Source organism: Bradyrhizobium sp. S3.12.5, from assembly GCF_040548225.1.
Lineage (GTDB): Bacteria > Pseudomonadota > Alphaproteobacteria > Rhizobiales > Xanthobacteraceae > Bradyrhizobium > Bradyrhizobium cytisi.
In genome coordinates, this window is record NZ_JBEPRF010000038.1 from 1 (window position 1) to 54,111 (window position 54,111).

Here is a 54,111-nt window from a genome sequence, read left to right on the forward strand (position 1 = left end):
ACGTCGACCTCACCTTAGTGGAAGCACGGGAGGTCGACGCGCCAGCCGGCAAGACGCCACTTCTGTGGCGCTTGCTCACGACCCATAAAGTCGGCGGCGCCGAGGAAGCCGAAGATATCGTCCGACTATATCGCCTGCGCTGGCGCATCGAACAGACCTTCCGCGCGCTCAAGAGCGACGGGTTAGCCCTGGATGATAGCCAGGTCATTGACGCCGAGCGCATGTTCAATCTCGCGGCTATCGCTTTGGCTGGCGCGATCCGGACGCTCCAGCTTGTCGACGCCAGAGACGGCGGACCTCGTCCAGCGAGCGATGTGATCGATCCATACTTTGCCGTCGCCCTCGATCGCTTGTCCAAAAAGCTCGAAGGCAAGACACTTCGACAAAGGAATCCTCACTCACCGGACTCTCTTGCCTTCGTCTCCTGGATTGCAGCACGTCTGGGAGGTTGGAATTGCTACTACAAACCTCCCGGACCAAAGACCATGCGAGACGGCTGGAACCGTCTCGCTGCTACGCTCGAGGGATATGCTCTTGCTAACCAAGAACAAAATCCGGGAATCCCATAGCCCCGTAAGAACGGGGAGAGGGAGTAGACCACCTCACGTCTCGATATCCAGCGCGCAGTCGAAATTCGGCGCCGAATGCGTCAGCGCGCCAGATGACGCGTAGTCGACGCCGGTCGCCGCGATCGCGGGAATCGAGTCCGGCGTGACGCCGCCGGATGCCTCCAGCTTCAGGCGACCTTCCGTCGTCCGCACCGCCTCGCGCAGCGTCGCAAGATCCATGTTGTCGAGCAGCACGGCGTCGGCAAGGCCGGTGTTGAGCACCTCGCGCAATTGCGCCAGCGTATCGACCTCGATTTCGATCTTGACGAGATGGCCGGCATGCGCGCGGGCGCGCTCCAGCACAGGACGGATGCCGCCGGCGACCGCAATGTGATTGTCCTTGATCAGGATCGCATCGTCGAGCCCGAAGCGGTGGTTGAAGCCGCCGCCGCAGCGCACCGCATACTTCTCCAGTGCCCGCAATCCCGGCGTAGTCTTTCGCGTGCAGCAGATGCGCATTTTGGTACCTTCGGTGCGCGCGACGTAGTCGGCCGTGAGCGTCGCTATGCCCGACAGCCGGCCGACGAAATTTAGCGTGGTCCGCTCTGCGGTAAGAATGGCGCGGGCCGCGCCGGAGATCGTCAGCACCTGCTGGCCGCGGGCGACGCGCGCGGCGTCGCGGACATGCGCGCGCACCTCGAGGTCGGGCGAGAGCTTTTGCAGCGTCGCCAGCGCGAGCGGCAGACCGGCGACGACGCCGGATTGCCGCGCGACGAGGATTGCCTGCGCCTTGGTCGCCTCCGGGATCGTCGCGAGCGAGGTGACGTCGCCGGCGCGGCCAAGGTCCTCGTCGAGCGCGCGATGCACGGCCGCGTCGATGGCGAGCGGAGAGAGAAACGCGTCGGGATAGAGCAGGGAGGTTGGGGCGATCATGACTAACTCCGTCAGGCGATCATGGATTGCGCGATGCGCGGCGTTGAATGCTCGGTGAGGCCGTCCGCGATCTCGCGCACCGCGGTGAGCGTGGTCATCGTTCTCTGGGCCAGCGCGGGCACTTCTGAAGGATGGTCGGAGCGGAAATGCGCGCCGCGGCTCTCGCGACGGCTCCAGGCTGCGGCGGCTACGAGCAGGGCCGCTGTCGCCATGTTGCGGACAGCGATGCTCGTGGCCGTTTGCTCGAGCGCAGCAAAACTGCGCACGGCGTCCGCAAGTCCGTTGCGCTCGCGGATCACACCGACATGCGTGCTCATCGTCGTGCGCAGCTGCTTCACGCGAGCCTCATCCGGCGCACCGCCGCGCGGCGTCACCAGCGCCTCGGGGAGGCTGGCGGGTGAAGGGATTGCGTGGCCGGTGATGTCGTCGGCAATGCGTGCGGCATAGACCACGGCCTCGAGCAACGAATTCGAGGCAAGCCGGTTGGCGCCATGCGCACCGGTGGACGACACCTCGCCGCCGGCCCACAGCCCGTCGATCGAGCTGCGGCCGCGTGCGTCGACTGCAATGCCGCCCATGTGATAGTGCACAGCCGGCGCGATCGGGATGGCTTGCGTCGCCGGATCGATCCCGGCGGCGATGCAGCTCGCATGCACGGTCGGGAATTTGTCGGCGAAGCGCGCGCCCAGTGCTTCTCGCGCATCGAGGAAGGCGCCGCGACCGCCTGCGATCTCGGCGAACACACCGCGGGCCACGATGTCGCGTGGGGCGAGCTCAGCGAGCGGATGGAGTGCCGCCATAAAGCGTTCGCCCTGGCCGTTGATCAGCGTCGCGCCTTCACCGCGCAGCGCCTCGGTCGCAAGCGGCGCGGGATCGCGGCCGATCATGATGGCGGTCGGGTGGAACTGCACGAACTCAGGATCGGCGATGTCAGCGCCGGCGCGCGCGGCAATCGCAAGGCCCGATCCGTGGGCCTCGGCCGGATTGGTGGTGACAGCATAGAGATGGCCGATGCCGCCGGTCGCCAGCACGATCGTGCGCGAGGCGATCATCATGGGCCTCGCTGCGAAATTGCCCGCCTTGCGCAACTGAAGACCGGTGACGGCGCCGTCCTCGGTGAGCAGGGCTTCGGCGACAAAGCCTTCGATCAGGCGGATCGACGGCGTGCGGCGCACGGCCTCGCTCAGCGCCGCGATGATCGCCGCACCGGCCGCGTCGCCGCGGACGTGGACGATTCGCCGCGCCGAATGCGCTGCTTCCCGTCCCACGGCAAGCCGGCCCTCGAGATCGCGATCGAACGGCACGCCATAGGCGAGCAGATCATGAATCCGCGGTGCAGCCTCGCGCGCGATGCCGAGCGCGACCGCCTCATCGACGATGCCGCCGCCGACCGCGATCGTGTCCGCCGCATGCGCTTCGGGGCTGTCGCCTTCCGCCACGGCAGCTGCGATGCCGCCTTGCGCCCATGCGGATGACGCCCCCTGTCCAAGCGGCGCCGCCGAGATCAATGTTACCGGCCGCGGCGCGAGCTTGAGCGCGCAGAACAGGCCGGCGAGACCGCCGCCGACGATGACGACGTCGTCGGTGGAGCGGGTGAGGTTGTGGATATTGTTTGTCATGTCACGCCTTCAATTCTTCAGATTGATCATCCGCTCGACCGACCGCCGGGCGCGTACGGCCAGCGCCGGATCGATCGTGACTTCCTCGCCGAGCGTCAGCAGGCTCTCCAGGATGTTGGACAGCGTGATGCGCTTCATGTGCGGGCAGAGATTGCAGGGGCGCAGCATTTCCACATCGGGCAGCTCGGCGCGGATATTGTCGGCCATCGAGCATTCCGTGATCATCACCAGCCGCTTCGGGCGCCTTGCGCGCACCCAATTGATCATGTGTGCGGTCGAGCCGGTAAAGTCGGCCTCCGCCAGCACGTCCGGCGGGCATTCGGGATGGGCGATGATCTGCACGGACGGATCGGCGTCGCGGAGGGCGCGCAGCTCGTCGCCAGTGAAGCGTTCATGCACTTCACACGCGCCCTTCCAGGCGATGATCTTCACGTCGGTCTTCGAGGCGACATAGGTCGCGAGATAACGGTCGGGCAGGAAGATCACGCTTGGCGCGTTGAGGCTCTCCACCACCTGCACCGCGTTCGACGAGGTGCAGCAGATATCGACCTCGGCCTTCACCTCGGCGGAGGTGTTGACATAGGCGACGACCGGTACCCCGGGAAATCTCTCGCGGAGCAGCCGCACGTCGGCGCCGGTGATGCTGGCGGCGAGCGAGCAGCCGGCGCGAGAGTCCGGGATCAGCACGGTCTTGTCCGGATTGAGCAGCTTTGATGTCTCCGCCATGAAGTGCACGCCGCATTGGACGATGACATCGGCCTTCACCTTGGTGGCCTCGACGGCGAGCTGAAGCGAATCGCCGCCGATGTCGGCGACGCCATGAAAGATCTCCGGCGTCTGGTAGTTGTGGGCGAGGATCACCGCGTTGCGCGCCCGCTTCAGTTCATTGATCGCGTGAATCGTCGGCGCCATCAACGGCCATTCGATCGGTGGGATCACATGCTTGACGCGTTCGTAGATCGGCGCGGTGGCGCGTTCGATCTCGCTCGTCCATTCCAGAGAGGGCCGCGGCAGCGCGGGGCCAGTTCGTGCCGGCGCGAGCCGGGCGGAGATGGCTTGGCCTTGCGGCCGATTGGCGAAATCGTCGGGGCCGTAAATTCCAGTGATCGGCATCGAAGCCTCCCGTGCATGTCAATTATACTCATTAGGAGTATATATAGAGCCTGAGAAATCCGGCCGAGAGGGCCGGTGAGTTTCGCCAAAGTTTACATATACTCAATCTGAGTAGATCTTAGATAGCACGCTCATCTGGGAACCGCTAGGTCTCGCCGCACACATTCTCGTTAAGTCCACTCTCGTTGCGCCCGGCAAGGTCGCGATGAAACGCAATGCTCCCGAACCAGCCCCTCGTGGAACGCAATCATTTTTGGCTTGGGGTTTCCATGCATTTGCATTAAACGCCAGACCTGCGGCTGCCGATTTGCAGATCCGCCAATGGCCGAGGAGGAAGACCATGTCGACACAAGCCCGCGAGCTCGGTTCGACCTCGCGCTCCTCCAACTGGCGTACCCCGGCCGTCATCATCCTGTGCGGCTGTGCGATCGGCATGCTCGGCTTCGGACCGCGCTCGGCGCTGGGCTTCTTCGTGCAGCCGATGAGCCATGAATTCGCCTGGGGCCGCGACGTGTTCGGCCTCGCCATCGCCTTCCAGAATTTGCTGTGGGGATTGGGCCAGCCGCTTGCAGGCGCAATTGGCGATCGCTTCGGCCTGTTCCGGGTGATGTGCGTCGGCGCGCTGCTCTATGCCGGCGGCCTTCTGCTGATGCGCTATTCCTCGACGCCGATGTCGCTCAACATCGGCGCGGGCGTGATGGTCGGCTTCGGTCTCGCCGGCTGCTCGTTCAACCTGGTGCTGTCGGCCTTCACAAAGCTGCTGCCGGCCGAGAAGCGCGGCCTTGCGCTCGGCGCCGGCACTGCGGCGGGCTCGCTCGGTCAGTTCCTGTTCGCGCCCATTGGTGTCGCGTTGATCGACAATTTCGGCTGGCAGCAGGCGCTCACCGTGTTCGGCTTCCTGATGCTGCTGATCATCCCGCTGGCGCTGGCGATCTCGACGCCGCCGGTCGCAGCTACGGCCAATGCGGCGCCTGCGGATGAGCAAACCATTACCAAGGCGCTCGCGGAGGCCTTCGGCCATCGCTCTTACGTGCTGCTGGTGCTCGGCTTCTTCACCTGCGGCTTCCAGCTCGCCTTCATCACCGTGCATCTGCCGGCGTTTCTGGTCGACCGCGGCATCTCGACGCAAACCGGCGGCTGGGTGATCGCTGCGATCGGCCTGTTCAACATCATGGGTTCGTTGAGCGTCGGCTATCTCCAGAATTCGCTGCCGAAGCGCTACATCCTCTCGACGATCTATTTCACCCGTGCGCTCGCGACGCTCGCCTTCATCTCGTTCCCGATCACGCCGTTCTCGGCGATCGCGTTCGGCGCGGTCTCCGGCCTGACCTGGCTGTCGACGGTGCCGCCGACCTCGGCGCTGGTGGCGCTGATGTTCGGCACGCGCTGGCTCGCCACGCTCTACGGCTTTGCCTTCGTCAGCCATCAGGTCGGCGGCTTCCTCGGCGTCTGGCTCGGCGGCATCGTGTTCGAGCGCTTCGGTTCCTACACGCCGATCTGGTGGCTCTCGATCCTGTTCGGCGTGCTCTCGGCGCTGATAAATGTTCCGATCGTGGAGAAGCCGGTTCAGCGGGCGGTTGCGCAGCCTGCCTGATCGGCTAAACATCGCCTGAAACAAGCCAGGGAGTTTTGCTGTGGCCACGTTCAAGGCGATCCGGATCGACAAGGCGGACAAGGGCACCACTGCCGCACTTACCCAGTTCGACGAAGCCGAGCTGATGGACGGTGACGTCACCGTCCGCGTGGAATGGTCGACGCTGAACTACAAGGACGGCCTCGCGCTGACGGGCAAGGCGCCGGTTGTGCGCCGCTTCCCGATGATCGCCGGCATAGACTTTGCCGGCACCGTCGAAGCCTCATCGCACCCGCAATGGAAGGCGGGCGACAAGGTCGTCTGCACCGGCTGGGGCATGGGCGAGACTCATCTCGGCGCCTACGCCGAGAAGGCGCGGGTGAAGGGCGACTGGCTGGTCGCTCTGCCGCAGGGCCTCTCTGCCCGCGACGCCATGGCGATCGGCACCGCAGGCTTCACCGCGATGCTCTCCGTGCTCGCGCTGGAGAAGCACGGCGTCTCGCCCAAGAGCGGTCCGGTGGTGGTCACCGGCGCGGCCGGCGGCGTCGGCTCGGTCGCGACCGCCGTGCTGTCCTGGCTCGGCTACCACGTCATTGCCTCGACCGGCCGCGCCTCGGAGACCGATTACCTGAAGAGCCTCGGCGCCGCCGAGGTGATCGACCGCAATGAATTGTCGGCACCGCCAAAGCCCCTGGCCAAGGAGCGCTGGGCGGGTGGCGTCGATAGCGTCGGTTCGACCACGCTCGCGAATCTTCTGTCGATGACCAAGTACGGCGGCGCCATCGCCGCCTGCGGTCTTGCCGCCGGCATGGACCTGCCGTCTTCTGTCGCACCCTTCATTTTGCGCGGAGTGTGCCTTCTCGGCATCGATTCCGTGATGTGTCCGATCGACCCCCGAAAAGCCGCCTGGCAGCGCCTCGCCTCCGATCTGGATCGGTCAAAACTGTCTGAAATCACAACGGAAATTCCGCTTGCCGAAGTTCCGGAATGGGGCGCGAAGATTCTGGCCGGCCAGGTCCGCGGTCGCATCGTGGTAAAAATTGTCTAACGACGTTCAGACTTTACCAACCAAGCTGCTTCAATGTCGCCATGGTTAGTATGGTAAGCAGCGGGTAAAGAGATAAGGCATCGCCCGCTGCGGGGGTTAGTTCGGAGTTGAGCATGCTTGCGCGTATTGTGTTGGGGGCTGTCACGGCAGTCGTGACGTTTGTGCCGGCCATCGCCTTGGCCGGGAGTATGAATGCAGATGAGGCACGCCGCTTCGTCGCCGGCAAGGTGTTCGCCTTCACCTGTTTCGACGGCACCCGCGGTGCAGGCCGTATCCTCGACGATCTCGGCGCCGCCGGCGCGGTGCAGTTTTCGGGCTCTGGCCCGGTCAAGCATCTCCGCCTGCCCGGCAACACGCTCCAGATCCGCGGCCAGAACGTTTGCGCCTCGATCAAGGGCATTCCGTTCGAGCCTTGCTTCAACCTCGAAAAGACCGACGACCGCAGCTTCCGCGGCTCGGTCTCGGGCATGGGCTTTGCCTATTGCGACTTCCACCACCAGGGCGGCAACCAGATGCTGATGGCGCGCGCCGTCGCGCGGCCGCGCTCGCTGCGTGCACCGGAGCAGACCGGTTCGGTCAACACATCGAGCACCGAGGTCGCTGCGCGCGTCGAGACTCCGCGGGTCGAGAGCAGCCGGATCGAGCCGGTGAAGTCCGAGCCCAAGTCGGATTCGAAGAACGAAGGTCCGCTGGAACTGCGGCGCTCGACCGAGTGACCTCTAGCGCGAAACTGCGAGCGCAATTCACCCGCCTTTGACGAATGCATCGGATACGAAGCCGCCGCGCCGTAGTCATACGGCCCGCGGTTTTTATGCCTTGGTAGCGACTGGCACCCCAGCCTGCGTGACGGCCGGGGCGCGGCCCTAACCAAGGGTTCAAAAAAATGTCGCTGTATTTCTTCCGCATCAGCACCGGACGTTATTCCGGCGCCGCCGATCAGCCGTACGAGTTCGAGGATTCCACCGCCGCCTGGACCGAGATGACCGAGGTCTGTGCCAATCTGCTCGGCAGCATCTCGCGAAATCTGAAGCCGAATGCAAAGTGGAGCATGGAGCTGCTCGACGAGAACAAGGAGCCGGTGTTCCGTATCAGCCTGGTCGGCGAGGCCTTGTGCCGCGCCGACACGCGCGCAAATGCGGGCGGACGTTAACGAACGCGGCCTCTGCGATTCCGCGAAATGGCAATTGCTTGCACGTGAAAGCTGTGCAGATTCGGTAACTTGAGCAGTATTTCCGTACTTCTACCCACGCGGCGAGCGCCCGCGCTTAACGTTAATGAGCAACCTCCCGGTTAGCCTTCCTGGCTGTTTACACGCTTCGCTGCGGCAATGCGCACCCCGGGGATGTTGCAATGATGTTCATTCAGAACCTGCGAATTGGCACCAAGCTCGCCGTCACCTCGGTGCTGACCATCGGCCTTGTGGCGCTGATGATCGTCCTCCAGATGAGCGGAGGTGCCGAGGTCCGGAAGCTCGGCAATGAAGCATCCGGACAGCAGACGATCGCGCAAAATGCCGCCGAGGCGAAGGCCTCGGTGCGCGGGATGCAGATTGGAATTCGCGACATCCTGACGTCGAGCTCGCCGGCCGAGATGCAGAAGGCCGTCACCTATTTCAACGATCGCCAGACGTCCGCCCTCAAATTCGCAGGCGAGATGGCCAAGCTCTCGCGCTCGCCCGAAAATCGCAACCGGATTGATCGCCTGACGATGCTGGTCGGCCGGTTCGGCCAAGGACAGCAGCAGATCGAATCGATCCGCAACCAGCAGCTCGCGATCGACGGGAAGAAGGACGGCGAAGCGGCGGCGCAATTCGCCAAGCTGACCGCCGACGTCGACCGCGTCCGCAGGGAAACGCTGGCGCCGATCAACGAAGAGATCTCCGTGCTGGCCGACCAGATCACCAATTTTGCCAAGCAGAGGGCCACCGAAACTCGCGCGGAAGCAGAAGCGGAAGCCGCGTCCGTCGCGCGGACGTCGTTCATCACGGGCGTGCTGGTCGCGCTGCTCCTGATCGCTGCGTGCATCTTCTCGGTCTTCAGCATCGCGCGTCCCATGCGGGCACTGACGGTTGCGATGGAAAAGCTCGCCGACGGCGACTTCTCTGTCGTGCTGCCGGGACTTGGCCGCAAGGACGAGGTCGGCGAGGTCGCCGGCGCCGTCGAGAAATTCAAGATCGTGTCCGAGCAGAAGGCGCGCGCGGAAGTGGAAGCCAAGATGCGGCAGGATCAGATCGCGACCGAGCAGCGCAAGCTGGAGATGCGCAGGCTCGCTGACAGCTTCGAAGGCGCCGTCGGCGAAATTGTCGGCACTGTATCGTCGGCTTCGACCGAGCTCGAAGCGTCCGCCACGACGCTGACCTCGACCGCGGAGCGCACGCAACAGCTCACCACCGTCGTTGCGGCGGCCTCGGAGGAAGCCTCCACTAATGTGCAGTCGGTCGCGTCGGCGACCGAGGAACTATCGTCCTCGATCACCGAGATCAGCCGTCAGGTGCAGGAATCCGCGCGCGTGGCGAGCGAGGCCGTAGGTCAGGCCCGCAACACGACCGAGCGCGTCGGCGAGTTGTCCAAGGCGGCAGCGCGGATCGGCGACGTGGTCGAGTTGATCAACACGATTGCGGGCCAGACCAATCTCCTGGCGCTCAACGCCACGATCGAGGCGGCGCGCGCCGGTGAAGCCGGACGCGGCTTTGCCGTGGTCGCCTCCGAGGTCAAGGCACTGGCCGAGCAGACGGCGAAAGCGACCGGCGAGATCGGGCAGCAGATCGCCGGCATCCAGGCCGCGACCGAGCAATCGGTTAGTGCCATCAAGGACATCAGCGACACCATCGAAAGACTGTCCGAGATTTCCTCGACCATTGCCGCGGCCGTCGAGGAGCAGGGCGCAGCCACGCAGGAGATTTCCCGCAACGTGGCGCAGGCGGCTCAGGGTACCCAGCAGGTGTCGTCCAATATCACCGAAGTACAGCGTGGGGCGAGCGAGACGGGCTCGGCGTCGTCACAGGTGCTATCGGCTGCGCAGATGCTGTCCGGCGACAGCACCCGTCTCAAGGTCGAGGTCAGCAAGTTCCTGGGCACCGTTCGCGCAGCCTGACGGCGCCATCTCAACAGACTCAAGCTAGCAACCGCCGCGCGCAATTGCGTGGCGTTTGCTCGCGCGCATGTTGCGGCGCTGCGACGAATGAGATGCAGGGTTAACCTTCCGGAAAAGCGACGCAGGCATGATACCCGCAATATTCCGGGCGTTGAGTCGCCCTTCTCTATTACGTCATAGCGCTTTGGAGCACATTCATGAGCGGCCTTTCCATCCGCCTGACCCATAAGGTGATGGCGATCGGACTCTTCGGCCTCGTCGGTCTCGTCGCCTTCGGTGCGATTTATGAAATCGGCAGCCGCTCCCAGGACGCCTCCCGCGAAATTGCCAACCGCGCCCGCGCGATCGCCGACCTCAACAAGCAGCTCTCGATCGAGATGCTGGAGGCTCGCCGCAACGAGAAGAATTTTCAGCAGCGCCGCAACGAGAGCTATGCCAAGTCGCATGCCGAGCTGATCGGCCCGATCAACCGCGATTTCGACGAGGTCGAACGGCTGATGTCGGCAGGCGGTATGGGCGCTCTGTCCGAGAAGACGAAGCAGGCCCAGGAGGGCTTCAAGCGCTACACTGCGGATTTCAACGCGCTGGTCGCTGCCGAAACCAGGCTCGGGTTGAACGAGACGCTCGGCCTGTCCGGTTCGCTACGCGCCGCGGTGCATGACATCGAGGCGAAGCTGAAGGAGATCGACGATCCCAGGACGACGAGCTGGATGCTGATGATGCGCCGGCACGAGAAGGACTTCATGTTGCGGCGCGACCCAAAATACATTGCCGAGGTGAAGAAGGCCGCCGTTGAATTCTCCAAGGCGATCGAGGTCGTCGCAGTCCCGACGACGGTGATGAACGACGTCACGGCCAAGCTCCAGAAATACCTGTCCGAGTTCGCGGCCTGGGCCGAGACCGCGCAGCAGAGTGCGGCCCTGGATGCCAGCATGATGCAGACGTTCCGCGAGCTCGAGCCCGGGATGCGGGAGGTGCGAGCCACGGTCGAGCGCCTCGACAAGCAGGCCGACGTCGCCGAAGCGGCGACCCGCGACGCAGTGCGCATGTGGATGATGATCGCGTTCCTCGTCACCGTTGCGGTGCTGACCGTGGTCGGCTTCCTGCTCGGACGCTCGATCTCGAAGACATTGTCCGGCATGGTCGACGCGATGACGCGGCTTGCGCGCGGCGAACTCTCGGTTGCCGTACCCGGCGTCGGACGCCAGGACGAGATCGGCGAGATGGCCGGTGCGGTCGAGGTGTTCCGAACCAACATGACGGAAGCCGAGCGGCTGCGCGCCGAGCAGGCGGAAGCCGACACGCGACGGCGAGCGCAGCGCAAGGCGGACATGAAGCGGCTCGCCGATGATTTCGAAGGCGCAGTCGGCGAGATCATCGAGACCGTCTCATCGGCGGCAACCGAGCTCGAAGCCTCTTCCAATACGCTGACGCGCGCGGCAGAGCGCTCCAACGGGCTTGCCACCTCGGTAGCATCGGCCTCGGAGGAAGCGTCCGCGAATGTGCAGTCGGTGTCGTCAGCGAGCGAGGAGATGACGTCGTCGATCTCCGAGATCAGCCGTCAGGTGCAGGAATCGGCGCGCGTCGCCGACGTCGCTGTCGAGCAGGCGCAGCGCACCAATGCGCGGGTCGGCGAGTTGACCAAGGCCGCGGGGCGCATTGGTGACGTGGTCGATCTGATCAACACTATTGCCGGCCAGACCAATCTGCTGGCTCTCAACGCCACGATCGAGGCGGCGCGCGCCGGTGAGGCGGGCCGGGGGTTTGCCGTGGTGGCGAGCGAGGTGAAGGCGCTGGCCGAGCAGACCGCGAAAGCAACCGGCGAAATCGGCCAGCACATCGGCGCGATCCAGACCGCGACGGAGGACTCCGTCAGCGCGATCAAGGAGATCGGCGACACCATCGCGCGGATGTCGGAAATCTCCTCGACCATTGCCGCCGCTGTCGAGGAGCAGGGCGCCGCCACGCAGGAGATCTCTCGCAACATCCAGCATGCCGCGCAGGGTACCTCGGACGTATCGGCCAATATCGGCGAAGTCCAGCGCGGCGCGGGCGAGACCGGGGCTGCGTCGGCCCAGGTCCATTCGGCGGCGCAATCGCTGTCGCAGGAGAGCAGCCGGCTGAAGAGCGAGGTCGCGCGCTTCCTGGATTCGGTGCGGGCGGCCTGACGGCGCAGGTCGTCACATCCCAATGCTGTATTGCACCGGTGCGGGGGTGTGGCGTGACGGGGTATCGGTGCGGCCGCAACAAATGATTGCAGTCGGGCTAAGTGTCGGAAATCGGCAAATCAGTGGTTCCCCTAGGTTCTTGTTAACGCCTGTTTGCAACTATGAGCGCAATCCTACCGGATAAGAACCAGCCAGCATCGTTGGAATGACCACCGCCCCGTCCGCCGCGACGGTCGCGGCGCGGGCGACTTGTGCGTTTACGTATCATCGGGATTGTCGTGATGTCGAAGTTGTCGATCGTCTTCAAGCTTCTGACCGTGTTGTCGGTCCTCGTGCTCTCGCTCGCCGGCGTCGGCGTCGTGGCGATCGGCACCATGCAGAACATCAATTCCCACACCGTCGAGATCGCGCAAAGCTGGCTGCCGAGCGTCCGTGCGCTGGGCTCGATCCGCGCTGATGTCAATGAGCTGCGCGTCGCGCTCCGTCTGCACCTGATGCAGGACACCGCCGAGGGCAAGGAAGCGGCCGAAAAGCGCCTCGCCTCGCTGCGCGAACGCATCGAGCAGACCCGCAAGACCTACGAGGCGCTCATCACGACCGCCGAGGAGCGCTCCATCTACGGACAATGGACGACGGCTTGGGGCGAGTATCTGAACGGTGTGCAGGACGTGATGGCGCTATCGCGCAAGAGCCCCGGCAAGTTCCCGGCCGACGCCAACGAGCTGCTGCAGACCAAGGTCGCGAAGATGGCCCAGGCCGCCGATCCGTTGTTGACGAAGGACATCGAGCTCAACAACCGCGGCGCCGAATTGGAGACCAAGCAGGCGGCCGACAGCTACGCCACGATCTTCCGCGTGCTGGTCGGCATCATCATCGCTTCCGTCGCGATCGCGATCGGCGCGGCCTATTATCTCGTCCGCGACGTCTCGTGCGGCATTGCCTCGATCATCAAGCCGATGCAGTCGCTCGGCGAGGGCGACCTCTCGGCCGAGGTGCCGCACCGTGGCGACAAGACCGAGATCGGTTCGATGGCGGATGCGCTCCAGATCTTCAAGGAAGCGCTGATCGCCAAGAGGGCCGCCGACGAGGCGGCCGCGCGCGATGCCGAGGCCAAGATCGAACGCGGCCGCCGCGTCGATGCCATCACCCGCAAGTTCGAGGCCATGATCGGCGAAGTCGTCGGCACCGTCTCTTCGGCCTCGACCGAGCTCGAGGCGTCCGCAACGACGTTGACCAATACCGCGCAGCGCGGTCAGGAGCTCGCGACGGCGGTCGCCGCGGCGTCCGAGGAAGCATCGACCAACGTGCAGTCGGTTGCGTCAGCCTCGGAAGAGCTGTCGTCCTCCGTCACCGAGATCAGCCGTCGCGTACAGGATTCGGCGCGCATGGCCGCGGAAGCGGTCGACCAGGCGGCGCGCACCAATGCGCGCGTCAACGAGCTGTCGCAGGCGGCTTCCCGCATCGGTGACGTCGTCGAGCTCATCAACACCATCGCTGGCCAGACCAATCTGCTGGCGCTGAACGCCACCATCGAAGCGGCGCGCGCAGGCGAAGCCGGCCGCGGCTTCGCCGTCGTCGCCTCCGAGGTCAAGGCGCTGGCGGAGCAGACCGCGAAGGCGACCGGCGAGATCGGGGCGCAGGTCGCAGGCATCCAGGCGGCGACGCAAGAATCGGTCAGCGCGATCCAGGAGATCGGCGGTACCATCGAGCGGCTGTCGGAAGTATCCTCCGCGATCGCCGCCGCGGTCGAGGAGCAGGGCGCGGCCACGCAGGAAATCTCGCGCAACGTGCAGCAGGCCTCGCTCGGCACGCAGGAAGTCTCGATGAACATCACCGACGTGCAGCGCGGCGCGATCGAGACCGGCTCGGCCTCGACGCAGGTGCTGTCGGCGGCGAAATCGCTCGCGACCGACAGTACGCGCCTCAAGGTCGAGGTCGCGCAGTTCCTTGAATCGGTCCGCGCGGCCTGATCCTCAACTGCCTGTTTGTTGAACCGGCGGAGCCTGCCGCCGGAACAGGATGCGCTGGTACAGCCAGCCGATCGCGACCAGCACGATGCCGAGGCACATGAACGACAGCGCGCGGTAGACGCCGGTCAGCGTCGACATGTCGATCACGAAGGCCTTCAGGATCGTCAGCGCGATGACGGCGGCCGACGCCAGCCGCGCCCGCTCGGAGTTCACTGTTAGGCCAATGCCGAGCAGCACGACGCCGAAGGCGAGCCAGCCGATCGAATAGCTGTATTGCTCAGCCCCCGTGGTCTCGCCGCTGGTGAGCAACGGGCCGTGATAGAAGCGGCGGATCTCCAGCGTCAGGTACGACAGCGCAAATACGAGGGCAGCGCCCGCGATGGTGTTCGCATAGACTTTGCCGCGCGCACCGGCGACCGCATAGGCGAGCAGCAGCATCAGCACCGCCGGTAGCGCGTAGCAAAGCAGTAGCAGGTTGAGCACGGCGCCGCCGACATCGATGCGCCACAGCAGCGGGTTCTCTAGGAACAGCAAGCCGAACACGCTGATGAAGCCGGCGATTGCCGTGAGCACGACCGCGCCGACATTGTGCACGATGCTGTGGCTGCGCAGCCGCAATCGCTCCAGCCCGATCGCCATGGCCAATGACACGCAGACCTGGAGGCCTGCTTCGAGCAGTGACGGCGCTGCGATCATGTCGCCGCTGGTTGCGAGATGGCGAACCTCCATGAAGGCGAGCAGCGCGGTGAACAGGATCGCGGCCGCCTCCACCATGCGCAGCGGCGCGTCGTCACCGCGTCGTCGCAGGAACATGCTCGCCGCCCAGAACGAGGCGGCCGGCAGGCCATAGCCCCACAGCAGCCAGTTGAAGATCGGCGTGGTGCCGACGGCATCGCCGACGATGCGGGGGTCGTAAAGGATGCGCGCGGTGACGATGCTGGCGAAGATGGCGGCGAGCCAGCGCAGGAACGGGATCGGTCGCTGCATCGCAATCCAGGCGGTGCCGAGCGACATTAGCGCCAGCGCGATGGTGAGCCAGCCCTTCTCCAGCGCGAAGGTCAGCGCCAGCGCCAGTGCGCCGAGCGTGCCGGTCGCAAACAGTGCAGTGGAGATCGCAACGCCCGGCCGGGTCTCGCGGCGCGTGAGCGTTTCGGTCGCCGCCGCGAAGGCAGCAGCGAGCAGCACCGCGAGGATCGCAAACGGGATCGAGCGGTCGAGATGGGCGATGCGGGCATAGAGCGCGACCAGGATCGCGATCGGCGTGGCGACACCCGCCGCCGACCACACTACGGGAATGATCGCTGAGCTCGAGCGCCCCTGCGCGAAGAAGCCCGCGATGCCGAAGCCGGCGGCGAAGATCGCGGCCATCACGAGGTGCAGCGTCACTGCGCTGTCGGTGGCGGTCGGCGTGATGCCGGGCATGGGGCCGCCCGGCAGCACCAACATGTCGGGATTGGCGCGCACGGCCCATTCGGCGAACACGATGAACACGGTCGCAGCGGCTGCACCCAGCGCGCCGACGGCAGCCTCGGCCCGCCAGGCGACGAACAGCGTCGCCGCAACGAGCAGCGTGAAGGCGATCAGCGCGAGATCGGCATGCGCGCTCGACAGCACGATCAACATCGCGCCGAACAGATAGGCGCCGAGAGCACTCGACGAGACCGGCTCGATCTGCCCGTCCTCGATGGTAGGGCCGAATATGAAGCCGCAGACGACGAGCAGCGCGGCGAGCACGAAGCCGGCGATCACATGGAACGCATGCGGCGCGACCTGCAAATCGCTCGCTTCGAGTCCCGGGAATATCCAGAGCACGGCGAAGACAATGGTGGTGACCGCGAGCCAGCGCCACAGCCTGATACGGGCGAGGCCAAAGCTCGCGGCGGTGACGATAGCCAGATAGATGTAGAGCGCCCAATAGTCCGGCTTGCCGCTGGAGACGAGCACCGGCGTCGCGAAGGCGCCGACCACGCCGAGGCCCGCGAGCGCCGGCCCGTGCAGCAGTGCTGCCGCGAGCGTGCCGAGCGCGACGAGGCCGAGCAGCACGAAGGCCGTGGCGGGCACCAGAAAGTCATAGAGCGCGTAGGCCGCGTATACGGTTGCGAACGCCACCGCGGTTCCGGCCGCGGTGAGGATCGCGGGGATGTTGGCGATCGGCAGCGCCGCGATGGTGAAGATGCTCTCCCTGCGCCGCGTCCATTCGCCGGCGCCCAGCAAAGCGAGTGCGAACAGGCCGCCGAGGAACACACGCACGCCGGGGCCGACCAGGCCAGCCTCGATCGAATAGCGCACCATGAAGAAGCCGCCGAGTGCGAGCGCAAGTCCGCCGATCCACACCACCCAGCGGGTGCCGAGCCGTTCTTCGAAGCCCGGTTCTGCGGCGGGCACGGGAGGCGCGACATTGTCGGTGCTCGCCTCGAGCGGAGGCGGCGAAACTTGTTCGGTGACCGGCGGCGCCAGCTCGGTTTCGGGCGCGAGCGGCGGTGGCTCCGCCGCAATTGTCGCGGGCGCTTCGGGCGCCGGCGTGGGCATCAGCGGTGGCGGCTGCACCTGCCGTTGCGCGTACAGCATTGCCTCGAGCGAGTTCATCCGCCGGCGCAGTTCCGTCGCCTGGCTGGTGGTCTTGATCGCGATCAGGAAGGCGACGATCGCAATGAGAATCGCAAGGTCGTCGAACGGGGCGTCGAACATTAAGGCCTCCAGGCAATCGGCGGGCGGGGGCCGATCGCAAATCTTGGATCTAGCGCCGGGAGCGCACGCGCAAGCCGGGCGCCGGCCGCTCCTGGAGCACGTCGCGGCGGAAGCGATAGAGCGCCGCCGGTCTCCCGCCGGTCTGTGTCGACATCACGCCGGTCGGTTCGACCAGGGCTTCGGTTTCGACCAGACGGCGGAAATTCTGCTTGTGCAGGTGCCGGCCGGAGATCGCCTCCACCGTATACTGCAACTCAGTGAGTGTGAACTCGGCGGGCAAAAGTTCAAATACCACAGGACGATACTTCAACTTCGCGCGCAGCCGCGCGATTCCCGTGGCGAGGATTCTGCGGTGGTCGAACCGCATGGAGGTGCCGAGCGCGGGGAGCGTCCTGCGCGCCAATGCCGCCGGCCGGCCGTCGCGCCGCGCCTCCTCGACCAAGCCTGCCTCGTACAGGAGTTCATAGCGATCGAGCACGCGCTCCTCGTCCCAAGAAGCACCCTCGAGGCCGAAATAGAAGCGTACGCGATCTTTTCGCGGCAGCGCGCGTGTGGTTTCCGGCGTTTCTTCCTCGGCCCATGCGGTCAGCGCCGGGATGATGTCGCGGGCAATGATCGCAGGCGGCGCCTCGCGCCAGTCTTCCCAGGGGAAGAAACGATACCAGGGCTCGAAGCTCGCCGCGTTCGCAGTGCCTTCGGCGGCGCGCGTCAGCGCGAGATAGCCGATCGACACCATATGCGCGCCGGTGTCGCCTGTCTCCGCATGGCGGCCGCGATCGCCAAAGGTGTAGAGCTGCTCGACATAGCCCAGCCGCAAGCCCGCCTGTTCCTCGACCCAGGCGCGCAGGCCGATCTCGAAGGTGCGATGGCTCGGCGCATCGAACGGACCGAACGGCAGTCCGGTCAAGCCGTCGCCGCCGCGCGCGGTCAGCACTAGCGGCTCATGCTCCTCGATCGCGACGATCGCGGCGGTCAGGCCGATCTCGATCGGCGTCAGCAGCTTATCGCTCATTCGGTGACGATCGCTGATGTCATTCGAGCTCGATCACGAAGGGGTGGCCCTCGACCATCATGGCGCCCGGGCCCATCTCGTCGAGCGCGCGCAACATGCGGCCGTTGCGCCCCAGCGCGCGGTCAGCCAGGCTGACGATGCGCCGGTTCGGCGAGGCGATCGGGGAGGCCGCGCGAATTTTCTTGGCGATCTCGATCTCGTCGCGATTCGGATTGAGCGCGCACGCCGTGGCGAACGCGCTTGCGGTGGAGCGGCTGATGCCGGCATAGCAATGCACCACCAGCGGTGCGCTGCGGTCCCAGCCGCGAACGAAATTCAGCACCTGCTCGACATGCGTCTCCGAGGGCGCGACGAAACCGTCCATCTCCTCGGTGATGTCGTCCATCGACACCTTGAGATGGTTGGCAGGGAGCACCGACACCGGCCGCGCCACCTGCTCGACATTCGCCATCACCGTCAGCACATGGCTGGCCCCGGTGCGGCGGACGGTTTCGGGAAGTGCGGCGAGCGAACAGACGTGGATCATGGGGGGACCTTTTTCTTGATTATAGCCGCGACCGTAGAGTGGGCAAAGCCTCACCGTCGTCCCGGACAAACGCAGCGAAGCGGAGTGCAGTCCGGGACCCATAACCACAGGATCGGGTTTTGCGAAGACTCGTGGTTGTCAGTTTCGCACCGCAACTTCTCCCTTGGGTTATGGGTCCCGGCCTTCGCCGGGACGACGACGGAATTAGTAGCGCCATCGACCCATGACAGCACCTACGCAAACACGGCGCCAAACCGCTCCAGAAACTGCTTCTCGGCCCGCGCCGCCGTCCAGGGCGTCAGATAGTCGCGTCGGACGTTGTCGGAGAGGCCCGGATCCCTCCCGAACAGGCGCTTCGCCTCGCTCTCGCTGAAGCCGGCGAGCTCGGTCGCCTCCAGATAGGCCGCGCCGCGATCGGCGGCCTTGATCGCCAGCGTGATCTCGTCCGCGAGAACGGGCGGCAGGCCGAAGCGGATGTGGATGGCGCCGAGCAGGCGCTTCTCCACGGCCTTGTAATGGCCGTCGAGCACCGCCTTGAACGGCGAGATCATGTCGCCGATCACGTACTCGGGCGCGTCGTGCAGCAGCGCGGCGAGGCGCATGCGCTGATCGACGCCCGGCATCTCGTGCCGCAGCACGGTTTCCACCAGCAGCGTGTGCTGCGCCACCGAGAAGATATGTGCGCCAATGGTCTGCCCGTTCCAGCGGGCGACGCGCGCGAGCCCATGCGCGATGTCGCCGATCTCGACATCGAGCGGAGAGGGATCGAGCAGATCGAGCCGCCGGCCCGACAGCATGCGCTGCCAGGCGCGGGAAGCCACGTCGCGTGAAGTCTTCCCGGCCGTCATTTGGCCTTGAGGCGCGGCTTGCGCTGCATCTTGCTGCAGGTCGCGTGGCAGTGGCAGTCGACGAGATGGTCGTTGACCATGCCGGTCGCCTCCATGAAGGCATAGACGATGGTCGGCCCGACGAACTTGAAGCCGCGCGAGGACAACTCCTTGGAGACCTGCACCGACAAAGGTGTCGAGGCCGGCACGCTTGCCGTGGTCTTGAAATTGTTGACCTTGGGCCGGCCGTCCATGAAATTCCACAACAGCTTCGAAAAGCCGGGACCCTTCTCCATGATGTCGAGATAGGATTTTGCGCTGAGGATCGCGCCGTCGATCTTGGCGCGGTTGCGCACGATGCCGACGTCGTTCATCAACGCGTGCACCTTCTTGTCGTTGTAGCGCGCGATCTTCTCCGGCTTGAAATCGTCGAACGCTTTGCGGAAATTGTCGCGCTTGCGCAAAATCGTGATCCAGGAGAGGCCGGCCTGAAAGCCGTCGAGGATCAGCTTTTCATAGAGCGCGCGGTCGTCATACTCGGGCACGCCCCATTCGGTGTCGTGATAGGCGACATAGAGCGGATCTTCGCCGGGCCATGGGCAGCGGGTCTTTCCGTCGGGATGCAGGCGGGGAGCACGGCTCATGCGGTGGGCTGCTTTGCGGGAATGCGGACGACGTCAGGTTCTGCCAGCTTCAACGCGAGACCGCCAGCGGTCAGCGGCTGGCCGGCATCGAGCGCGTCCGCAACGCGGTCGATGCGCACCAGCGCGATGCCCTTGCCTTGCGCCGACGAGCCCATGGTGCCGACGGACTTGTCGCCGGCCATGACACTGACACCAGCCTCGGGCGAGGAGCCTTCGAGCAGTACCTTCACGCTGCGGGTGCGCGCGGTGCCGCGATGCTGCATGCGCGAGACGACCTCCTGGCCGACATAGCAGCCCTTGTCGAAATCGACACCGGCGAGGCGGTCCATATTGGTCTCGTGCGGGAACGCATCGCTGTACATGAAATCGAGCCCGCCGCGCGGCACGCCGAGTGCGATGCGATGCGCCTCGTAGTCGGCGGCATCGACCAGCTCGGCGCCGATCAGGTCGGAGAGTTTTTGCTTGAGATCCTCGGGGATCAGGATGCGAGTGCCGAGATGCTCGTTGCGTGGATCGGCAAAGGAGAGATCCGGCTGAGCCGCTGGCTGGCCGTCCCAGGCCGCGAGCACGCCGAGATCGTCGGAGAGGTTGTCGACCGTCACCTTGGCGCGCAGCTTGTAGAATTTCAGCTTGGTGGCGAGGCCGTCGGCCAGCGGTTTCGGGCAGTCGATCAGGAACCCGCCGCCATGGCCGGCGGGGACTTCCGTGATCAGGAAGTCCACGATGATCTTGCCCTGCGGCGTCAGCAGCGCACCGAATCGCCCCAGGCCCGGCTTGAGCTTGTCGATATCGGTCGTGATGAGGCCGTTGAGGAAGTTGCGCGCATCCTCGCCCGCGATCTTGATCACGCCCCGGTCCGGAAGAAACGCTGATTTCATGCGAAAATCTCTTGCGACATGGTGCTCCGGAACGTAAGCCCGCAAGGCATAAACGACAAGACCTCGAGCCCTGCGCTTGGGGATGAGAGAGGTCTCCAGCCATGACCCAGCGTTTCGATGTGATCCTCAAGGGCGGCACCGTCGTCAACCAGGACGGCGAGGCTGTACGCGATATCGGCATCGCAGGCGGTCGCATCGCCGAGCTTGGCCCGCTGTCGCAAGGCTCCGCCGCCGAGGTGATCGACTGCAAGGGCCTGCACATCCTGCCCGGCGTGATGGACACGCAGGTGCATTTCCGCGAGCCCGGGCTGGAGCAGAAGGAAGACCTCGAGACCGGCTCGCGCAGCGCTGTGATGGGCGGCGTCACCGCCGTGTTCGAGATGCCGAACACCTCGCCGCTTACTGTGACGGAGGCGACTTTCAGCGACAAGGTGAAGCGCGCCCATCACCGCATGCATTGCGATTTCGCCTTCTTCATCGGCGGCACCCGCGAGAACGTGCAGGATCTGCCTGTGCTCGAACGCGCGCCCGGCTGTGCCGGCGTGAAAGTGTTCATCGGCTCCTCGACCGGCGCGCTGCTGGTGGAGGACGACGAGAGCCTGCGCCGCATCTTTCAGGTGATCCGCCGCCGCGCGGCGTTCCATGCCGAGGACGAGTATCGCCTCAACGATCGCAAGGCGCTCCGCATCGAGGGCGATCCGCGTTCGCATCCGGTCTGGCGCGACGAGACCGCGGCGCTGATGGCGACGCAGCGCCTCGTCAAGCTCGCGCACGAGACGGGAAAACGCATCCACGTGCTGCATATCTCCACAAAGGAAGAGATCGAGTACCTGCGTGACCACAAGGATGTCGCGTCCTGCGAGGCGACGCCGCATCATCTCACGCTGGTTGCACCCGAATGCTACGAGCGGCTCGGCACGCTGGCGCAGATGAACCCGCCGGTGCGCGGCGCCGATCACCGCGCCGGCATCTGGCGCGGCATCGAGCAGGGCATCATCGACGTGCTCGGCTCCGACCATGCGCCGCATACGCTGGAGGAGAAGCAGAAGACCTATCCGGCGTCGCCCTCCGGCATGACCGGCGTGCAGACGCTGGTGCCGCTGATGCTCGACCATGTCAACGCCGGCCGGCTGTCGCTCGCAAGGTTCGTCGATCTCACCAGCGCCGGTCCCGCGCGCCTCTACAACATGGCCTGCAAGGGCCGCATCGCCGCCGGTTACGATGCCGACTTCACGATTGTCGATCTAAAGCGCAACGAGACCATCACCAACAAATGGGTGGCATCCAAGGCCGGCTGGACACCCTATGATGGCGTCCGCGTCACGGGTTGGCCCGTCGGCACCTTCATCCGCGGCCGCCGCGTGATGTGGCAGGGCGAGCTGGTGACGGCCTCGCAGGGCGAGCCGGTGCGATTCCTGGAGACGCTGAAGCAGTAGGGGCTTCTCGCTCCGCTGTCATGCCACGGCTTGACCGGGGCATCCAGTACGCCGTGGCGAGAGTTGGCTGATACGACTGCAGCCTCTGGAATACTGGATTGCCCGCTTTCGCGGACAATGACAGTGTGCCTCGAAGCGCAAGCTCAAATTGGGAGAGCACACAATGTCCCAGCCAAACGCCCTCATCACCACCGAGCAGCTCGCCGTCATTCTCAGCGATCCGAACCTCCGCCTCTACGACTGCACGACCTACAACGAACCTGTCCCACCCGGCAGCGACGTGCCGTATCGCGCCGTCGCCGGTGACAAGACGTTCGCGGCCGGCCACATCCCGGGCGCCGATTTCCTCGACCTGCAGGGCGAGTTCTCAGACACCTCCGCGCAACAATTCTTCATGATGCCTGGCGTGGCCCAGCTCGAAGCTGCGTTCGGTCGCCACGGCGCGGATGCAAGCAAGACCATCGTGCTCTACAGCATCGGCACCGTGATGTGGTCGACGCGGTTCTGGTGGATGCTGCGCTCGCTCGGCGTCGACGCACAGGTGCTCGACGGCGGCTTCGACAAATGGAAGCAAGAGGGGCGGCCTGTCGCGACGGGCGCACCGAAGGGCTATCCGGCGACGATCTTCAAGGCCGCGCCGCGCGCCGGATTCTTCGTCGACAGGACGACCGTGAAGGCGCGTATCGGCGATCCCTCGGCCGTCACCGTCAACGCACTCGGGCCGCAGTTTCATAAAGGTCTTGAGCCGAGCCGCTACGGCCGGCCCGGCCGCGTGCCGGGCAGCGTCAACGTGTCGGCTGCAACGCTCGTGAATGCTGACAAGACCCTGACGACGCTCGCCGATGCCGAGGCGAAATTCGCCGCCCAGGGCGTCACGCGCGACAAGAACGTGATCCTGTATTGCGGCGGCGGCATCTCGGCGACGATCGACCTGTTTCTGCTGACGCAGCTCGGCTACGACAAGCTGACGCTCTACGATGCCTCAATGGGCGAGTGGGCAAGGGATGCGGCGCTGCCGATCGAGACGGATTAGGCGACGAATCTTACCCTCCAGGGTGAGAAAATTGGGAACCTTCTCTGCCAGCCTGCATCCAATGTCTGGAACTAACGGAAATGAGCAGGTGACCGCCATGCAACGGACTGCAGCCGGCCTGTCCGCAGGCGCCAGATCATCGGAAGCCGAGCTGATCGACCGCGCGCGGGGCCGTGACGAAGCCGCGCTCCGCGAGATCATGCAGGCCAACAACCGCAGGCTTTACCGGCTCGCGCGCGGCATCCTGCGCAACGACGGCGAAGCCGAGGACGTGGTGCAGGAAACCTATGTCCGCGCCTTCACCCATCTCGACGGCTTCAGGGGCGAGTCCGGACTGTCGACCTGGCTGTCCCGCATCGCCATCAACGAGGCGCTTGGCCGGGCGCGCAGCGCCAGGCCGCACGTCGAGCTCGGTTCGGTGCCCGAAGCCGCGCTCGAGGCGCAGATCATCAAATTTCCCGTTTCTCCCGCAGGCGATCCGGAAAGGACCATGGCCCAACGTGAAATCCAGCGCGTCGTCGAACGCGCCATCGACGAGTTGCCGGACGTCTTCCGCATGGTGTTCGTCGCACGCGTCATGGAGGGCATGAACATCGAGGAGACCGCCGATCTGCTCGGCGTCAAACCCGAGACGGTGAAGACGCGATTGCACCGCGCCCGCACCATGCTGCGCGAAAATGTCGAGAAGGAGATCGGCCCGGTGATGATGGACGCTTTCCCGTTTGCCGGCTGGCGTTGCGAGCGCCTGACCGTGTCGGTGCTGAAGCGCCTCGGGATCGGCGGCTGAATTTTTTCGGGAACGTTTGGGCGAAACTCCCATCCAACTCCTGTGAAGCAATGCCGGAAAATCGTCCGGCACCACAGGAGTGTCAAACCATGTTCGTTCGTTGGAGCGCGGCGATCGCCGCAGCCATTCTGTTGTCCAGCCCCGTGCTGCTGCAAGGTGCGAGCGCTGCCGACAAGCTCACCGATCCGCAGATCGCCCACATCGCCTACACCGCCGGCGTGATCGACATCAACGCTGCCAAGCAGGCGGAGAAAAAAGCCAGGAACAAGGACGTCAAGGCGTTTGCCGAGGACATGCTGCGCGACCACGAGGCGGTCAACAAGCAGGCGCTCGCGCTGGTCAAGAAGCTGAACGTCACGCCGGAGGATAACGACACTAGCAAGGCGCTGTCGAAGCAGGCGAGCGACAAGCTGGCCGAGCTCGACAAGCTCGACGGCGCTGCGTTCGACAAGGCCTATGTCGCGAACGAGGTCGCCTATCACAAGACGGTCAACGGCGCGCTGGAGACCCAGCTCATTCCGTCCGCGAGCAATGCCGAGCTGAAGAGCCTGCTGCAGACCGGCCTGAAGATCTTTCAGGGCCATCAGCAGCATGCCGAGCACGTCGCGACCGAGCTGAAATAGGGAGCTTGCGTTGATGTCGGGACGGCTGTCTTCGATCGCTGTGGCGCTTGTCTTCGCGGCGATGGTCGTTCCGGCGCGCGCCGCGACGATAGAGATCACGATGGAGAATCTCGTGATCTCACCGGCTAAGGTGTCGGCGAAGGTCGGCGACACCATCGCATGGATCAACAAGGACGTCTTCGCCCACACCGCCACCGCGAAAAACGGTGATTTCGACGTCACGCTGCCGCCGGGGAGGTCGGCGACGTCAGTTCTGAAGAAGGCAGGAATCGTCGATTATTACTGCCGCTACCATCCCAACATGAGAGCGACGCTCAAGATCGAGCCGTAAGGGAGGGCGCGCTCGTGTGGCAGGGCGTTGCTGGCGGTCTTTACTGCCTTGCGAGGCAGACCGAAAATTCGCCGTTGCGGATGCGCGCAGGAAAGCCCTCGACGAATTTCGCCACCGCGTCCTCGCCATAGGTGCCGACGAGCTCGGCAAGCGCCGCAAACAGGCTCGCCTGCGCCAGGCAATCGCCGTCGACGCCATCATGGCGCGCTTCGGCCCAGGCCTCGTTGAGATAGCTCAGTGCGGCTTGTTTCTGCTCGTGATCGGGCAGCGGCGCGCGGGCGGGGGCGTAGGAAATCGGCTGGCTCATGAATCTCAATCAGGGCTGGGGCGCGATCCACGGCGATGCGCTGGTGCAAGTGGTGTAGCACGCGCATTAACGACCGCTAGGCCACATCTTTAGGAACGGTTAACGGCTGTGAACAAAGTCGATGACACGGTTCCCGCGAACTCAGTTCGCGTAACGCGCCGTGAGATTCCGCGAGATATTCGAGCCTTCCTCGATATAGCGGCGGATCGCCACCGTCGCCGCCGGCGTGCAGCTCCGGTAGGTCTGCTGAAAGCCGTTATAGCCGCGGTTGAAGCCGGCGATCATGCGGGTGCGGCGCTCGCCGGCGGGCGTTTCGGCATCGATCAGCGCCTGCATCTCGCTGCGCCATTTGTTGCCCTCGTTGGTGCCGCAGATGCCGCGCAGATAGTGCAGGCCACCGAGGATCTCGGCCAGCCGTTGCAAATCGGCGTCGAACGGCGCCGCCACGTCCTGGGCCCGGGCGGGCGCGGAAGCGCAGGCGAGAATCAGGACAAAAATGGCCAGAAATCGCGTCGACATCGGCGGGCTGTATGCCCCCTCAGGGCTGATGACGCAAGGCGGGGCGCTCAGGGACCGATCAGCCGGTGGGCGGACTGGATGATCTCCTCCAGCCCCCCGGTCAGCTTGATGCCGCCAAGGCTCCCCAAAGCGTCCGGGGCAATCCAGCGGTAATCGTCGAGCTCGTCGTTCAGGGCAGGTTCCCTGGCCACCCAGCGGGCGGCAAATGACATGATCAAATAATGGCCGGCACCGGGTGCGGCCGGCAGCACCTCGCGCCAGCCGGCAAGGCTGACGATCTCGATCTCCAGCCCGGTTTCCTCGCCGACCTCGCGGCTCAGCGCCTGGTGCAGCGATTCGCCGAATTCGACCCGGCCGCCAGGCAGCGAATAGAACCCCTTGGCGGGCGAGCGGGCGCGGCGGGTCAGCAGCACCTTGCCGTCGCGGAAGATGGCCGCACTGACCGCGATCTGGGGGTGGGTGGGCTGGGCGACCGAGGCCATTTCTTCAGCTACCTGTCTTCAGCTACCTGTCTTCAGCTACCTGTCTTCAGCTACTTGTCTTCAGGTACTTGTCTTCAGCTACTTGGCTCAATTCGCCATGATGGTGTCGACGTCGGCTTCCGCGCCGCCATTGATGATGCCGCCGCAGGCCGCGATCAGCGGCTTGACCCAGAGGGTGGCCTGCTCGGCGAGCCGGACGCGGATTGTGTCCTTCTCGACCTCGCGCATGGCCGAGCCGACCGCTGATAGAATCGAGGTCATGGTGTCGGTGATGTGGTCGAACTGGGCGCGCACGGATGGCTCGGCCTTCTCATAGGCTTCGATCGCAAGATCCCGCGCCTTGAAGTTCGAGGCGGTGAAATGCTCGGCATAGGACAGCGGCGTCCAGGTCAAAAAATCTTCCGCGCATTCCGGCATGTCCGGGACCATCTCGAGCAGCATCACGGCTTCATTGAAATGGTTGAGATAGTCTGTGGCAAGCCCGGTCCGCGGGTTGATGTTGGCCACGCGCAGCCGGTCGGCCCAGGCCGCGGCTTCGGGGCCCGTCTGTGCGCGCGTCGCGGGTTGGGAGGCCGTTGAGCTCATCCGCCGCAGTGTTAACGTTCGGGGTTAAAAGGACCTGAACGGACCCTATATGGACGCCCCAAGATGTGTGGACGCTTCGTCATAACTTCGGCCCCCGCGGCTTTGCGGCAGCTGTTCGGCTATATCGAGCAGCCGAATTTCCCGCCCCGGTACAATGTCGCGCCGACGCAACCGGTACCGGTCGTCCTGGTCGAGAATGGCGCGCGCCATTTCCGCCTGATGCGCTGGGGTCTGCTGCCGGGCTGGGTCAGGGATCCCAAGGGCTTTACGCTCCTGATTAATGCCCGCTCCGAGACGGCGCTGGAGAAGCCCGCGTTCAAGAGAGCTATACGCCGGCGGCGCGGGCTGATCCCGGCCGACGGCTATTACGAATGGAAGTCCATCGACGGCCGCAAGCAGCCGTTCTTCATCCGTCACGCCGACGGTGCGCCGCTCGGTTTTGCCGCGGTGTTCGAGACCTGGGTCGGGCCGAACGGCGAGGAGCTCGATACGGTGGCGATCGTCACGGCGGCGGCTGGCGAGGATCTGGCCGCGCTGCATGACCGCGTGCCTGTCACCATCAGTCCGCGCGATTTCGAACGCTGGCTCGATTGCAGCAGTGACGAGGTCGATGCGATCCTGCCGCTGATGACGGCCCCGCGCCGCGGCGAATTCGCCTGGCACCCGGTCTCCACCCGCGTCAACCGTGTCGCCAATGACGACGAACAGCTGCTCTTGCCGATCAGCGCGGAAGAGATGGAAGCCGAGGCCGCGAAGCCGAAGAAGATCGCGCGGAAGGTTGCTGCTGCGTCCTCCGACGAGGGGCAGGGGTCGTTGTTTTAGGCGGTCCCCCTCTACACAATCTCCCGCGCCCGTAACGCCGCGATCTCCGCCGCATCGAACCCCAATTCGCCCAGCACCGAATCCGTATCCGCACCCAATTCCGGCGCCATCCGGTCCAGTCTGCCGCCGCCGTGCGCGAGCTTGAAGCCGCTGCCGGCAAAGCGCAGGCGGCCATAGGGCGTGTCGAGCTCCTGGATCGCGCCGCGCGCCTTGATCTGCGGATGGTCGATGACCTCCTCGACCTTCCAGATGCTGGCGCAGGGCGCGCCGGCGTCCTCCAGGATCGTCTCCCATTCGCGCGCAGGCTTTGCGGCAAGCGCCTCCTCGATGATGGCACGCAGCGCGGGCTCGTTCTCGTTGCGCGAAAACCAGTCGGCGAAACGCGGATCGGACAGCGTGTCCTCGCGGCCGAGTGCAGATATGAGCGCGCGGTATTGTTTTTCGTTGTTGACGGCGAGCAGGATGTAACCGTCGCCCGCCTTGAACAGATTGGCGGTGGTCTTGCGGCTCACCGCCTGGTTGCCCGAGAGCTGCTGGCGATGGCCGGCGACCGACCAGTCCGCGATCTGGCCGGAGAGAAACGCCATCGTCGCCTCCAGCATGGAGACGTCGATGAGCTGTCCCTTGCCGGTGCGGTCGCGCTGGTAGAGCGCGCTCGATACGCCAAAGGCGGCCGTTGCGCCCGAGAGAACGTCGCACACCGCAAAGCCGGCGCGAGTCGGCCCTGTTTCCGGATGCCCCGTGATCGCCATGATGCCCGAGAGCGCCTGCATCTTGCCGTCATAGCCGGGCCGCAGGCGATCCGGGCCGGTCTGGCCAAAACCTGACGCCGCGCAATAGATCAGCTTCGGATTGATCGCCGAGAGCGCCTCGTAGCCGATGCCGAGCTTGTCCATCACGCCGGGGCGGAAGTTTTCCATGACGACGTCGACGGTCGCGGCGAGCTTCTTCACGATCGCGACGGCGTCGGGCTTTTGCAGATCCAGCGTCAGGCTGCGCTTGTTGCCGTTGATGGCCTGGAAGGCCGGCGCCAGCCCGCGCCCCGCCCATTCGCGCGCGAGTGGCGTGCGGCGCATGTCCTCCCCCTCGCGCCGCTCGACCTTGATGACGTCGGCGCCCAGTAGCGCGAGCTGGTAGCTCGCATAGGGGCCGGCCAGCACTTGCGTGAAGTCCAGGATCTTCACGCCCTCGAACGGTCGCGTCACGTCTCTCTCCCCTCGTTGTTCTATTTTGTCGGAGGACGTCAGGCGGCGCGATTGCCGCGCGCGATCTCCTTCTGCTTGTCGAACTCGGCGCGGCGGCGTGCCAGCTCTTCGGGGCTCATTTGCGCGACGTTGTTGTAGTCGAGCTTCCAGGAGGCGTCCTCACTCCAGCGCAGCGGCGATTGCATCGTGGTCTGCGGCCCGCTCGCGGTCTCCAGTACTTTCAACGCCAGCTCCAGCGTCTGCGCTTGCGAAGCAATGTCGTGCGGCTTGCCGGCGGAATTGCCGAGCGGGAAGTCCGAGAACAAAAAGCGCGGCACGGCGGCGTGCTCGATGATGTCCTTCGCGCAGCCCATGATCACGGTCGGAATGCCGCCTGCCTCGAGATGCCGCGCCACCAGCGCGGTGGTCTGGTGGCAGACCGGGCAGTTCGGCACCAGCACGGCGGCGTCGACCTTGTCGGCGATGCAGCGCGCCAAAATCTCCGGCGCATCGGTGTCCAGCGTGACGCGATGGCTGCGATTGGTCGGCGCGCCGAAGAAGCGCCGACTCACCTCGCCGATGCGGCCGGCGGCACTGGCCTTCAAAAGCTGCGGCAGCGGAAACCAGGTGCCGTTGTCGGTCGCCGTGGTGTGCTTGCGGTCGTAGCCGATATGCGAGATGCGCAAATCGTGCTGCTTTGAGGTGTCGCCGTCATAGACCTGGTAAAACTTCGCGCTGCCATTATACGCCGCGCCCGGCCCCTGATCGCCTTTGGCCGGATCGTAGGGCGCCGCGGTCGTGATGATGGTGACGCGCGATTGCGCGAGCGGCTTCTTCAGCTTCTGGAACGGCGCCTCGGTATAGTGCGCCCAGCGATACGGCGTGACGTAGCCGATCGCGTTGTAATAGTCGCGCGTCCGCTGCATATATGGAACGGGGGAATCATAGTCGGGCGCAAAGCCGAATTCCTCGTCGCGCGGGGCAGACATGGGCGCGTCTCCTGGTTCTTGTTGAGGCCAGACTAGAGATAGTCCGCGGTTTGCTCAACAGGCGCCACGGCTGTGCAGGCCAGAATTGCCGCCCCGGCAGGGCTACCTGAAAATATGCAGCGCGGCGTATTGCAGCAGCATGATCGCCTTGGCGTCGATGATCCGCCCATTGGCGATCATCGCCAGTGCCTCGTCGATGCCAAGCTCCAGCACCTCGATGTCCTCGCCCTCGTGCTCGAGGCCGCCGCCATCGCTGACGCGCATTTCCGGCTCATATTCGGCGACGAAGAAATGCAGTTTTTCGGTCACCGCGCCGGGGCTCATGAAGGCCTCGAACACCTTGTGGACGTCGTGCAGGCGATAGCCGGTCTCCTCCTCGGCCTCGGCGCGGATGCGCACCTCGGGCAAGGCGTCGTCCAGCACGCCGGCGGCGGCCTCGATCAGGAGATCGTCGTAGCCGCGGATAAACGCCGGCAGGCGGAACTGGCGCACCAGGATCACACTGCGCAGGGCGCGATTGTAGGGCAGCACGGCGGCGGCATTGTCGCGCTCATAGGTTTCCCGGTGCTGCGTCTGCCACTCGCCATCGGCGCGCCGGTAGTCGAACGTGGTGTTCTTCAGGGGCGTCCAGCCGTCCGAGAGCACGCGGACCTCCTTGATGCGGACGCGATCGGAAATGGTCATGCTTCGATCTCAGTTGCTTGCCGTGGTCTCGCGGCCGTCGAGCCATTTCTGGAACATCACCGAGGTCGATTCCTCGAAGCCGAGCGATTGGTAGAACGCGTTGGCCTGCGCATTCTCGCGCCGGACCAGCAGCTGCAGTTTTGCGATGCCGGCTTGCCGCAGCCAGTCTTCGGCGGCTGCCATGATGACGCGGCCATGACCGCGCTTGCGGCCATCGGGGTCGACCGCGACGTAATAGACCCAGCCGCGATGGCCATCATGGCCGACCATGACGGTCGCAACGATCGCGCCGCCATCGCGGCCGATCAGGATCGTCGAGTTGTCGCGCCGCCGCGCCAGCGCGATATCGGCATGCGGGTCGTTCCACGGCCGCGTCAGGCCGCAGCGCTGCCACAGCGCGACCACCGGCTCGACATCGGCATCCTGGATGGCGTCGATCGTAAGGGCGGACACGCTCACAGCACTTTCCCCGGGTTCATGATGCCGTGCGGATCGAGCATCGCCTTGATTGCGCGCATCAGCTCGATCGCGGTCTTGTCCTTCACCTCTGGCAGCTCGTCGCGCTTGAGCACGCCGATGCCGTGCTCGGCCGAGATCGAGCCGCCCATCCGCAGCACGATCTCGAACACAACAGCGTTCATCTCGTGCCAGCACGCCAGGTAGTCCGCGGTGTTGGCGCCGATCGGCTGGCTGACATTGTAGTGCAGATTGCCGTCGCCGAGATGGCCGAACGGCACCGGCCGCGCGCCGGGGATCAGCTTCACCACGGCGGCGTTGGCCTCCTCGATGAAGGCGGGCACGGCGGCGACGGGAACGGAGATGTCGTGCTTGATCGAGCCGCCCTCGGGCTTCTGCGCCGACGACATCTCCTCGCGCAACTTCCAGAAGTTGCTGCGCTGGCTGAGATTGGCCGCGATCACGGCATCGTCGACGATTTCCTCCTCCATGGCGCGGGCGAGGATTGTCTCCAGCGGCGTGCGGGCGTCGTCGCCGGGAGAGGACAATTCCATCAGCACGTACCAGGGATGCTTCTCCGCAAGCGGATCGCGCACGTCGATGCCGTGGCGGACCGAGAAATCCACCGCCATCTCCGAGAGCAGCTCGAAGCTCGTCAAAGCATTGGCGGCCTCGCTCTGCGAGATCGTCAGCAGCTTCAGCGCCGCCGCCGGCGATTTCAGCCCGACATAGGCCGTCTCGACCGCCCGCGGCTTGGGAAACAGTTTTAATGTCGCCGCCGTGATGATGCCGAGCGTGCCTTCCGCGCCGATGAAGAGGTTGTGCAGATTGTAGCCGGTGTTGTCCTTCTTCAGCTTGGACAGCACGTTGAGCACGCGTCCGTCGGCGAGCACCACTTCCAGCCCCAGCGCCATCTCGCGCGCCACGCCATAGGCGAGTGCGGCGGTGCCGCCGGCATTGGTCGACAGATTGCCGCCGATGGTGCAGCTGCCTTCCGCGCCGAGCGACAACGGAAACAGCCGGTCCACATCGGATGCCTTCTGCTGCGCGACCTGCAGCACCACGCCTGCCTCGCAGGTCATGGTGTTGGAGGCGGTGTCGACCTCGCGGATCTTGTCGAGCCGGCGCAGCGACACCACCACCTCGCCGTTGTGCGGCGTCTGCCCGCCGACGAGCCCGGTGTTGCCGCCCTGCGGCACCAGCGCGATTTTATGCTCGGAGGCCAGCTTGCAGATCGCGGACACTTCCGCGGTCGAACCTGGCCGCAGCACCAGCGGCGAACGACCGTGGAACAGGTTACGCTCCTCGGTGACGTAGGCCTCGATGTCGACCGCATTGGTGATCGCGTGGCGCTCGCCGACGATCTTGCGGAATTGTTCGATCAGCTCGGGCGCAAGCGGAGGAGTGGCCGATTTATTGATGTTCATTGTTTCGTCTCTTGCTTCGCTCTTATCTCGCCACGGCAGCCCGGCGCAGCCGGTCGTTGATCGCCTCTCCCAGATCGTCTTCGGGGATCGTCATCACGGCAATCGCCCGCGGCCTCTTCGCATCGAGGGCGCGAAGATAGCCGAACAGATTGGCGGCGGCTTCATCGAGATCGCCGGCGGGCGACAAATTCATGACGGCTGACGCGGCGTCAAGGCCGGGCAGGCGCGCGGGGCCGAATGCCAGCAGCGCTTCACCCGGCGCCACCTCGCGCGCATCGAGCCGCACGGCCGCGCGCGGCGCGTAATGCGAGGCCATCATGCCCGGCGCCAGCGGCTGGCTGTCGTCGCTCCCGGCCTCCACCGGCGGCCGCACCAGGGCTGCGCCCAGGACGGCCTCGATCCGTTCGCGCGACAGCCCGCCCGGCCGCAGCAGCAGCGGCGCCTCGAAGCAGCCGACAATGGTCGATTCCACGCCCACCGCAACCGGTCCGCCGTCCACGATCAGGTCGATCCGCCCCGCAAGGTCACTCTCGACATGGGCGGCCAGCGTCGGGGAGACATGGCCGGAGATATTTGCCGACGGCGCCACCACGGCCCCGCCAAAGGCGCGTAAAATGGCTTCGGCCACCGGGTGGGCGGGAATGCGGATCGCGACGGTGTCGAGGCCCGCAGTGGCTAGATCGGCGACCGGACAACCATCCGTCTTCGGCACCACCAGCGTCAGCGGCCCCGGCCAGAACGCCTCGGCGAGCTTCAGGGCGCGCGCATCGAACCTCCCGATGCGCCGTGCAGCCGCGAGGTCCGCGACGTGGGCGATCAGCGGATTGAAGGCCGGCCGCCCCTTGGCGGCGTAGAGATGGGCGATCGCGGTCGCGTTCGCCGCGTCCGCGCCGAGCCCGTAGACCGTCTCGGTCGGAAACGCGACCAGTCCGCCGGCGGCCAAGGTCCGGGCGGCGGCTTCCGCGCCGGCCTGGCCGGCTGGTAAAATCGACGTTTCAAGACGCATTTTCACAGGGACAAAATTCCTCAGCTCGGCCGCTTGCGGTGCGTCAAACCCGACGCTATAAGCCGCCTTCTTGTCGGAGTGTGGCTCAGCCCGGTAGAGCACTGCGTTCGGGACGCAGGGGTCGCAGGTTCGAATCCTGCCACTCCGACCATTCTTCCAAAAATCGACGTTTTCCAGAGGCTTGGCGGACCGGCCGCCAGCGCCTCGGGAGCGTCTTTTTGCAACGATTTTCGAGGCGGGTCCACGGCCGATTTGGCCCTTGCAGGGGCGCTCGAGCGCGCGGCATGGCTTGAAAACGAGCTTTGCCTGAAGATCACCCTCACGTAGTCCGATTTCGGCAGGATTCCGCCGCACAGCGCGCGAACCAATCCGCTTCAGGACATTCGCTGCGCTCTACCAGGTGTTCATCCAAAGCAAACGGCGCGGCCAAGATAGCCGCGCCGCGTAACGTTGCGGTATCAGGCATCAGTACTCGTAGGGAGCGTAAGCCGGTGCGCCCCAGCCGGGCTCATCATATCCGTAACCGGGCCCCCGATAGCCGTAGGTGTTGGTCTGATGCCAGCCGCCGACGCGACGGCATTGGCCGACGCCAGCCATCAACTGGCCGCCGTTCATGGCCGGGCCGGCGGCGCCGACAGCGTCTCCGCTCGGCGGAGTGCACCAGCCCGGACCGCGTCCCGCGGCGAGGCTGGGGCTTGCGGTCGCGAGCGGCAAAACGGTGGCCACCAGTGCGGCCGCACTCAGAAGTTTCATACGTGTCATGGTTGTCTCCATGTCTCGGTTGGATAGGCATCAATCCCTGCTGCCTCCAGGCGTTCCCAGCGGAGCGGTCGCGATTTCGCGAGCAACAATGGTTTCGTCGGGTTTCGCGGAACGCCGTGATCCCTTGACGCGAGCGCGTGCCGCAAATGACGTCCGGCCAGTGTGGGTGCGCGACGAGTCCTGGAGACCTGTCGTTCGCCATCGGCGTCATGTCCCATTCCGAGGCAAGGTCGGCGATCTCGCGCGGCCAAATGCGCGCCGTCGCGGACGCGGAAGATTGTGGCCTCCGATCGCTCCAGTGGCGCGAGCGCCAAAGCCTTGCAGCCTCACCGGCTCCTCGGGGGCGGACATCATGTGAACTCTCCTTCACAACGCGAAGTGGTACGCGATGGTGAAGGCCATCGTCGCGCACAGGACCAGCGTGGAAACCGCGCCGGCCACACCGCGCGCAAGATGGGCTCGTGTCAGATGCCTGGTCATGATTTTGCTCCATGCTCTTCATGGAAATGGCGGGGGCTGCGCCTTGGTTCCTTGATCCATGGCGACGGGCGCGCGGCCGATCACGGATCCGTCGCGCCGACCGGGGTCTTACTTCCGCAGCAATTCCCGCAAGGCCGCCGTCGCCTCGGCGCAGCGGATGTCGTCGATCTCCCGCGACAGGCTGAGTGCGCTCGATCTCAGCTCTTCGACCTTCCAGCTCTCGGGATGCTGGCTTTCAAGCTGATTCAGGCGCTTGTTCAAATCGTCCAATCTGGACTGAAGCTGCCCGATGCTGGCGGCTCCATTCACGTTCCAAACGCGTTGTGCTCGCATCGTCGTTCCCCTGACTTGTCTCACGGCGTTGTGAGCAGGGTTCGTGGCCGCAATGGGCGTTCATTTTGTCCAGTCTTAGATTGCCGGGAACCGTTGCAGATTGGCAACGAAAGTTCCTGGAATGCTTGGATGGCCGCCGCACTTTCCGTTGTCGTTCCGGGACCTCACATTGCCCGGCGGGCAAAACACCGCAAAACCTGTCAACCTGCTTCCGGAAAGATATTCCGCTTTACCGAAATTCGGAATTGCGGCATACATCGAAACAGCCCGGCCCACGAAGAGGGGCGGTTCGCGAGTCGTTCGAAGCGCGGGCCGGGTTGCGGTGGACGCGGCAGCGTCGTGTACGAGAGGTCAAGGGCAGGGCGGATTGCTCTCCGTGAACCCGAGGCTTCGTGCGGACGAGCGGCGCTGTGTGCGTACGGCAAAACCGTGTGGTCCTGGCCGTCGTTGCTACGGTCAAGCTTTGGCGGATGCGGCATTGGCGTCAACCGGCGCGGTGTCGGCGACTTTCGCGAGGCGAGGGAGGCCAGAAGGAATTCGGCTCCCGGGAGAGCACGGCATAAGCCGTCAACCCACTGCGCAGGGAAGGCCGTGTGTTCGGCTTCACCTGTATGCCGCTGTGCAATTTCCTATTGCGCTACATGCGCACAGCGGACCGTGGGTGCGAGGTCAGCACCCGGCCTTCCCTGCGCCCTCTTTCATGAGGGTGTAACGGAGAGAGCATAGCTCGGGCGGAATATGCCGCGAGGATGCGAGCGTGTGTCTGCGATTGAGATGCGAGTTGGAAACCGCGATGCCGCACCTTGCTCCGTCATTGCGAGCGCAGCGAAGCAATCCAGACTGTCACTGCGGAAAGACCCTGGATTGCTTCGCTGCGCTCGCAATGACGAATGGAGAGAGCGGCGAGCTCAAATCTCTCACCGTCTCCTGAGGTGGACGGCAGAAACAGCGCGTGACCCTACACTTCCCGTCGGCTCAAGAACGCCAGCCGCTCGAACAGATGCACGTCCTGCTCGTTCTTCAGCAGCGCGCCGTGGAGCGGCGGAATCAATTTGCGCGGGTCGCGCTCGCGCAGTTGCTCGACGCTCATGTCCTCGTTGAGCAGCAGCTTGAGCCAGTCGAGCAGCTCCGACGTCGACGGCTTCTTCTTCAGGCCGGGCACCTCGCGGACCTCGAAGAAGATGCGCAGTGCTTCCTCGACCAGGCGCTTCTTGATGCCGGGGAAGTGGACGTCGACGATGCGGCCCATCGTGTCGGCGTCGGGGAACTTGATGTAGTGGAAGAAGCAGCGGCGCAGGAAGGCGTCCGGCAGCTCCTTCTCGTTGTTGGAGGTGATCATCATGATCGGGCGCTGCTTCGCCTTGATCGTCTCGCCGGTCTCGTAGACATGGAATTCCATGCGGTCGAGCTCGAGCAGCAGGTCGTTGGGAAATTCGATGTCGGCCTTGTCGATCTCGTCGATCAGCAGCACCGGGCGCTGCTCCGCCGCGAAGGCGTCCCACAGCTTGCCGCGCCTGATGTAGTTCTTGATGTCCGAAACACGCGCGTCGCCGAGCTGGCTGTCGCGCAGGCGCGACACCGCGTCGTATTCGTAGAGACCCTGCTGCGCCTTGGTGGTGGACTTGATGTGCCACGTCAGAAGCGGCGCGTTCAGCGCCTTCGCCACTTCCTCGGCCAGCACCGTCTTGCCGGTGCCGGGCTCGCCCTTGATGAGCAGCGGGCGCTCCAGCACGATCGAGGCATTGACGGCGACCTTGAGATCATCGGTCGCAACATAGTCCTTGGTGCCGGTAAATTTCATCGCGCGTCCTTGTTGGTCGTCGGCCCCGGCATTGCCGTGGTCCAACAAAAGGAACGGCCGCTCGTGGCGGCCGTTCCTGGTTCGGTCAGGCTTTCAGACCCGTTTTATCAGCGAAAGGATGACGAGCACAATCACCGCACCGACCGTGGCGTCAATGATGGCGCCCAGCGTGCCGGTCGCCAGCGCGATGCCGAGCTGCGGCAGCACCCAGCCCGCCACCAGCGCGCCGATGATGCCGACGACGATGTTGCCGATCAGCCCAAATCCCGCTCCGTGGACAATCTTGCCGGCAAGCCAGCCGGCGATCGCGCCAATGATGAGCGCTGCGAGAATACCCATTGCAAACGTCCCCAAAACAACCCTGAGAGGCGGTCAATTCTAGAGCAAAAAGCCCACCGGTCCAGCGTGCAGCGCCGGTCTCCGCCCCTTGACGTCGGCCACCCGACGGGCAATCTGTCACCCATGTTCCTGCAATTCTTTACGTCTCTGCGCGATGCGCAGGTCCCCGTGACGCTGCGCGAATACCTCACGTTGATGGAGGCGCTCGACGCTGATCTGTCGGACTATTCGGTCGAGAATTTCTATTATCTGTCGCGCACCTCACTGGTGAAGGACGAGCGCAACCTCGACAAGTTCGACCGCGTCTTCGGCACGGTGTTCAAGGGGCTGGAAAGCCTGCTCGACGCCATGGAGAAAGCTGAGATCCCCGAGGAGTGGCTGAAGAAGCTCGCCGAGAAATACCTCAGCGAGGACGAGAAGAAGCAGATCGAGGCCATGGGCTGGGACAAGCTCATGGAGACCTTGAAGAAGCGGCTCGAGGAGCAGAAGGGCCGGCACCAGGGCGGCTCGAAATGGATCGGCACCGCCGGCACTTCGCCGTTCGGCGCGCATGGTTACAATCCCGAAGGCGTTCGTATCGGCCAGGAGAAGAACCGCAACAACCGTGCCGTGAAGGTGTGGGACAAGCGCGAGTTCAAAGACCTCGACGGTAATGTCGAGCTCGGCATTCGCAACATCAAGGTGGCGCTGCGCCGCCTGCGCAAGTTCGCGCGCACCGGTGCGCCGGATGAGCTCGATCTCGACACCACCATCCGCGAGACCGCCAATCACGGCTATCTCGACGTCCACATGCGCCCTGAAAGGCGCAATGCGGTGAAGCTGCTGGTGTTCTTCGACATCGGCGGCTCCATGGATTCGCATATCGAGCAGGTCGAGGAGCTGTTCTCGGCGGCGAAGAGCGAGTTCAAGCACATGGAGTATTTCTACTTCCACAACTGCCTCTATGAAGGCGTGTGGAAGCAGAACAAGCGCCGCTTCACCGATCGCACGCCGACCTGGGATGTGCTGCATAAATATCCACACGACTACAAGGTCGTGTTCGTCGGCGACGCCTCGATGTCGCCTTACGAGATCATGGTGCCCGGTGGCTCGGTCGAGCACGTCAACGAGGAGCCCGGCTCGGTCTGGCTCGATCGCATCATCCGTACCTATCCGCATTCGGTGTGGCTCAACCCGGTTGCGCAGAAGCACTGGGACTATTCGGAATCGACCACCATCATCAAACGCATCTTCGCCAACCGCATGTTCCCGATCACGATCGAGGGACTTGAGGGAGCGATGAAGGAATTGACGCACTAGCTGCACGCGCGGCCGACAGGAGGGAGAGCTACATGCCCCAAAACATCACCCGCGGCATCCAGGCGCTGATCGACGAGGCCAATAGTGAGATCGAGACGCTCACCGCCAGGGACGCCATCGAGATCTCCAAGAACGGCGACGTCGTCATTGTCGACATCCGCGACCCCCGCGAGATCGAGCGCGACGGCCGTATCCCCGGCGCGTTCTCCTGTACGCGCGGCATGCTCGAATTCTGGATCGATCCGCAGAGCCCGTATGCGAAGCCGATCTTCCAGGAAGACAAGAAGTTCGTGTTCCACTGCGCCGGCGGCCTGCGCTCCGCGCTCGCGGCCAAGACCGCAAAGGACATGGGCCTCAAGCCCGTCGCCCACATCGCCGGCGGCTACGCGGCCTGGCGCGATGCCGGCGGCCCGACGGAGCAGTGGGAGCCGAAGAAGAAGGGGTGAGGAAAACACCTCCCTCACCACACACTCCGTCATGCCCGGGCTTGACCCGGGCATCCACGTCTTTGCTGCGACGAAGAACGTGGATGGCCGGGACAAGCCCGGCCATGACGACTGGAACAACTGCCGGAGCATGCAATGACCACCGACCCCCTCGTCTCCACCGAATGGCTCGCCGCCCACATCAACGATGCCAACGTCAAAGTGCTCGACGCCAGCTTCAAGCTGCCGGGCGTGCTGCCGCTGCCGAAGGATGACTATCTCGCCGCGCATCTGCCGGGCGCGGTGTTCTTCGACGTCGATGCGGTGTCTGACCATTCCAACCCGCTGCCGCACATGTATCCGAGCGCCGGGCAGTTCGGCCACGATGTCGGGAATCTCGGCATCTCCAATGCCGATACCGTCGTGCTCTACGATGCCGGCGGCTGGGTCGCTGCGCCGCGCGCGTGGTGGATGTTTTTGGCGTTCGGCCACAGCAATGTGCGCATCCTCAATGGCGGCCTGAAGAAGTGGCGCGCCGAGGGGCGTCCGGTCGAGAGCGGCGAGGTGAAGCCGAAGCCTGCAAGCTTCAAGGCGAGCTACGATCCGAAGCGCGTGCGCAGCATGCAGCAGCTGATCGCCAATGTCGAAAGCCGCGCCGAGCAGGTGATCGACGCCCGCGCCGCCGATCGCTTCGAAGGCCGCGCGCCCGAGCCGCGCGCGGGCATCCGCTCCGGTCACATCCCCGGTGCGCGCAACGTGCCTTACAATCAGCTGTTCGATGCCGCGACCGGCACGATGAAGCCGCTCGAGGAGCTTCGCGCCGCCTTCACCGGCGCCGGTGTCAAGCTCGATGCGCCGATCGTGACGAGCTGCGGCTCCGGCGTGTCGGCCGGCGTGCTGACGCTCGCGCTCTATCGCCTCGGGATGACCGACACCGCACTCTATGACGGCTCGTGGTCGGAATGGGGCCAGGAGAAAGGCCCGCCGATCGCGACAGGGCCGGCCTAAGGTCAGCGCGTGCGCGTGGCGGTCGTGGCGAGCGTCTGCTGCTGCTGCTGTTGGCCGAACGGATCGAGTGATCGTTGTAACTGCTGAGGCGGCGGACGCCGTACGATGCGGTGACGCTTCTTCGGCTTGTGCGCGCGCGGCTTGCTCGCTTGCGTCGCGCTGCCGGCTTTGGACTTCGTCGGCGCGAGGTCGTTCAGCGCAGCCACCCTGGCTGCTGCAATGTCGCTCACGCGCGATGCCAGCGCCGGTGTCGCGGTTCGCGGCACGTCGGTGGCGCTCATCGCCGGGGCCGGCGTCGTGGTGGTGATGGAAGCACTCGTGTCGGCCAGGGTGTGTGTGTCGGCGGGCGCAGGAGCCGCAGCCTGGGTCTCGGCTTGCTCAGGGGCTGGGACCTCGGTGACGGGCGCAGCCGGCTCTGCGGGCGACGCGACGGCGATCTGAGGCTCAGGCTGAGGCTCAGGCTGGACCTTGGCCTCGAGCGTCACTGCGGCCATCTGCTCGGGCCCGGTCTCGACCGCGGGCAGACCGATGCTCGGGACCTGGTCCTGCATTGCGGGCGCCGCCTCGTTGGCATCAGGTGCGACCGGCTCCACGCGGAGCGCCGCGAGCACCGGCAGGGCCGGCTCGGAGGCTTGCGCGAACACCTGCTCCTGCGGGCCGCTCCGCCAGGACGGGTTGCTGACATACTGCTCGTGGCTCGCCCGCAGCAGTGAGGCGGCTCCCAGGCCGAACACCAGGATGGAGGCAGACAGCAGGATCGCGGCAAGCAGGAAGCGAAAGCCGGGAAGCATTGACGGGTTACGAATTCCGCCCCGGCGGCTGGCCAGGGCCCACGAGCCATCTGAACGCGGTGACGATACTGATTGCCGCGTTCGCCACGCTGGATCCGAGCTCAAATCGGTGGCGAATCAGGCTGATTCGACCATATCGCAACGTCTCCGCGCCGTTCCGTAAAAATCGGGCTGATAACTCCGGCAATCTACGGCGCGATGCGATTTCCATCCCCGTGATGCAACGGAGCAACTGTGTGCGATTGCATCACAAATCGCTAAATCAGGCACAAATCAGCCTGCCATGTCTTGAATGTGCCGCTATCTTCGGTCATGTGGCCGTTAACGGCTCGGTCGGGGCCCGGGGGCTATACAAGAGCGATGATGATCAAACATTTTCTGACGATATGCGCTGCCGCAACAGTCGCTGCGGCGGGAACCTCGCTCGCACAGGCCCAGAGCTATCCGGTTCAGCAGGCGCCGAGCTACGGCGCTCCGGCCGAATATCGGCCCGGCGACCGCACCCCGAATTTCGACGCGCTGGAGGATGACGACGACGCGATGCCGCAGGCCTCGCTGCCGCCGCCGGGTCCGGCTGACGATCCGCGCTACGGCCGCCCGGCCGGCGCTCCCCCGGTCTATTCGGCTGCCCCGCCGCAGGGTCCGGTGATGTCGCCCGATGATCCGCGTTACGGCCGTCCGGCTGGCGCTCCGCCCGTCTATTCCGCCGCGCCGCCGCAGGGCCCGGTGATGTCACCCGATGATCCCCGCTACGGCCGCCCTGCCGGCCCGCCCGCGGTAATCTATGCCGACCGTCCGGGTCAGGCGCCCGCCAGTGATGGCATGCGTCCGCCGGAAGCCGTTGGTGGCCCGGCCGCGACCGGAGCGGTGTCGCCGCAGCCCGGTGCCGGTGGCCGGCCGATGTCGGTGGCGTCACTGCCGCCCGAGGAGCAGCCTGACGCAGCACCGGCGCAGCTGGCGGCGAACCTGCGCCGCCAGGAAGTCGCGTTCCAGACCAAGGAGCCGGCTGGCACCATCGTGGTCGATACTCCGAACACCTACCTCTATTACGTCCTCGGCAATGGCCGTGCGATCCGCTACGGCGTCCGCGTCGGCCGCGACGGCTTCACCTGGACCGGCGTGCAGAAGATCACCCGCAAGGCCGAGTGGCCGGATTGGCATCCGCCGGTGGAAATGATCGAGCGCCAGCCCTATCTGCCGCGCTTCATGGCCGGCGGCGAAGGCAATCCGCTCGGTGCCCGCGCCATGTATCTTGGCTCGACCGTCTATCGCATCCACGGCACCAACCAGCCTTCGACGATCGGCAAGTTCGTCTCCTCCGGCTGTATCGGCATGCTGAATGAGGACGTCTCGGATCTGTTCGACCGCGCCAAGGTCGGGACCCGCGTGGTGGTGATGCAGGGTAGTCCGCCGCCGGGCACCGCGACTGCGTCGGCCGCGCCTGCGCCCGGTCCCGCTCCGATGGCCGCCCAGGCAGGTCCGGTCCCCGGCACGCAGCCGACGGTGGTGCCGCCGCTGCCCGCACCGGTCACCGTGCGCTAAGCGCTACGCGACAATTGAGATCGAGAAGGGCATGCCATCGGCACGCCCTTCGTCGTTCGAGATCTGCGTCGCTTCAGGCGAGCTTGCGCGGCAGCTCATTACCCTCAGTGAAGGCGTCGATCGCCTCGACCATCTGGCCGTAATGGATACGCAGGCCGTCCTCGGTCGCGTAGCCGAGATGCGGCGTCAGCACGAGATTGTCGAGCTTGCGGAAGGGATGGTCGACCGGCAGCGGCTCGACCGAGAACACGTCGATGCCGGCGCCCGCGATCTTCCGTTGCTGCAAGGCTTCGAGCAGCGCCTGCTCGTCCACGATCGGCCCGCGCGCAGTGTTGACGAGGAAGGCGGTCGGCTTCATCCGCGCGAGGTCCGCGCGGCTGACGAGGCCGCGTGAGCGGTCGCTCAGCACCACATGGATGGTGACGATATCGGCCTTGGCGAACAGCTCCTCCTTGGTGGCGTAGCCGACGCCGACCGCCGCGCACTTCTCCGGCGTGAGGTTGGGGCTCCAGGCGATCACGTTCATGCCGAATGTCTTGGCGATGCCGGCCATCTTGGTGCCGAGCTTGCCGAGGCCGACGATGCCGAGCGTGAGGCCCTCGATCTCGACGCCGGCAAAAGTCTGCCAGGGCTCGCCCGCATGCATGCGCGCATTCTCGCGGCCGATGCCGCGGGTCAGCTCCAGGATCAGGCCCATGGTGAGCGGCGCGGTCGGATCGCGGGAATATTGCGTGCCGCCGATGACGACGCCGCGCGCCTTCGCGGCCTCGATGTCGATCGCGGCATTGCGCATTCCGGAGGTAAGCAGCAGCTTCAGCCTCGGCAACTTGTCGAACAGGCTCCTAGGGAACGCGGTGCGCTCACGCATCGCGCATACGATCTCGAAATCGGCCAGCGCGCTGGCTGCGGCCTGCTCCGAGGCAAAGGGATGGCCGAACACGGTGACATCGACTCGGTCGGATAGTTTCGCCCAGTCGGCGACGTCGAGGGCGAGGTTGAAATAGTCGTCGAGAATTGCACAGCGCAGCCGCGTCATCAGCGTTCATCCATGGCGAGAGGTGGCGGCGTCAGTCGGAGGGGCGCCACCGTCGGAACCGGGCCATGGTTGCGCGCAATCATGCTTGCGTGCAAGCAGTCTGGGTCTTCAAAAATCCGGAGGCAAAATCCGAGAGAGAGCGGCGGCTCAGACCTTGCGGGGCTTCAGCCGGATCGGCGCATCCATGCCGTGCTTGGCGCGCCAGGCAGGGCCGGGGCCGCGCATGTAGTGCAGTTCGGGCCTGTAGGGGTTGAAGGCCGTGGCGAAGAAGCGCTTCCAGAAGCCCTTGATCTCCGAGACGAGCGCAGAGGTGCGGCCGGCTTGTGCCGGAACAGGAAGGGAATGGGTCTCGATCAGAGCCATGATGGGCCTCGCTGTGCTCCCCGTTCATTCTGAGCGGGTGGCGCTGTTGCCGCGCGAAACCGAGCTTTGGCCTGCTTTATTAAAAAATGGTTTCAATTGTCCGGATCGGGATCCGGATGGTGTCTGCCCAGTATTCATCCGTGGTGAACGGAGGGAAAACATTGCCCTTTGGGGGCGGGATCGTTACATCGGCAGCAAGCAAATATCCTCAAATTGAAGGTTTCACGGGACCGATGGCGCGCCAATTTGTCTACTTCATGGACGGCCTGACCAAGAGCTACCCGACCCGCAAGGTGCTCGACAATATCCGCCTGAGCTTTTACCCGGATGCCAAGATCGGCGTTCTCGGCGTCAACGGCTCCGGTAAGTCGACCCTACTCAAGATCATGGCGGGCCTGGACAAGGAGTACACCGGCGAGGCCTGGGTCGCCGAGGGCGCGCGCGTCGGCTATCTCGAGCAGGAGCCGCACCTCGATCCGACGCTGTCCGTGCGCGAGAACGTCATGCTGGGCGTCGCCAAGCAGAAGGCCATCCTCGATCGCTACAATGAGCTGGCGATGAATTATTCCGAGGAGACCGCCGACGAGATGACCAAGCTGCAGGACGAGATCGAGGCCCAGGGCCTCTGGGATCTCGACAGCAAGGTCGACCAGGCCATGGACGCGCTGCGCTGCCCGCCCGACGATGCCGACGTCACGAAACTCTCCGGCGGTGAGCGCCGCCGCGTCGCGCTGTGCAAGCTATTGCTCGACCAGCCGGAGCTGCTGCTGCTGGACGAACCGACCAACCATCTCGACGCCGAGTCGGTGTCGTGGCTCGAAGGCCATCTGCGCAGCTATCCCGGCGCGATCCTGATCGTCACCCACGATCGCTATTTCCTCGACAACGTCACGAGCTGGATCCTCGAGCTCGATCGCGGCAAGGGCATTCCCTACGAGGGCAACTATTCGTCCTGGCTGGTGCAGAAGCAGAAGCGGCTCGAGCAGGAAGGCCGCGAGGACGCCGCGCACCAGAAGACGATTGCACGCGAGCAGGAATGGGTGGCCTCTTCGCCGAAGGCACGTCAGGCCAAGTCGAAGGCGCGCTACCAGCGCTATGAGGATCTGCTCAAGCAGGCGAGCGAGAAGCAGACCCAGACCGCGCAGATCATCATTCCCGTGGCCGAGCGGCTCGGCGCCAATGTCGTGGATTTCGAGGCCCTCAGCAAAGGCTATGGCGATCGCCTGCTGATCGACGATCTCACCTTCAAGCTGCCGCCCGGCGGCATCGTCGGCGTGATCGGGGCGAACGGCGCCGGCAAGACCACGTTGTTCAAGATGATCACCGAGCAGGAGCAGCCGGACAAGGGCACCATCACGGTCGGGGAGACCGTGCATCTCGGTTATGTCGACCAGTCGCGCGACGCGCTCGACGGCAGCAAGAACGTGTGGGAGGAGATCTCCGGCGGCAACGAGCTGATCCTGCTCGGCAAGAAGGAAGTCAACTCGCGCGGCTATTGCTCCTCGTTCAACTTCAAGGGCGCCGACCAGCAGAAGAAGGTCGGTGCGCTCTCCGGTGGTGAGCGCAACCGCGTCCATCTCGCCAAGATGCTGAAGTCCGGCGCCAACGTGCTGCTGCTCGACGAACCGACCAACGACCTCGACGTCGACACGCTGCGCGCGCTCGAAGAGGCGCTGGAGGATTTCGCCGGCTGCGCCGTCATCATCAGCCATGATCGCTGGTTCCTCGACCGCATCGCCACCCACATCCTGTCCTTCGAAGGCGACAGCCACGTCGAGTGGTTCGAAGGCAACTTCCAGGATTACGAAAAGGACAAGATGCGCCGGCTCGGCCAGGACAGCGTCATTCCGCACCGCGTGAAGTACAAGAAGCTGACGCGGTGACTGCGTGATGATGCGGCGGGCGCTCATCGCTGCGGTGATCGTGATCACCTGTGGCTGGTCGTCCGCCCAGGCCGCCGATGCAGCCTTCACGCAATTCATCGCCTCGCTCTGGCCGGAAGCGCAAGAGGCCGGCGTCTCGCGCGCGACGTTCGATCAACAGACGCGCGGGCTCGAGCCGGATTACAAGCTGCCTGATCTGATCCTGCCCGGGCGGCCCGCGACCGGCGCGCCATCGCAGGCCGAGTTCGTGCAGGTGCCGGCGGACTATGTCAGGGAAGGCTCGATTGCGAATCTCGCGGGCGAGGGGCAGCGGTTGCTGCAGAAATACAATGCCGCGCTGACGAAGATCGAGAAAAATTCCGGCGTGCCGGCCACCGTCATGCTCGCGATCTGGGGCCGCGAGACCGACTACGGCCGCTACACGCTGCCCTACGATCTCGTTCGCGTGCTGGCGACGCAGGCCTATGTCGGCCGGCGCAAGGACACCTATCGCAACGAGTTCATCCTCTCGCTGAAGATCCTCGGCGAGGGCGTGGTGACGCGCAAGGACATGCGCTCGTCCTGGGCCGGCGCCACCGGGCTCACGCAGTTCCTGCCGTCCGAATATTACAAGCACGGCGTCGATTTCGACGGCGACGGCCGCATCGACATCTGGCACTCGGTGCCGGATGCGCTGGCCTCGGCCGCGCAGCAGCTCGTCAACAAGGGCTGGCAGGGCGGTGTGCGCTGGGCCTATGAGGTGAAGGCGCCGGCGAAGGTCGACTGCACCACGGGCGTGCCCGAGGTGACGAAGCCGATCGGCCAATGGCTGCGTGAAGGCTTTGCGCCGGTGCGCGGCGAGCGGCTCAGCGCGGCCGAGCAGGCGCAGCCGGCATCACTGCTCCAGCCGGAGGGCATCTATGGTCCGGCGTTCCTGACCACGAAGAACTACTTCGTCATCAAGGAATACAATTTCTCCGATCTCTATGTGCTGTTCGTCGGTCATCTCAGCGACCGCATGACGAGCCCGCTCCCGTTCGCGACGCCGTGGTCCGCGTCGAAGCAATTGCGCACCAGGGACGTCGAGACGATGCAGCGCGGGCTGACGCGCGCCGGGCTCTATAGGGACAAGATCGACGGCAAGGCCGGCATGCAGACGCGCGCAGCTCTCGGCGCCTATCAGAAGTCGGCCGGGCTCAAGGTCGATTGCTGGCCGAGCGAAGAGGTGCTGCGTTCGATCCAGGCGGCGCGCTAACAAAGCCGCCAAAAAAGAAAAAGCCCGGCCGATGGTCGCGGCCGGGCTTCGATCGCGGCGCTCATGAGCGCCTTGCGATCAGATCAGTAGCAGACGCGAACCGGACGAACGGTCCAGCCATAGCCGTCCCAATAGCGCTGGCGCTGCCAGTAGCAGGGCGGGGGCGGCGGGCCGGGCTCGGCCACGTACACCGGTCCGCCGTAAGCGGGACGGCTCGACGCGATGGCGCCGCCGATGATCGCGCCGCCGAGCAGGCCGGCCGCGATGCCGACACCGACGCCGTCATGGGCCTGCGCGGACGGCGTGGCAGTCACCAGCGAACCGGCGACCGTCGCAACCGTGAGGGCGGCAACAATAGTCTTCTTCATGCTCTTGGCTCTCCTGGGAGATGGACGCACCTCGTTAGGAGCGTCCGGGTTTGAAAGGTTCACGCACACGCTGATGGAATTGGCCTTGCAGCTAGGAAGCGCGCAAATGGTCAATCCACGGTAAACGCACACAGAGCTGTGACGAGAAAAAGCGGTCTTTTTCGGGCCCGGAGATGAACGGCGCATCCGTAGTGAACCGGCTCAACCCGGCCGACTGAATCGAACCGGCGCTAACGCGCCTCAGCCACAGACTCGGACGCGACGGATGCGCCAGGCGTAGCCGTCCCAGAAGCGCTGCTTCTGCCAGACACAGCCATCGCCGTAATAGTCGTCGGCGACGTAGCCGGGACCCGGCGCGTAATAGCGGGGCGGATAGTAGCCGGGGCCGTAGCCCGGACCATACGCGTAGCCGGGACCTGGTCCGTAATAATACGGAGAGGCTAGCGCGCCACCGACGATGGCGCCGCCGATGATCCCGGCAGCGACGCCGGCAGCGACACCACGCTGTGCATGGGCCGGCATACCTGCAGCCAAAACCAAGGTGGCGGCGGCAGCGACCGCCATAAGCGACTTCTTCATTTGGGCGACCTTTCACAGCGAATGCGGAACTCTTGCGGCCAAAGTTCCATACTTCGTTTGAACGATCAATGAACGGCGCATCGGCCGGGTGCGACCAATTGGTAGAAATGGCCGATTTCATGCCTGGGAGGCGAACATGAACATCCTGACCAATGCCCTGATCGCCGTCGCGGCCGTCGGCGTGGTCGGCTATGCCCTGATGAGCCATTTACAGAGCCGCGCCCCACGCCCGCGCGCCCGGGCAGGCGGCGACGGCGGAAGCGATACTTATTCGGATACCACGAATGAGGGCGTCTCGCTCGGAAGCTGGTTCTCCAGCGACAGTTCCGGAAGCTCAACCGACAGCGGAGGCTGCTCCACGAGCGATAGCGGCGGGGGTGGAGATTGCGGAGGCGGGAGCGATGGTGGGGGAGGCGGGAGCAGCGATTAGGCCCGATCAGACATCATCTTGATCCAGCGCAACTCTCTATTTAGAGCCGTTCTAGGCCTGTTTCCGGGCCAGTTTGGAATAGCTTGAAATACCGGTTTTTCCTTTTGCATCCGGACGGCTCCTTAAATATCGATGATGGCGCATCACCGAAGGGCCTACCGCTTCCATGATCGTTTGTTCCTGTAACGTGCTGAGCGATGACGACATCCGCGCCGCCGTCGCCGAGTCCGACGATGCCGTGCGTCATGCCAAGCAGATCTATGGATGCCTCGGCTGCAGCGCCGAATGCGGCCGCTGCGCCCGCACCATCAAGACCATTATCGACGAAGCGCTCGGCCCCTGTGCCAAGTCGTGCTGCTCCGGCTGTCCGCACAGCCACACCGTGGCCGCCAATGACGAGGCGGCCCAGCCTGCCCAGTTCGCCCTCGCGGCCTGCTGAAAACTTCCGCAAATTTGGCTGAGCTTTCCCCGGCCGCGTCTCCGTAGCCGGTTGCCCTCGCTCGTAAACTCATTTAGAAGCGTTCTAAACTCGGTTTAGGGCCGATTTGGACTGCAAGAGCTGGAGTGAACCATGCAGGGCGACGCAAAAGTTATCGACTATCTCAACAAGGCGCTGCGTCACGAACTGACTGCGATCAACCAGTACTGGCTGCACTACCGCTTTCTCGACAATTGGGGTCTCCGCGACATGGCCAAGGTCTGGCGCAAGGAGTCCATCGAGGAGATGGAGCACGCCGACAAGCTCACTGAGCGGATTTTGTTCTTCGACGGCTTCCCGAACATGCAGGTGCTCGATCCCCTGCGCATCGGTCAGAACGTCAAGGAGATCATCGAGTGCGATCTCGCCGCCGAGATGAGCGCGCGGGCGCTCTACCAGGAGGCGGCGACCTACTGCCACAGCGTCAAGGACTACGTCACGCGCGACCTGTTCGAGAAGCTGATGAGCGACGAGGAGCATCACATCGACTTCCTCGAAACCCAGCTCGATCTGATCGGCCGCATCGGCCTCGAGCTCTACACCCAGAAGCACGTCGGCGGGCTCGAGGGCGAGGGACACTAAGCTCCGGCGGCAGCCGCGCACTCCAGCGTCGTCCCGGCGAAGGCCGCGACGACGCTGTGATCTAGAGCTGCGTCTTGTAGCGCTCTTCCACGATCTCCTGGCTCTCCGGCTCGCCGAGGCTGGTCTGGTCGTGGATGACCTGGCTGATGCTCGGCATCACCGAGCGCTGCACCTTCTCCGGCGCCCAGAGCTTTGAGCGCATCAGCGCCTTGCCGCAGTGGAAATAAACTTCGTTGACAGCAACGCTCAGCACCACGCGCGGCGGCTTGCCGAACTCGACCATCGAAGCGAGCAAATCCGGGTCGGCCGACAGCGCGCCGCGCCCGCCGACGCGCAGCGTCTCGTCGATGCCCGGCACAAAGAACAGCAGATGCACGAAGCCCGAGCCCTCGACGACGTTGCGGAAACTGTCGATGCGGTTGTTGCCGGCACGGTCGGGCATCAGTAGTTGATTGGGGCCGGCGACGTGGACGAAGCCGATGCTGCCGCCGCGCGGCGAGGCGTCGACGCTGCCGTCGGTGCCTGATGTCGCGAGCACGCAGAACGGCGACATCTCGATGAACTTCTTCGCATGCACGTCGATCGCGGGACGCGCCTTTGCGATCACGCGCGGGGTCGGCTTCGCATAGATGGTGGCGAGGTCTTCGGCGCAAAGGTCGGTCAACGGCATGCCTCCAGATCGGTTCGGCGTCAAACTACCTGATCGGGCCATGTCCGCCAACGATATCTATCTTAAGACGTTACACCGCGTCGGCGGGCACGAAGCAACTGATGATGATGGCGCCGCGGTGGTGGACGTACCACACCACGGCCTGGCCGACCGGATTGCCGCGATCGCGGATGATGGCGCGCTCGGGCACCTCCATCCATTGTCCCTCGATCGGCACCCAATACGTGCCTTTGCGCACGTCGTAGTCGGTGCGATGGCCATCGGAGATGTCGCAGCAAGGTACGCCGTTCGGCGCGATTACACTCTTGAACCAGGCGCGGATGTCGGGCGAAACGTTGTCGTACTGGCCGTTGTCGAACGCGAACGCGGCGCTCGTCATCGCGGCGAGCCAAACGCACAGCGCAAGCCTGTGCATGCGATCCTCCTCATCGCGTGTCGATTCGTATCGTTGACGCGATTAAGCCCGAGCCGTTGGCTCATTGCATGCTCAAATAATATGCGGCGCCGAGGCGCCGCATATGATGCGTTGCGATATCGGGGCAGCTCTGGCGATGCCTACATCGTGCGCTGCGGCGCGGTTTGCAGCAGTTGCCGAACCTGCTCGCTGTAGAATTTTGCGTTGCCGGTGGTGCCGTGGCCGCGCGTCTCGGTGGTTGCGGGGATGAGATACAGCTTGCCGTTCTTGACCCGCTTCATCGCAGCGTCCGTCACGCCGGTCTCCGGCGGGTTGCGCTCGTCGTCGGCGGAATTGACCAGCAACAGCGAGGCCTCGATTCCCTCCAGCTTTTCGGCGGCATTGTAGTCGTGCGAGGACTCCCACTGGTAGACGAAGTCGTTGGCATCCGCCGTGATCGGCGTCGCTTGCCGTTCGTCGACGATCTTGTCCGCCTTCGCCGCGGTCGGCGCCTGTTGCTGATAGGCGAGTGTGCCGCCGATGCTGGCGATGCCGTAGGCCGTGATGGCGTACTTCATCATGCGCGGCTGGCTGGCGTAATTGCCACCATTGTAATCGGGATCGTTGCGGATGGTGTCGAGCATGATCCGCCGCATCATCCAGTTGCGCGACGCCATTTCGCTCGGCTGCGAGGCCATCGGCACCAGCGCGTCCATGTCCTTGGGATATGCCTCGCCCCACAGCCAGGTCTGCATTCCGCCCATGGAATTGCCGATCACGAGCCGCAGATGCTTGACGCCGAGGCCTTCGGTTACGAGGCGATGCTGCGCCTCGACCATGTCGTCGTAATTGTATTTCGGGAAGCTCGTCTTCATGCCGTCGGACGGCTTTGACGATTTGCCGTGGCCGATCGCGTCGGGAATGATGATGTAATATTTGGACGCATCGAGCGGCTGTCCGGCGCCGAACATCTCGCCGGCGAAGGCGGGTGTCAGCATGCTCGCGCCCGAGCCGCCGGTGCCGTGCAGCACCAGCACCGGTTGTCCGGTCGGTTCACCGACAGTGGTGTAATGCAGCTTCAGCTCCGGCATGACTTCGCCGGTGTGGAACTTGAAATCCCTGGCGACCCAATCGCCTTGTTTCGGCGCCGGATAGTCGGCGGCGAATACCGATGTCGAGATGGATAGCACAACGGCCGACAGCGCCGCGCAAGAAACTTTCATGTTTGTCTCCCAAATGTGCGGCTCATGGCTCGTGGCCGCGTTGCGCGCGATCTTATCAGCAGGCCGCCTGGGATCGAGAGCGGACCGCTGCTCACCCCCTGAAAAACATTTCCTCGATGTTGCGGCGCGCAAGTGGAATATTCGGACCCCTGTGACATGCGGCTGCATGCGATGTAGAATTTCGGCTTCTCCATCCGTCCTTGGATCAAATCGGGCTTCTACGGGAGAGACTGCATGTGCCGCAACATCAAGACGCTGTTCAATTTCGAGCCGCCCGCGACGGAGGACGAGATCCACGCCAGCGCGCTCCAGTTTGTGCGAAAGCTCTCCGGCTTCAACAGGCCCTCGCAGGCCAATGAGGCGGCATTCGACCGCGCGGTCGCCGAGGTCTCGGAGGCTGCGCGAAAACTGCTGACGTCGCTGCACACCCATGCACCGACGCGCGACCGCGAGGTCGAGGCGGAGAAAGCGAAGGAACGTTCGCGGCTGCGCTTCGGTTAGCGGTTCCGCCAGGCACGACCGTGATCTGGCTCACGGAAGCGATGCCCATCACGCGCGATGGTGTTCGCCGGGGTTTTGACAACCCGGAGCACGATCATGAGCCGCCGCCTTCTTCCACTGAAAGCAGGTGCCATCGTTTTCACGCTGTTGTGGACCGCGTGGATGATGTGGTGGAGCGGCTCGTTCTCGAGCGCGAATGTGGTGATCCTGGCCGTTTGCGGCGCAGCGGTGGGTTATCTCTGGTACCGCGCCATGCGCTGGCAATTCGAGCGCATGGGCATGCTGCCGCGGCGTGAGGATCAGGCGAAGTAGGCGCCTGCTGGTCCTAGTGGCCGTGCTTCTTCTTTTTCTTCTTTTTCTTGTGCGCGTCGCCTTCGGCATCGTCGCTCTCGGCGTCGTCGTCAGAGGACGCATCTTCAGCCTCGTGCACGGCGGCCTCTAACGCGGCGCGCTCCGCGGCCTCCTGCTCGCGCTGGCGGCGACGCTCGTCCCAGGCGTCGAACAGCTGCTCGAGCCACGGCAGCACCTGCTCGATCGACGGCAATTGGCCGGGCGGACCGGCTTCGCCGCGCGGGCCTTGAGGGCCGGCGGGGCCTTGCGGACCCACGGCGCCCTGCGGTCCGGCTGTGCCACGCGCACCGGCTTCGCCCGGCTTGCCCGGCAGACCGGCCTTGCCCTGCGCTCCGGCCTTTCCGGCCGGTCCCGGCTTGCCCTGCGGTCCCGGCTTGCCGCGTGCGCCGTCGGGGCCCCGCTTGCCCGGATGACCCTGCGGCCCCGGCCGTCCCGGCTCGCCCTGCCGTCCGCGCGGACCCTGAGATCCCTGCCGTCGCTGATCGTCTGCCACGCCGCTGCTCCTTCTGCGCACGCAAGCTACTTAGCGGCGTTTGACGACAGCAGCAATTCCGCCCGCGCATGATGCCGGGCTTGATTAACATCAATCGGCCCGACGGGGCACGGCCCTACGCGTCAATCGTGATACGCCGGCACCTCGATGCCGGAAGCCGCGTACAGCCTGATCTTATTGCGCAGCGTGCGCACCGACAGGCCGAGCACGCGCGAGGCGCGCGTGCGGTTGCCGTCGCAGCGCGCGAGCGTCTGAAGCACGAGCTCACGCTCGACCTCGCCGACGGTCGCGCCGATCAAAAGTGGAACGATCTCGTTGGGTGCAAGGAATTGCGCGCCTTGCTCGGGCGCCGCGACGTGAACAGTGGTCATCAACATACTCCCCGATCAACGCCCGCTTCCATCGTTGGAAGCGGATCGAGAACAACGACCCCCAAGCCGTAGATCTACGGTGGCCGGGTTTGGTTAATGAAAGGTTAATCGCGCGCCATCGCACGAATTGACCTTGGGAATGCCGCCGCGCCGCCGCGATTGGCACGAGATGCATAGCGATGCGGACCGATCTCGCCTCTCACACTGTGCGATATCCGCCGTCCACCATCACGATTGTTCCCGTGACGTAGGACGACAGGTCCGAGGCGAGGAAGATCGCGGGGCCGACGATGTCCTCGGGCTTGCCGGCGCGCGCGAGCGGAGTGTGATCGACGAAGGCCTGCACCAGCGCGGGATTGGTGGCGCGCACATTGGCGTTGAGGTTGGTCTCGATGAAGCCCGGCCCGATCGCGTTGACGCGCACGCCTTCCTTGCCGAGCTCGACCGCGAGCGCCTTGGTGAAGCCGAGCACGCCATGCTTCGAGGTCGTGTACGCCGCCGAGCTTGGCGTGCGCAGATGCACGAAAGACTGGATCGAGCCGATATTGACAATGCGGCCCTTGCTCGCGCGCAACGGCGCGAGAAAGGCCTGCGTCGTATTGAAGACGCCGTTGAGGTTGAGCGAGATGATGTCGTTCCAGTCCTTCGCCACCGTTTCCGTCTCGGCCGTGAAGGGGTTGCGGCGGGTGATGCCGGCATTGTTGACGAGGATCGAGACCTGCCCGACCCTGTCGGCGACGGTCTTTGCCAGCGCAAAGCAATCGTCGCGCCTGGTGACGTCGAGCGCAAAGCTCTCGGCCTTGCCGCCGGCCTTGCGGATCTCTTGGGCCGCCTCCGCGACCGTTTCGGCATTGACGTCGAGCAGCACGACCTGCGCACCCTCGCGCGCATAGCCGGCGGCGATCGCCCGGCCGATGCCGGAACCCGCGCCCGTGACGACAGCGATGTGGTTTGCAAGCAATGCCATGACATTTTCCTCCCGGATTCGTTTCTAAGTTTCATGAAAGGCTAACTCGAAATTAAGGGGTCGGAAACGGCCGCCTTGGCATACTGATTCCCATTGC

Annotated in this window: 60 protein-coding genes and 1 tRNA gene; 27 read left to right on the forward strand and 34 right to left on the reverse strand. The window is 64.8% G+C overall.

The genetic code is table 11. The annotated features are described in order from the left end of the window. On the forward strand, positions 1-569 hold a 569-nt coding region (locus ABIC09_RS35505; RefSeq protein ID WP_354112160.1), incomplete at its 5' end, for a transposase. 33 nt (positions 570-602) lie between these two features. Here the strand turns inward: ABIC09_RS35505 and nadC are convergent. Genes nadC through nadA form a run of 3 tightly spaced genes read right to left on the reverse strand, consistent with a single transcriptional unit; the run spans position 603 to position 4,213 of the window. After that, entirely contained in the window at positions 603-1,481 is an 879-nt protein-coding gene (gene nadC, locus ABIC09_RS35510; protein ID WP_354112161.1) for a carboxylating nicotinate-nucleotide diphosphorylase, read from the reverse strand. An 11-nt stretch (positions 1,482-1,492) separates the two neighbouring features. Next, positions 1,493-3,100 carry an L-aspartate oxidase gene (locus tag ABIC09_RS35515; RefSeq protein WP_354112162.1) on the reverse strand — a complete coding sequence of 536 codons (1,608 nt, stop codon included), beginning with the start codon at positions 3,098-3,100 and terminating at the stop codon, positions 1,493-1,495. A 9-nt stretch (positions 3,101-3,109) separates the two neighbouring features. Continuing rightward, complete coding sequence (nadA, locus tag ABIC09_RS35520; RefSeq protein WP_354112163.1) at positions 3,110-4,213, reverse strand: quinolinate synthase NadA; 1,104 nt, start codon at positions 4,211-4,213, stop codon at positions 3,110-3,112. Positions 4,214-4,553: 340 nt separating this feature from the next. Here nadA and ABIC09_RS35525 point away from each other — a divergent pair, with 340 nt between their 5' ends. The 7 genes from ABIC09_RS35525 to ABIC09_RS35555 all read left to right on the forward strand — a co-directional run bounded on the left by ABIC09_RS35525 (position 4,554) and on the right by ABIC09_RS35555 (position 14,065). Then, on the forward strand, positions 4,554-5,807 hold the full coding sequence (locus ABIC09_RS35525; protein WP_354112164.1) for an MFS transporter: 1,254 nt from the start codon (positions 4,554-4,556) through the stop codon (positions 5,805-5,807). Positions 5,808-5,847: 40 nt separating this feature from the next. Further along, positions 5,848-6,834 (forward strand): acrylyl-CoA reductase (NADPH), encoded by a 987-nt coding sequence (acuI, locus tag ABIC09_RS35530; protein WP_354112165.1) that lies wholly within the window; start codon positions 5,848-5,850, stop codon positions 6,832-6,834. Positions 6,835-6,947: 113 nt separating this feature from the next. Then, a complete protein-coding gene (locus ABIC09_RS35535) occupies positions 6,948-7,550 on the forward strand; it encodes a hypothetical protein (protein ID WP_354112166.1) in 603 nt (200 codons plus the stop codon). 167 nt (positions 7,551-7,717) lie between these two features. After that, entirely contained in the window at positions 7,718-7,984 is a 267-nt protein-coding gene (locus ABIC09_RS35540; RefSeq protein WP_148750006.1) for a DUF6894 family protein, read from the forward strand. 200 nt (positions 7,985-8,184) lie between these two features. After that, entirely contained in the window at positions 8,185-9,927 is a 1,743-nt protein-coding gene (locus tag ABIC09_RS35545) for a methyl-accepting chemotaxis protein (RefSeq protein ID WP_148750005.1), read from the forward strand. Between the two features lie 197 nt (positions 9,928-10,124). Then, positions 10,125-12,095, forward strand: coding sequence for a methyl-accepting chemotaxis protein (locus tag ABIC09_RS35550; RefSeq protein WP_354112167.1), 1,971 nt, complete (start codon positions 10,125-10,127; stop codon positions 12,093-12,095). Between the two features lie 281 nt (positions 12,096-12,376). Next, positions 12,377-14,065: a methyl-accepting chemotaxis protein gene (locus tag ABIC09_RS35555; RefSeq protein WP_354112168.1), complete on the forward strand. Its 1,689-nt coding sequence runs from the start codon at positions 12,377-12,379 to the stop codon at positions 14,063-14,065. Positions 14,066-14,068: 3 nt separating this feature from the next. On the opposite strand, the gene ABIC09_RS35560 is transcribed toward ABIC09_RS35555, so the two are convergent. From ABIC09_RS35560 to ygfZ, 6 genes are all read right to left on the reverse strand, one after another. After that, positions 14,069-16,753, reverse strand: a complete 2,685-nt coding sequence (locus ABIC09_RS35560) for a DUF2339 domain-containing protein (RefSeq protein ID WP_354112169.1) — start codon at positions 16,751-16,753, stop codon at positions 14,069-14,071. A gap of 49 nt (positions 16,754-16,802) precedes the next feature. Then, on the reverse strand, positions 16,803-17,765 hold the full coding sequence (locus ABIC09_RS35565; RefSeq protein WP_354112170.1) for an NUDIX hydrolase: 963 nt from the start codon (positions 17,763-17,765) through the stop codon (positions 16,803-16,805). Positions 17,766-17,784: 19 nt separating this feature from the next. Next, positions 17,785-18,291, reverse strand: a complete 507-nt coding sequence (locus tag ABIC09_RS35570; RefSeq protein WP_148750000.1) for a tyrosine phosphatase family protein — start codon at positions 18,289-18,291, stop codon at positions 17,785-17,787. A 233-nt stretch (positions 18,292-18,524) separates the two neighbouring features. Continuing rightward, positions 18,525-19,139, reverse strand: coding sequence for a YfbR-like 5'-deoxynucleotidase (locus ABIC09_RS35575; RefSeq protein ID WP_354083538.1), 615 nt, complete (start codon positions 19,137-19,139; stop codon positions 18,525-18,527). Further along, complete coding sequence (locus tag ABIC09_RS35580) at positions 19,136-19,762, reverse strand: DNA-3-methyladenine glycosylase I (RefSeq protein ID WP_354112171.1); 627 nt, start codon at positions 19,760-19,762, stop codon at positions 19,136-19,138. Before ABIC09_RS35580 ends, ABIC09_RS35575 begins: the two co-directional genes overlap by 4 nt. After that, the gene (ygfZ, locus tag ABIC09_RS35585) at positions 19,759-20,640 is read right to left on the reverse strand and encodes a CAF17-like 4Fe-4S cluster assembly/insertion protein YgfZ (protein ID WP_354112172.1); all 882 of its coding nucleotides are present in this window, start codon (positions 20,638-20,640) and stop codon (positions 19,759-19,761) included. The genes ABIC09_RS35580 and ygfZ overlap by 4 nt, the downstream gene beginning before the upstream one ends. A gap of 101 nt (positions 20,641-20,741) precedes the next feature. Between ygfZ and ABIC09_RS35590 the strand changes: the two genes are divergently transcribed. The 5 genes from ABIC09_RS35590 (at position 20,742) to ABIC09_RS35610 (ending at position 24,850) form a co-directional block, all read left to right on the forward strand. Then, a complete protein-coding gene (locus ABIC09_RS35590) occupies positions 20,742-22,076 on the forward strand; it encodes a dihydroorotase (protein ID WP_354112173.1) in 1,335 nt (444 codons plus the stop codon). Positions 22,077-22,239: 163 nt separating this feature from the next. After that, positions 22,240-23,109 carry a sulfurtransferase gene (locus ABIC09_RS35595; RefSeq protein WP_354112174.1) on the forward strand — a complete coding sequence of 290 codons (870 nt, stop codon included), beginning with the start codon at positions 22,240-22,242 and terminating at the stop codon, positions 23,107-23,109. Positions 23,110-23,206: 97 nt separating this feature from the next. Then, the gene (locus tag ABIC09_RS35600) at positions 23,207-23,896 is read left to right on the forward strand and encodes an RNA polymerase sigma factor (RefSeq protein ID WP_354112175.1); all 690 of its coding nucleotides are present in this window, start codon (positions 23,207-23,209) and stop codon (positions 23,894-23,896) included. 89 nt (positions 23,897-23,985) lie between these two features. Further along, positions 23,986-24,519: a DUF4142 domain-containing protein gene (locus ABIC09_RS35605; protein ID WP_354112176.1), complete on the forward strand. Its 534-nt coding sequence runs from the start codon at positions 23,986-23,988 to the stop codon at positions 24,517-24,519. A 13-nt stretch (positions 24,520-24,532) separates the two neighbouring features. Next, the gene (locus ABIC09_RS35610) at positions 24,533-24,850 is read left to right on the forward strand and encodes a cupredoxin domain-containing protein (RefSeq protein ID WP_354112177.1); all 318 of its coding nucleotides are present in this window, start codon (positions 24,533-24,535) and stop codon (positions 24,848-24,850) included. A 40-nt stretch (positions 24,851-24,890) separates the two neighbouring features. Here the strand turns inward: ABIC09_RS35610 and ABIC09_RS35615 are convergent, their stop codons facing one another. The 4 genes from ABIC09_RS35615 to ABIC09_RS35630 all read right to left on the reverse strand — a co-directional run bounded on the left by ABIC09_RS35615 (position 24,891) and on the right by ABIC09_RS35630 (position 26,743). After that, positions 24,891-25,157, reverse strand: coding sequence for a hypothetical protein (locus ABIC09_RS35615; protein WP_092227477.1), 267 nt, complete (start codon positions 25,155-25,157; stop codon positions 24,891-24,893). A 141-nt stretch (positions 25,158-25,298) separates the two neighbouring features. Beyond that, on the reverse strand, positions 25,299-25,676 hold the full coding sequence (locus ABIC09_RS35620) for a TIGR02301 family protein (RefSeq protein WP_148752141.1): 378 nt from the start codon (positions 25,674-25,676) through the stop codon (positions 25,299-25,301). Positions 25,677-25,723: 47 nt separating this feature from the next. After that, positions 25,724-26,158, reverse strand: coding sequence for an NUDIX hydrolase (locus ABIC09_RS35625; RefSeq protein WP_148752142.1), 435 nt, complete (start codon positions 26,156-26,158; stop codon positions 25,724-25,726). An 87-nt stretch (positions 26,159-26,245) separates the two neighbouring features. After that, on the reverse strand, positions 26,246-26,743 hold the full coding sequence (locus ABIC09_RS35630) for a hypothetical protein (protein ID WP_148752144.1): 498 nt from the start codon (positions 26,741-26,743) through the stop codon (positions 26,246-26,248). 63 nt (positions 26,744-26,806) lie between these two features. Between ABIC09_RS35630 and ABIC09_RS35635 the strand changes: the two genes are divergently transcribed. Continuing rightward, positions 26,807-27,565, forward strand: coding sequence for an SOS response-associated peptidase (locus ABIC09_RS35635; protein WP_354112178.1), 759 nt, complete (start codon positions 26,807-26,809; stop codon positions 27,563-27,565). Positions 27,566-27,576: 11 nt separating this feature from the next. Here ABIC09_RS35635 and ABIC09_RS35640 read toward each other — a convergent pair whose 3' ends face one another. The 6 genes from ABIC09_RS35640 to ABIC09_RS35665 all read right to left on the reverse strand — a co-directional run bounded on the left by ABIC09_RS35640 (position 27,577) and on the right by ABIC09_RS35665 (position 33,311). Beyond that, a complete protein-coding gene (locus ABIC09_RS35640; RefSeq protein WP_354112179.1) occupies positions 27,577-28,770 on the reverse strand; it encodes a CaiB/BaiF CoA transferase family protein in 1,194 nt (397 codons plus the stop codon). A 38-nt stretch (positions 28,771-28,808) separates the two neighbouring features. Then, positions 28,809-29,738 (reverse strand): glycine/sarcosine/betaine reductase selenoprotein B family protein, encoded by a 930-nt coding sequence (locus tag ABIC09_RS35645; protein WP_354112180.1) that lies wholly within the window; start codon positions 29,736-29,738, stop codon positions 28,809-28,811. Positions 29,739-29,840: 102 nt separating this feature from the next. Further along, on the reverse strand, positions 29,841-30,422 hold the full coding sequence (locus ABIC09_RS35650) for an NUDIX hydrolase (protein ID WP_354112181.1): 582 nt from the start codon (positions 30,420-30,422) through the stop codon (positions 29,841-29,843). A 9-nt stretch (positions 30,423-30,431) separates the two neighbouring features. Then, on the reverse strand, positions 30,432-30,875 hold the full coding sequence (locus ABIC09_RS35655; protein ID WP_354112196.1) for a GNAT family acetyltransferase: 444 nt from the start codon (positions 30,873-30,875) through the stop codon (positions 30,432-30,434). A gap of 2 nt (positions 30,876-30,877) precedes the next feature. Then, positions 30,878-32,305, reverse strand: a complete 1,428-nt coding sequence (locus ABIC09_RS35660) for an FAD-binding oxidoreductase (RefSeq protein ID WP_354112182.1) — start codon at positions 32,303-32,305, stop codon at positions 30,878-30,880. 22 nt (positions 32,306-32,327) lie between these two features. After that, positions 32,328-33,311, reverse strand: a complete 984-nt coding sequence (locus ABIC09_RS35665; protein WP_354033808.1) for an L-threonylcarbamoyladenylate synthase — start codon at positions 33,309-33,311, stop codon at positions 32,328-32,330. Between the two features lie 74 nt (positions 33,312-33,385). Between ABIC09_RS35665 and ABIC09_RS35670 the strand changes: the two genes are divergently transcribed. Continuing rightward, positions 33,386-33,462: transfer RNA gene (locus tag ABIC09_RS35670), tRNA-Pro, on the forward strand. Positions 33,463-33,776: 314 nt separating this feature from the next. Here ABIC09_RS35670 and ABIC09_RS35675 read toward each other — a convergent pair. From ABIC09_RS35675 to ABIC09_RS35690, 4 genes are all read right to left on the reverse strand, one after another. Then, positions 33,777-34,073, reverse strand: coding sequence for a hypothetical protein (locus tag ABIC09_RS35675; protein WP_354083526.1), 297 nt, complete (start codon positions 34,071-34,073; stop codon positions 33,777-33,779). 588 nt (positions 34,074-34,661) lie between these two features. Then, a complete protein-coding gene (locus tag ABIC09_RS35680) occupies positions 34,662-34,814 on the reverse strand; it encodes a hypothetical protein (RefSeq protein ID WP_246229774.1) in 153 nt (50 codons plus the stop codon). Positions 34,815-35,844: 1,030 nt separating this feature from the next. After that, on the reverse strand, positions 35,845-36,687 hold the full coding sequence (locus ABIC09_RS35685) for an AAA family ATPase (protein ID WP_354112183.1): 843 nt from the start codon (positions 36,685-36,687) through the stop codon (positions 35,845-35,847). Between the two features lie 93 nt (positions 36,688-36,780). Continuing rightward, positions 36,781-37,026 (reverse strand): GlsB/YeaQ/YmgE family stress response membrane protein, encoded by a 246-nt coding sequence (locus ABIC09_RS35690; protein ID WP_148750602.1) that lies wholly within the window; start codon positions 37,024-37,026, stop codon positions 36,781-36,783. 123 nt (positions 37,027-37,149) lie between these two features. On the opposite strand from ABIC09_RS35690, the gene ABIC09_RS35695 reads away from it, so the two are divergent. The 3 genes from ABIC09_RS35695 to sseA all read left to right on the forward strand — a co-directional run bounded on the left by ABIC09_RS35695 (position 37,150) and on the right by sseA (position 39,758). After that, positions 37,150-38,325 carry a vWA domain-containing protein gene (locus tag ABIC09_RS35695; RefSeq protein WP_354037295.1) on the forward strand — a complete coding sequence of 392 codons (1,176 nt, stop codon included), beginning with the start codon at positions 37,150-37,152 and terminating at the stop codon, positions 38,323-38,325. A 32-nt stretch (positions 38,326-38,357) separates the two neighbouring features. After that, positions 38,358-38,771 carry a rhodanese-like domain-containing protein gene (locus ABIC09_RS35700; protein ID WP_148750600.1) on the forward strand — a complete coding sequence of 138 codons (414 nt, stop codon included), beginning with the start codon at positions 38,358-38,360 and terminating at the stop codon, positions 38,769-38,771. A gap of 135 nt (positions 38,772-38,906) precedes the next feature. Next, positions 38,907-39,758 carry a 3-mercaptopyruvate sulfurtransferase gene (sseA, locus tag ABIC09_RS35705; protein WP_354112184.1) on the forward strand — a complete coding sequence of 284 codons (852 nt, stop codon included), beginning with the start codon at positions 38,907-38,909 and terminating at the stop codon, positions 39,756-39,758. Between the two features lie 2 nt (positions 39,759-39,760). Here sseA and ABIC09_RS35710 read toward each other — a convergent pair whose 3' ends face one another. Continuing rightward, positions 39,761-40,549 carry a hypothetical protein gene (locus tag ABIC09_RS35710; RefSeq protein WP_354112185.1) on the reverse strand — a complete coding sequence of 263 codons (789 nt, stop codon included), beginning with the start codon at positions 40,547-40,549 and terminating at the stop codon, positions 39,761-39,763. A gap of 363 nt (positions 40,550-40,912) precedes the next feature. On the opposite strand from ABIC09_RS35710, the gene ABIC09_RS35715 reads away from it, so the two are divergent. Further along, on the forward strand, positions 40,913-42,091 hold the full coding sequence (locus tag ABIC09_RS35715) for a L,D-transpeptidase (protein ID WP_354112186.1): 1,179 nt from the start codon (positions 40,913-40,915) through the stop codon (positions 42,089-42,091). A gap of 73 nt (positions 42,092-42,164) precedes the next feature. Here the strand turns inward: ABIC09_RS35715 and ABIC09_RS35720 are convergent, their stop codons facing one another. Together ABIC09_RS35720 and ABIC09_RS35725 are read right to left on the reverse strand one after the other, a co-directional pair. After that, positions 42,165-43,127, reverse strand: a complete 963-nt coding sequence (locus ABIC09_RS35720) for a D-2-hydroxyacid dehydrogenase family protein (protein WP_354112187.1) — start codon at positions 43,125-43,127, stop codon at positions 42,165-42,167. A 147-nt stretch (positions 43,128-43,274) separates the two neighbouring features. Beyond that, positions 43,275-43,490 (reverse strand): hypothetical protein, encoded by a 216-nt coding sequence (locus tag ABIC09_RS35725; protein WP_148750594.1) that lies wholly within the window; start codon positions 43,488-43,490, stop codon positions 43,275-43,277. On the opposite strand from ABIC09_RS35725, the gene ABIC09_RS35730 reads away from it, so the two are divergent. The 3 genes from ABIC09_RS35730 to ABIC09_RS35740 are packed head-to-tail and all read left to right on the forward strand — an operon-like array spanning position 43,489 to position 46,607. Beyond that, positions 43,489-43,707 (forward strand): hypothetical protein, encoded by a 219-nt coding sequence (locus ABIC09_RS35730; protein ID WP_354112188.1) that lies wholly within the window; start codon positions 43,489-43,491, stop codon positions 43,705-43,707. The genes ABIC09_RS35725 and ABIC09_RS35730 overlap by 2 nt on opposite strands. Positions 43,708-43,723: 16 nt before the next feature. Further along, positions 43,724-45,373 (forward strand): energy-dependent translational throttle protein EttA, encoded by a 1,650-nt coding sequence (gene ettA / locus ABIC09_RS35735; protein WP_354112189.1) that lies wholly within the window; start codon positions 43,724-43,726, stop codon positions 45,371-45,373. Between the two features lie 7 nt (positions 45,374-45,380). Beyond that, positions 45,381-46,607, forward strand: a complete 1,227-nt coding sequence (locus ABIC09_RS35740; RefSeq protein ID WP_354037303.1) for a lytic murein transglycosylase — start codon at positions 45,381-45,383, stop codon at positions 46,605-46,607. Positions 46,608-46,690: 83 nt separating this feature from the next. Here the strand turns inward: ABIC09_RS35740 and ABIC09_RS35745 are convergent, their stop codons facing one another. Both ABIC09_RS35745 and ABIC09_RS35750 read right to left on the reverse strand, forming a co-directional pair. After that, complete coding sequence (locus ABIC09_RS35745) at positions 46,691-46,975, reverse strand: hypothetical protein (protein WP_148750590.1); 285 nt, start codon at positions 46,973-46,975, stop codon at positions 46,691-46,693. A 240-nt stretch (positions 46,976-47,215) separates the two neighbouring features. Then, positions 47,216-47,554, reverse strand: a complete 339-nt coding sequence (locus tag ABIC09_RS35750; RefSeq protein ID WP_354037304.1) for a hypothetical protein — start codon at positions 47,552-47,554, stop codon at positions 47,216-47,218. Between the two features lie 136 nt (positions 47,555-47,690). On the opposite strand from ABIC09_RS35750, the gene ABIC09_RS35755 reads away from it, so the two are divergent. From ABIC09_RS35755 to bfr, 3 genes are all read left to right on the forward strand, one after another. Beyond that, a complete protein-coding gene (locus ABIC09_RS35755; protein ID WP_148750588.1) occupies positions 47,691-47,984 on the forward strand; it encodes a hypothetical protein in 294 nt (97 codons plus the stop codon). 166 nt (positions 47,985-48,150) lie between these two features. After that, positions 48,151-48,423 (forward strand): (2Fe-2S)-binding protein, encoded by a 273-nt coding sequence (locus ABIC09_RS35760; protein ID WP_148750587.1) that lies wholly within the window; start codon positions 48,151-48,153, stop codon positions 48,421-48,423. A 132-nt stretch (positions 48,424-48,555) separates the two neighbouring features. Then, on the forward strand, positions 48,556-49,044 hold the full coding sequence (gene bfr / locus ABIC09_RS35765; protein WP_148750586.1) for a bacterioferritin: 489 nt from the start codon (positions 48,556-48,558) through the stop codon (positions 49,042-49,044). 61 nt (positions 49,045-49,105) lie between these two features. On the opposite strand, the gene ABIC09_RS35770 is transcribed toward bfr, so the two are convergent. The 3 genes from ABIC09_RS35770 to ABIC09_RS35780 all read right to left on the reverse strand — a co-directional run bounded on the left by ABIC09_RS35770 (position 49,106) and on the right by ABIC09_RS35780 (position 51,331). Next, positions 49,106-49,708 (reverse strand): MSMEG_1061 family FMN-dependent PPOX-type flavoprotein, encoded by a 603-nt coding sequence (locus ABIC09_RS35770; protein ID WP_354112190.1) that lies wholly within the window; start codon positions 49,706-49,708, stop codon positions 49,106-49,108. A 76-nt stretch (positions 49,709-49,784) separates the two neighbouring features. After that, positions 49,785-50,129 carry a hypothetical protein gene (locus ABIC09_RS35775; RefSeq protein ID WP_354112191.1) on the reverse strand — a complete coding sequence of 115 codons (345 nt, stop codon included), beginning with the start codon at positions 50,127-50,129 and terminating at the stop codon, positions 49,785-49,787. 140 nt (positions 50,130-50,269) lie between these two features. Beyond that, the gene (locus tag ABIC09_RS35780) at positions 50,270-51,331 is read right to left on the reverse strand and encodes an alpha/beta fold hydrolase (protein ID WP_354112192.1); all 1,062 of its coding nucleotides are present in this window, start codon (positions 51,329-51,331) and stop codon (positions 50,270-50,272) included. A 234-nt stretch (positions 51,332-51,565) separates the two neighbouring features. Between ABIC09_RS35780 and ABIC09_RS35785 the strand changes: the two genes are divergently transcribed. After that, the gene (locus tag ABIC09_RS35785; protein ID WP_354112193.1) at positions 51,566-51,832 is read left to right on the forward strand and encodes a DUF2277 domain-containing protein; all 267 of its coding nucleotides are present in this window, start codon (positions 51,566-51,568) and stop codon (positions 51,830-51,832) included. A gap of 96 nt (positions 51,833-51,928) precedes the next feature. Further along, positions 51,929-52,144 (forward strand): hypothetical protein, encoded by a 216-nt coding sequence (locus ABIC09_RS35790; RefSeq protein ID WP_354083516.1) that lies wholly within the window; start codon positions 51,929-51,931, stop codon positions 52,142-52,144. Positions 52,145-52,157: 13 nt separating this feature from the next. On the opposite strand, the gene ABIC09_RS35795 is transcribed toward ABIC09_RS35790, so the two are convergent. The 3 genes from ABIC09_RS35795 to ABIC09_RS35805 form a co-directional block, all read right to left on the reverse strand. Beyond that, on the reverse strand, positions 52,158-52,676 hold the full coding sequence (locus tag ABIC09_RS35795) for a collagen-like domain-containing protein (protein ID WP_148750580.1): 519 nt from the start codon (positions 52,674-52,676) through the stop codon (positions 52,158-52,160). Positions 52,677-52,798: 122 nt separating this feature from the next. Beyond that, positions 52,799-53,047 (reverse strand): helix-turn-helix domain-containing protein, encoded by a 249-nt coding sequence (locus tag ABIC09_RS35800; RefSeq protein ID WP_148750579.1) that lies wholly within the window; start codon positions 53,045-53,047, stop codon positions 52,799-52,801. 199 nt (positions 53,048-53,246) lie between these two features. Then, positions 53,247-54,014: an SDR family NAD(P)-dependent oxidoreductase gene (locus ABIC09_RS35805; RefSeq protein ID WP_354037309.1), complete on the reverse strand. Its 768-nt coding sequence runs from the start codon at positions 54,012-54,014 to the stop codon at positions 53,247-53,249. Positions 54,015-54,111 lie beyond the last annotated feature (97 nt).

Coding starts and splice junctions, on each gene's coding strand:
- nadC (WP_354112161.1), bottom strand. CDS start 1,481: ATGATCGCCCCAACCTCCCTGCTCTATCCCGACGCGTTTCTCTCTCCG.
- ABIC09_RS35515 (WP_354112162.1), bottom strand. CDS start 3,100: ATGACAAACAATATCCACAACCTCACCCGCTCCACCGACGACGTCGTC.
- nadA (WP_354112163.1), bottom strand. CDS start 4,213: ATGCCGATCACTGGAATTTACGGCCCCGACGATTTCGCCAATCGGCCG.
- ABIC09_RS35525 (WP_354112164.1), top strand. CDS start 4,554: ATGTCGACACAAGCCCGCGAGCTCGGTTCGACCTCGCGCTCCTCCAAC.
- ABIC09_RS35535 (WP_354112166.1), top strand. CDS start 6,948: ATGCTTGCGCGTATTGTGTTGGGGGCTGTCACGGCAGTCGTGACGTTT.
- ABIC09_RS35540 (WP_148750006.1), top strand. CDS start 7,718: ATGTCGCTGTATTTCTTCCGCATCAGCACCGGACGTTATTCCGGCGCC.
- ABIC09_RS35545 (WP_148750005.1), top strand. CDS start 8,185: ATGATGTTCATTCAGAACCTGCGAATTGGCACCAAGCTCGCCGTCACC.
- ABIC09_RS35550 (WP_354112167.1), top strand. CDS start 10,125: ATGAGCGGCCTTTCCATCCGCCTGACCCATAAGGTGATGGCGATCGGA.
- ABIC09_RS35555 (WP_354112168.1), top strand. CDS start 12,377: ATGTCGAAGTTGTCGATCGTCTTCAAGCTTCTGACCGTGTTGTCGGTC.
- ABIC09_RS35560 (WP_354112169.1), bottom strand. CDS start 16,753: ATGTTCGACGCCCCGTTCGACGACCTTGCGATTCTCATTGCGATCGTC.
- ABIC09_RS35565 (WP_354112170.1), bottom strand. CDS start 17,765: ATGAGCGATAAGCTGCTGACGCCGATCGAGATCGGCCTGACCGCCGCG.
- ABIC09_RS35570 (WP_148750000.1), bottom strand. CDS start 18,291: ATGATCCACGTCTGTTCGCTCGCCGCACTTCCCGAAACCGTCCGCCGC.
- ABIC09_RS35575 (WP_354083538.1), bottom strand. CDS start 19,139: ATGACGGCCGGGAAGACTTCACGCGACGTGGCTTCCCGCGCCTGGCAG.
- ABIC09_RS35580 (WP_354112171.1), bottom strand. CDS start 19,762: ATGAGCCGTGCTCCCCGCCTGCATCCCGACGGAAAGACCCGCTGCCCA.
- ygfZ (WP_354112172.1), bottom strand. CDS start 20,640: ATGAAATCAGCGTTTCTTCCGGACCGGGGCGTGATCAAGATCGCGGGC.
- ABIC09_RS35590 (WP_354112173.1), top strand. CDS start 20,742: ATGACCCAGCGTTTCGATGTGATCCTCAAGGGCGGCACCGTCGTCAAC.
- ABIC09_RS35595 (WP_354112174.1), top strand. CDS start 22,240: ATGTCCCAGCCAAACGCCCTCATCACCACCGAGCAGCTCGCCGTCATT.
- ABIC09_RS35600 (WP_354112175.1), top strand. CDS start 23,207: ATGCAACGGACTGCAGCCGGCCTGTCCGCAGGCGCCAGATCATCGGAA.
- ABIC09_RS35605 (WP_354112176.1), top strand. CDS start 23,986: ATGTTCGTTCGTTGGAGCGCGGCGATCGCCGCAGCCATTCTGTTGTCC.
- ABIC09_RS35610 (WP_354112177.1), top strand. CDS start 24,533: ATGTCGGGACGGCTGTCTTCGATCGCTGTGGCGCTTGTCTTCGCGGCG.
- ABIC09_RS35615 (WP_092227477.1), bottom strand. CDS start 25,157: ATGAGCCAGCCGATTTCCTACGCCCCCGCCCGCGCGCCGCTGCCCGAT.
- ABIC09_RS35620 (WP_148752141.1), bottom strand. CDS start 25,676: ATGTCGACGCGATTTCTGGCCATTTTTGTCCTGATTCTCGCCTGCGCT.
- ABIC09_RS35625 (WP_148752142.1), bottom strand. CDS start 26,158: ATGGCCTCGGTCGCCCAGCCCACCCACCCCCAGATCGCGGTCAGTGCG.
- ABIC09_RS35630 (WP_148752144.1), bottom strand. CDS start 26,743: ATGAGCTCAACGGCCTCCCAACCCGCGACGCGCGCACAGACGGGCCCC.
- ABIC09_RS35635 (WP_354112178.1), top strand. CDS start 26,807: ATGTGTGGACGCTTCGTCATAACTTCGGCCCCCGCGGCTTTGCGGCAG.
- ABIC09_RS35645 (WP_354112180.1), bottom strand. CDS start 29,738: ATGTCTGCCCCGCGCGACGAGGAATTCGGCTTTGCGCCCGACTATGAT.
- ABIC09_RS35650 (WP_354112181.1), bottom strand. CDS start 30,422: ATGACCATTTCCGATCGCGTCCGCATCAAGGAGGTCCGCGTGCTCTCG.
- ABIC09_RS35660 (WP_354112182.1), bottom strand. CDS start 32,305: ATGAACATCAATAAATCGGCCACTCCTCCGCTTGCGCCCGAGCTGATC.
- ABIC09_RS35665 (WP_354033808.1), bottom strand. CDS start 33,311: ATGCGTCTTGAAACGTCGATTTTACCAGCCGGCCAGGCCGGCGCGGAA.
- ABIC09_RS35675 (WP_354083526.1), bottom strand. CDS start 34,073: ATGACACGTATGAAACTTCTGAGTGCGGCCGCACTGGTGGCCACCGTT.
- ABIC09_RS35685 (WP_354112183.1), bottom strand. CDS start 36,687: ATGAAATTTACCGGCACCAAGGACTATGTTGCGACCGATGATCTCAAG.
- ABIC09_RS35690 (WP_148750602.1), bottom strand. CDS start 37,026: ATGGGTATTCTCGCAGCGCTCATCATTGGCGCGATCGCCGGCTGGCTT.
- ABIC09_RS35695 (WP_354037295.1), top strand. CDS start 37,150: ATGTTCCTGCAATTCTTTACGTCTCTGCGCGATGCGCAGGTCCCCGTG.
- ABIC09_RS35700 (WP_148750600.1), top strand. CDS start 38,358: ATGCCCCAAAACATCACCCGCGGCATCCAGGCGCTGATCGACGAGGCC.
- sseA (WP_354112184.1), top strand. CDS start 38,907: ATGACCACCGACCCCCTCGTCTCCACCGAATGGCTCGCCGCCCACATC.
- ABIC09_RS35710 (WP_354112185.1), bottom strand. CDS start 40,549: ATGCTTCCCGGCTTTCGCTTCCTGCTTGCCGCGATCCTGCTGTCTGCC.
- ABIC09_RS35715 (WP_354112186.1), top strand. CDS start 40,913: ATGATCAAACATTTTCTGACGATATGCGCTGCCGCAACAGTCGCTGCG.
- ABIC09_RS35720 (WP_354112187.1), bottom strand. CDS start 43,127: ATGACGCGGCTGCGCTGTGCAATTCTCGACGACTATTTCAACCTCGCC.
- ABIC09_RS35730 (WP_354112188.1), top strand. CDS start 43,489: ATGATGGGCCTCGCTGTGCTCCCCGTTCATTCTGAGCGGGTGGCGCTG.
- ABIC09_RS35725 (WP_148750594.1), bottom strand. CDS start 43,490: ATGGCTCTGATCGAGACCCATTCCCTTCCTGTTCCGGCACAAGCCGGC.
- ettA (WP_354112189.1), top strand. CDS start 43,724: ATGGCGCGCCAATTTGTCTACTTCATGGACGGCCTGACCAAGAGCTAC.
- ABIC09_RS35740 (WP_354037303.1), top strand. CDS start 45,381: ATGATGCGGCGGGCGCTCATCGCTGCGGTGATCGTGATCACCTGTGGC.
- ABIC09_RS35745 (WP_148750590.1), bottom strand. CDS start 46,975: ATGAAGAAGACTATTGTTGCCGCCCTCACGGTTGCGACGGTCGCCGGT.
- ABIC09_RS35750 (WP_354037304.1), bottom strand. CDS start 47,554: ATGAAGAAGTCGCTTATGGCGGTCGCTGCCGCCGCCACCTTGGTTTTG.
- ABIC09_RS35755 (WP_148750588.1), top strand. CDS start 47,691: ATGAACATCCTGACCAATGCCCTGATCGCCGTCGCGGCCGTCGGCGTG.
- ABIC09_RS35760 (WP_148750587.1), top strand. CDS start 48,151: ATGATCGTTTGTTCCTGTAACGTGCTGAGCGATGACGACATCCGCGCC.
- bfr (WP_148750586.1), top strand. CDS start 48,556: ATGCAGGGCGACGCAAAAGTTATCGACTATCTCAACAAGGCGCTGCGT.
- ABIC09_RS35775 (WP_354112191.1), bottom strand. CDS start 50,129: ATGCACAGGCTTGCGCTGTGCGTTTGGCTCGCCGCGATGACGAGCGCC.
- ABIC09_RS35780 (WP_354112192.1), bottom strand. CDS start 51,331: ATGAAAGTTTCTTGCGCGGCGCTGTCGGCCGTTGTGCTATCCATCTCG.
- ABIC09_RS35785 (WP_354112193.1), top strand. CDS start 51,566: ATGTGCCGCAACATCAAGACGCTGTTCAATTTCGAGCCGCCCGCGACG.
- ABIC09_RS35790 (WP_354083516.1), top strand. CDS start 51,929: ATGAGCCGCCGCCTTCTTCCACTGAAAGCAGGTGCCATCGTTTTCACG.
- ABIC09_RS35800 (WP_148750579.1), bottom strand. CDS start 53,047: ATGACCACTGTTCACGTCGCGGCGCCCGAGCAAGGCGCGCAATTCCTT.
- ABIC09_RS35805 (WP_354037309.1), bottom strand. CDS start 54,014: ATGGCATTGCTTGCAAACCACATCGCTGTCGTCACGGGCGCGGGTTCC.